Genomic DNA, 50317 nt, shown 5'->3' with positions numbered 1-50317 from the left:
AATGACTTCTTTTAAGTGGAATTTTTCGTAACTATTCATTATTTTCTCCTTTATAACAAACCAAAGAATGAAGTGACCAAACTAACTAAGACAATCGTGCCGATAATGATACCGTAACGTGGGCCTTTCTTTACCATGAAGAAATAAATAGCCATGACTGCTGCTAAAGGAAGTAACCCTTTCATAATTTGATCTAGAATATCTTGTAAAACAATCGTGGCACCGCCAGTAACTTTAAACGTCATCGGGCTAGCAATTTTAACATAACTCGCACTTAAAGCGCCCATCATCATCATTCCTAAAACATTTGCTGAATAAATGACTTGCTTAATTTTGCCGTCTTTTAACAAACTTAAGATTGAATTACGCCCTAATGTATAGGACTTATTCACTAATGTCCAACTGATGTATAACGTAATGGCTGTGTACAGAACCAACGGACCGATACTTCCAATCACGTTACCTCCTTTAGCCATTGGAATAAAAATGGAAATGATTAACGGCATTAATGCTGCCCAAATAATCGAATCGCCAATCCCAGCCAGCGGACCCATCAACCCAGTTTTAATCGATGTGATCGCCGTATCAGAGATCGCTGCACCATTGGATTTTTCTTCCTCCATAGCAATTGCAATCCCTTGAATTGAAGCCCCTACTGTTCCTTCAGTATTAAAAAAATTCAAATGACGTTTCAGAGCTTCTCTTTGTTGTTCTTCATCGTCTGCGTAAAGTTTTTTAATTGCAGGAATCATCGATGCACAAAAAACTAAACTTTGGAGACGTTCATAAGAATTGGATAACTCACAGCCTAGTTGATAAATCCAAAAGGCTTTGGATAATTCTTTTTTAGTAATTTTTTTCTGTTCCAATTGTTGTTCATTTGCTTGTGTCATTTGTTCCATTATGCTGCCTCCTCACTCAATGCCTTATTTCTAACTAAAAAGGCAATACAGATTCCTAAAATAGCGACGGCCATAACTTCTGCGCCAAAATATACTACTGCAACAAAACCAATTAAAAAATAAGGAATCAAATTTTTCTTGCCAATTACCATAATTGTTAAGGCGAATCCTAACGCTGGTAAAATACCACCCATTACTTCAAAGCCGTGCATCAACCATGCTGGGATAACTTCTAAGACTTTATTCACCACAGATTGACCAAAAAAGTTCGCCGCAAAAACCAACGGAAAGCGAATTAAAAATCCCGCTAAAGCTGGATAAACAAACGCAGCTCGGTAAATCCCCCCATAATTTAACTCTTCTGCATATTTATCAGCCATATGCACCCACGTCGCATTGATGGTCCGCCGTAATTGATCCATAAAGACGCCTAACACACCAAAAGGAACAGCTAGTGCAACAGCCGCCTCGGCATTCATTCCCACACCTAAAGCAATTGGAATCGCAATTGCTGAAGCTAAAGCCGGATCACTAGGCACATTGCCGCCCGGTGTAGAGGTGACTCCGAGATAAACAAGTTGAATCCCCGCCCCCACAACCATTGCTTCACTAAGTTTTCCTGTTGCTAAACCAGCCACCAATGCTGCACCTAATGGCTGAGACAGCATGCCTGAAAATGTGTACCCAAAACGCAAACGTGCAAACCAATAATAAAGTCCCATAATAATTGAAACACCTAAAACGCCCATATGATTCTCTCCTTTTTCTCTGATTATAGTGATTGATATTTTTCAATTAATTTTTGAATTGGTAGGGGATTTTCTTCGGGAATCGCTTGGAAGAAAACATGGATGCCCTTCGTTAAAAGTTCAGTCAAAATTGCAACATCTTCTTCAGATAAATTGATATTTTTTAAAACATTTTTCCGATTTGGTCCGCCACCTAAGCCACCAACTTGAATCTCCTCTTTAATAATTTCTTGGTCCACCATCGCTTTTAAGGTCGTTAAATCTGGCACTAAAAATAACACCTTTTTCTCTTCCTTTTCTTGCGATTCCCAATATTCTTTGGCATTTTCAATCCCTTTAATTACTACAGAAACCCCTGGAGGCGCTGCCATTAAATAAATACTTTGTAAAAATTCATCTTGCTCTAGTTCATCACTCACTACCAAAATTTCATTTGCACCTGATTGTTGTAACCATTTAGTCACTACTTGTCCATGGATTAAACGACTATCGACTCTTGTTAATACGATTTTTGACATTCTGTTCACCTGTACTTTCTTATTTTGGAATTTCTAAAATTTGACAACTGTCTACTGCTGCTTGTTGAATCATTTCTGCGTCTTGTAAACGAAACCCAGGACCACTTTGTTTCATGACGGATTCTAATAATAACGATGTGCATAGTCCGGACACAATCAGGAGGTCATAATCTTTTGATAAACGCAATGCAACGTTACTAGGTGTGCCGCCTTTAACATCTGTTAAAATTAGCAGCTGGTTGTGCCACGTTAATTGTTCAATTTTTTCTGTGACTCGTTCTAAATAATCCCCCAGTGAATCCTCTGCTTGTAATGCAACTTCATGTACATTTGTAACTTCTCCAACAATCATCTGGACGCTTTTGACTAATTCCAAGCCCCAACCATTGTGTGTTAAAAGTAAAATTGGTTCATTTTCCATAAACAAACTCCTTTGCTAATTAATCATTTTATTAAAAGCAATAAGTGTGCCAACTTTCATTTCCGTTTGAATTAAGCCTTTTCAAAGAGCAATTCATAAATATAACGCACTTCCAAAGGTGGAATCAACAAATTATAGGACACTTCAATCGGTCGAAACGCCATTTTTATGACAGATACTGCTTCTGGCAACTCTCGGTATGACACTTCATAAGCTGTCGGGTCATATTCTGGATTTAGCAATTGCCGTTCTAACATACAAGCACAATGAATGATAAAACGAAGTAAAATCTTTTCGTCACTTTTTATTTTGGTTTGCAAGCAAATGTCTGAATAAATCTTAGCTAATTCGATTGAAATGGTTGTCGGATTCAAAACTGTTAGTAAGTCTGTAATAGCTTCGATTGATAATCCTTGAATATATTTAGCTGAAACTTTCTTTAGTAACTCTTGGTTTTGTTTTTCTTCTAAATGATGGCCTAATAATTCGAAAACTAGCTGAATGCCCCGCTTCGATAGTAAATCTTGTAAAGAAATAAACGGAATATCTGGCACTTCTGTCTTTACGGTGCCAATGATGCCAACGATTTTCTCTTCTTTCCGAATAAAAGAATGCAAGCGATCAATGTCTTCCACTTCTCTTTTCTCTAAAGTAATGATGCGTACATTCGTTAGTAATTCATTGGGAAAAGTTTTTAGTAACAACTGTTCAATTTTAATAGCAGTCCCCATGCCAGTTAGACAGGAAATAATGAGAACTTTTGCCTCGTTGAAGCGACCTTTACTGCAAATCAAGGCGCGATGATTTTTTTCTTTTAAGACTGGTAATAGATACTCAAACGCCGTCGATTCATAAATGACTTCTCGGGCCACTTCTAGCAATGTTAAGAGATTGATATTGCTAATTAGCAGCACTTCCATTTGAAACGTTTGACTGATAGCATTACCAAAGTAAACCAAGGAACCGATGTCCACCATTAAAATAATTTTTTTATACTGATTTTGCTTTACAATTGTACGGACTTTTTCTAATGTTTCTTCCACTGATTGATTAATTGGCATATCAACTGCACGCATGACCGTTGTTGAGAACAGAAGGTTGGTGTACTCAACCATGCTGCTGGCCGTCGCGGCACCATGTGCAACGACGATAACGCCACAGTTTTCTTCAACTGAGTGCGCTCTTTTTTTAGCTGTGACTTTACGAATAAATAGATCAAAAAAGAGGATTTCCGTATCAGCAAAAGAAATCCCAAACAGCGTTTGTAAAAAGTCCACCATGGTCTTAGCAGCTTGATACTGGGTTACTTTGCCAGAATAGATATTTTTGGTATCTGAATAAAATGTTTCATTCATTTGTGCAGAATAAAAAACAGCAGAATAAAGGTGGACAATTAAAATATTCTGGAAATCCTCTGTCAATTTTTCTTGGATTAATTGTTCAAAAAAGACAATGGCTTCTTGAATTTTTGGCTGCAATGTTTCGTCAATGGCCTCTAAGGCTAGCGGTTCTTGAGCAAAAATGTCCATATCATAAAGTTGCTCGACTTTGTTTTGCATGATTGCTAGCGCATCCTCTGTCGAAAGAGTTAATTTTTTCAAATCTGCATATTCTTTCAATAGAAAATTATAAAAACGATCATTTTTCAGACTTTCTGATTTGAGTAACTCTTGACTGCTTAAATAAAAATGGTTGTATTGAATCGTGAGGCCATCGTTAGGTATCCACTCATTAAAAGCCAGCAGACTTTCTACATCAGGTTGCTCTTTGACTGTCCCCTCGTTTGCTTCAATGCAAATAGTTTCCGTTAATTGATCGAACACCTCTAAATAGGCTTGTGCGCTCATAAATTGAATCGCCGCTTTCAATTCGCCAACGTTGGCTTCAAAATGAGTAAACGTTAATTGTTTCAACGCCTCATAACGAATATGGATATTCTTTTGAATCCGTTGACTTTCTTCTAAGAAAAAGGACAAAATCAATTGAATTTTTTCTTTCATAGAGCGCTCGGCTAAAGCTGGAATAGCTAATGTCACAGGGATCCTTCTTAAAAACGTTTTCAAAAAATGTTGATTGACTGCTTCGGTTGTTGCAAAAATAAATTTTATCGATACATTTCTTTGTTTTTCGGCTTCACCCATCCGTGTAAAATACCCTTTATCCAAAACTGTAAACAATTTTTCTTGACCTTCGCTCGTTAATCGATGGACTTCATCTAAAAATAAAAAACCACCATCTGCCAACTCCACTAAGCCTTTTTGGTCATTGACGGCACCAGTAAAACTGCCTTTTTTATAGCCAAACAGATGAGAAGTTAATAATTCTGGATTGTTGAAATATTCTGCACAATTAAAATAAATGAATGGAACTTCTTTGTTCATTTTAACTTGATAAAATTGGTGTAATTGTTCTGCAATTAAGGTTTTCCCAACTCCAGATTCTCCAGTAAGTAAAATATTCAAGCCATTAGGCGGATATAAAATAGCGGCTTTCAACTTCTTGATGGCGTCTGCTAAGCTCCCATCAAAACCAATTACGTTCGCAAATGGATTCATTTTCAGTAGCTGCTTTTTCTTATGTATCTGTTCTGTCTGTTGATAAATGTCCTCTTGCAGCGAAGCGAGGGAATCGTAACACGTGCTACTTTTAAAAAAAGGAAACTGTTCCTCTAAGTAGTCTTTATCAAAAAATAACACTGGTCTTGATTTAACTTTAACGACTTGGTCTTTTCTCACTAATTCTGAAAGCTCTTCACTAACAGCGGTTCGGGTATAGCCAGAGGCCTGACTTAATTGCGAAGCCGTTGCGGGCAACAAGGTTGCTTTGCTACTTGGATTTTGTACGTGAAACTTTTTTAACGCTTGATGAATATTATCAATTCTCATAGTCTTTTCCCCATTTCTTTTTTGATCAAAAAGTTAATTTATTATACATTAAAACGGAAGCGATTTCTTATTTACCATAAAAAAATCAAGTCTTTAACCAAAAGATTAAAGACTTGATTTTTATTCTCCGTATTGTACAAGTTGTGTATTTTCACAATGAAAGTCCAAGAAATCTTGGATTTTTTTACCATTGAAGTAGTTATCAATGACTCGCATAACCGCATTGTGGCAAACAAATAGGTAAGTTTCCTCTGAAGCCAAGGCTTCCTCAATCAAGGGATAAATTCGGCCCGCGACATCTAAGACTGATTCCCCTTCTGGAAATGGCAAGGAAATCTCAGAACGATTTTCCTGGAAAGCCGTTGTTTCAATCGGTTCACCATCATAAATGCCAAAATTCATCTCAATTAAACGTGGTTCTGTTTCAATCGTCAATTGATTTCGTTCCGCAATTTTACGTGCTGTTTCTTGCGCCCGTTTTAAAGGCGACGCCAGTAAACGGTCGATTTGAATTCCTTGTTTGGCAATTTTTTCAGCTACCAATTCCGCTTGTTGATAGCCTTTTTCGGTCAATTGCGCTTCCGCATGACCACAAATTCTACGGGCCACATTATAATCTGTTTCACCATGTCTCACTACGTACAGCATTTTTCCACCTCAGTTTTTTGTCTTGTGTCTATTTTATCTGAAATTTGGTCACAATAACACCCTATTTAGCGATAACTTTCTGGTAATTTAAATTTGCCTTCTTGCTCAAACTGTTCGCCTACTTGGAATAAGAGATCTTCACGTCCACGAGCAGCCAGCAATTGAATGCCTAAGGGTAACCCCGTTGCCGTCACATGTGTGGGCAAGCTGATGGCTGGTTGTCCTGTCAAGTTCGCTAGTTGAGTATACGGTGTTAGCTGTAAACTTTTATCAAAATAATCATAGATTAATTCAGCTAATTCTGCTTCTGTTAATTCTGCTGCTTGCGCCATTCGTTGACGAATGTGCTCACTTTGCAAATCTTCGTTAATTTTTGGTGCTGAAAAAGCCGTTGTTGGTGATAAAAACAGATCAAATTTTTGGAAAAGTTCTTCCATCGTTACTGCTGCTTGATCCCACAACTGTAATGAATGAACATAGGTGGCTGCTGGAATCTTTTGGCCAAATTGATGCATGGTCCATGAAAAAGGTTCGATTTCTTCTTTACGAATTGGGCGCCCGAGCCCCTGTTGAATGCTATTCATCATCGCTGTAGTTTCTGCGCCGTTCATTTGATAATAGGAGCGAATCAGCGCTGCACCATCGACTGGATAAGGAATCTCAATGATTTCATGGCCAGCGGCTGCCAGAAAATCAGCCGCTTGTTTCGCCGCTTGTGTTGCTTCTGGCGAAATCAGTGAGCCGATAGGCGAAGCGGTGCACAGAGCAATTTTTAGCCGTTGTTTTTTAGGGTGTGTTTGCCATTCTGCCAAGGGCGCTTGGTAGGGGGCGCCACTGTGGCTACCACGTAGGCCATAAAATAATGCTTTGGTGTCTCTCATAGAAATAGTCAACGCAAAGTCAATCGAGGCACCTTGCCAGCCTCGCCAGCCTTCTGGGCCGACAGGCATGGAGCCACGGCTAGGTTTTAAGCCAATTAAGCCACTAAAAGAGGCGGGAATTCGGATGGAGCCACCGCCATCACTAGCGCCGGCGATAGGAACAATCCCGCTAGCGACAACTGCGGCAGCGCCGCCACTGGAACCGCCTGGCGAATGTTCCAGGTTCCAAGGATTGCGGGCTGGCCCGTAAAGCGCAGGATCCGTAATATTTTTAAAGCCAAACTCTGGGGCGTTGGTTTGTCCTAAGGGCATCAAACCAATCGTTTCTGCTTGTTTGACAAAGTTAGAGGTCGTTGTTGCAGTACTATTTTTAAAAAGTTGCGAGCCGGCCGTTGCTGACCACCCCGCTTTTTCTTGGCCTAACATTTTCAATGGAAATGGCAAACCAGCAAATAGTGTGTCCTGGTGTTTATTTTTTTGATAAGTTGCTTCTGCTTCTTGGCTATCAAAGGTTACAAAGCCATTGATCTTTGGATTTAACTTTTGGACTTTTTTCTCAATATCCTTTAAGAGTTCTGTGCGACTTACTTTCTGTTCTTTTAATTGTTGTACCCAATATAGTCCGTCTTTCATACAGACCCACCTCCTATACTATTCCGTATTAGTATAGCATGGTTTTTAGAGGTCATCCTGTGATGGTGATTTTCATTCGTCAAGTGCTTCTCTATTTTAAGTAAATAATTCGCCAATGTAAGGAAGCAACTGCGGATGCAGTTTGTAGCCTTTATACCGTGTATTTTGGATACCTTGTTTTTTAAAGCCCCCTACTTGAATTTTTTTATTTAATTTTGTCAGCTGTTTGGTCATTTTTTTTCGATTGTTGGCTGTTTCTTCTGTGTCATAAATTAATTTACACAGGCGCTCCATTGGTAAGTGTTCTTTTGGCGTACTGTACAAGACAGCCAGTAGTGCCCGTTCTGTAGCGGTTAGCTTTATCCCTTCTACGTTTAACTTTTCATCTTCTCGTTGGATGGGTTTATTTAATTCTGCCAAGAGGAGATTTTCTCTTAATGTATCCAAAGTCGCATCCAATCGTAGCCAATTGAGAATGCCATATTGATAGCTGATGCTCAATTCTTCCGAGGTAGGAATGTCTTCGGAGCGAAGAAACAACGGCGTTTTAACTCTGGCTAATTCCTTTAGATATAAATATTGTTCTTTGCGAGGAATCGTTTCGCTGAGAATGATGGCATCAAATTTTCGATAAAACAAATGACTTTCCTTAATTTCACCAATCAGACACGTCGTACAAAAAACTTGGTGATCTAAATGCTGTAAGCGGTTTTGAAAAGCAGTTTCTGATAAAATATTTTTTGTGATGACCATTATTTTCATTCTTGATTCCTCCTTAATTCTTTTTTAGTTCAAAATTTTCTCAATTTTCGTGTTTCGATTTGATATATTTAGTATACTGGAAATTTTTCGAATTAAAATTTAGAAATTTACAAGCAAATCAGTCATTAACAGTCATTCCTATAATCCCTGATTTATAAAGGCTTTCTAATAGTCTTATTTAAAAAAATATTTGTTATTTAATCCTCAATATGCTATTTTTTTAATTTTTTCTTTTTTTATTTAGCTAACAAACGTCAAAAGGTTGGTAGCTAATATCAACCTTTTGACGTTTGTTAGCTATTTTCTCTTGAAATCTTTGGATTTTTTTCTACTTTCACTAAAAAAAACAGCCAAAAGTGGCTGTTTTTTTGCTGCTTATATTTATTTCATAATATCGATCAAGTCTTTTTTCGAAGCTGCCGAGGCAGGGAAATAGCTAAATACAACCCCGATAAAGACAGAAATCCCGATGGCTAATGAAACGGTCATTAAATCTGGTCGAACAGAAAACGGTAGTGCCATTGAGGCCAAGTAGGCAATAATCATTCCTAAAAGATAACCAGTAATTCCGCCGATTAAGGTCAAGGCAATTCCTTCTGTTAAGAATTGCTTTTTAATATCACTGGCTGTCCCGCCCAATGCACGTCGGATACCAATTTCCTTAATCCGTTCTGAGACCGAAATGTACATCATATTCATAACGCCGACCCCAGCAATTACCAGTGAAATGGCTGCAATTGCGGAAATAAACAAGGTTAAATTATTTAATAAAGAGCCCATTTCTTTGATGGTATCTTTAACATTATATTCTTGATATGTCCCGCTGTTTTTCATGGTTCCTTGTTGAGAGAGAGCTTTTATTGTTTCTTTCAATACTTGATCTGGTTGGTAGCCAGGTGCCACTGTTAGCTTCAACGTAGATGTATCTTTTAGCTTGCCGAAATAATGTTCATAGGTCTTTTTGGGAAAATAAAGTAATGAGTCATCATTACCTGGACCAATGGCACCGCTGGTATTGGTTGTCACGCCAACAATGGTAAAAAGTTGCTCTTTATATGGAAAAGTTCGATTAACTGCTGCAGTTGGGTCTTGGTAGAGTTCTTTGGCAACCAGTTCATCCACCACCACTGTTTTATCCAGTTTTGCATTGTCTCCATCATTCAGTTGGCGTCCCGCCAACAATTCTTTGGTGGTTTTGTCGGCAAGTTCATAGGTTACAGAAAGATTTTTCGGTCCTGCTTGAAAATTCAGTGTACCTTTTTGGGCGCCATCAACTTCTCTTTGATCAAAATCAATTTTTTCTACGCCAGGAACCATGCGCACGACCCCTAAATCATTGTCAGTAAACATCGCTTGGTCACTAAACATATCCGAAGTGTTGTAGGCCGAAAAAGAAATCTTCTTCACATTTTCTTTTTGTTTTTCAGCGGATAATTTATCGACCATGTCTTCTTTAAAGCCGTTACCGATAGCCACGATGGTAATCACCGAAGCGATCCCGATGACAATCCCTAGCATCGTTAACAAGCTGCGTCGCTTATTTTTCAAAATGGAACGGAAGGCGGTTTTCCAAATAATTGAACGTTTCATGTCAGCACCTCCTCTAAAATCTTTCCATCACGAACTTTAATCAAACGATTGCAGTATTCAATTGTTTCTTCATCATGTGTCACTAAAATAATGGTGACACCTTCATTGTTTAATTGCTGAAAGAGCGTTAAAATTTCTTCTGATGTTTTACTATCTAAAGCCCCAGTTGGTTCATCTGCAATAATAAAACTTGGCCGATTGACAATCGCACGCGCAATGGCCACACGTTGTTGTTGTCCGCCCGAAAGTTGTTTTGGATGCTTCTTGCCTTTATCTGGCAAGCCGACTTTTGTCAGAACTTCGTGGACACGATCTTTGGCTTCTTTTGGGGTTAACCCACTATATAAAAGAGGTAATTCAATGTTTTCTTCAACTGTTAGTGTTTCAATTAAACTAAAATTCTGAAAGACAAAGCCGACTGCTTCATTTCTAATTCGGGATAGTTCCTTATCAGAAAAGTCGCCAATTTCACGGTCTTCAAATAAATACGTTCCTTCAAACTTTTTATCAATAAAGCCTAGCAAATTAATTAAAGTCGATTTCCCAGAACCAGAAGGACCCATAATCGCTAAAAATTCTCCAGCCTCTACTTGGAGATTAATATCATCTAACACATGCAGTGTTTCTTCTTCGGAATAATAATATTTATGAATATGGGCTAGCTTAATCATTGGCAGCTACCTGAACATCTTGATTATCTTTTAATTCTTTATTGGGATTGGCAATCACTTGGTCTTTCCAGTTCAAGCCACTTTTGACAACTTTACGACCTAAATTTGTTTCTGTTTCAATCGGTGTTTTTTTCGCTTTGCCCGCTTTGTAAACATAGACAAATTCTTTTTCGCCATCTTTTTGGATTGCTGCTGTCGGTATAATCATTTGCTTTTGCGGCACAGCGATGCTAGTAGACAAGCCTTCTGCCCAAGGAAAATCACCTTCTACTGTAAATTGATAACTCACTACTGGGTTGCCTTCATTTTTAGCTATTGGGGTTTGCGCGATGGAAACGATTTTGCCTGGCGCTGTTTTGCCTGAACCAACGGTCGTCACTGTTACTTCTTCCCCTGTCTGTAATTTATCGTAATCATACTCGGTTACTTTTCCTTGAATATTTTTCTTTTGTGTTGCAATTTTAATGACTGGTTTGTCGGTACTACTCATGGCACTAGCATCGACAGTGACTTGGCCATCAATTGGTGCTGTAACAACTGTGTTGACTTTGCCACGTGTTTGTTCAAGCGTGTTTGCTGCTCCGACGGCATCACTGTTGGCTAATTGAAGGGCTTGGTTAGCTTGGGCGACTTCACTATTCGCAGCACTAACAGCTTCATTCAATTGCTGAATTTCCGCATTTAGTGTTTCTTTCTCTTCAGCCTCTTTTGCGGTGTTTAATTTTTGCTTGGCTGCAGCAACTTTGTTTAAGGCTTCATTGTATTTTTGAGTGGCTAAGTTAACGTTCTCTTGTGCTTGTTGGACTTGAAGATTATTCCGATTAACGGCATTCGCTTGTTCTGTTTCTGTGGCTTGGATGTCTGAGTTATTGTACGTTAACAATGGACTATCTTTCTTGACTTCTTTACCATTTTCAACATTTATTTCGGCAATTTTCCCTAAAGAAGGATCAAAGAAAATATCCCGAGTATCTAGAAAACTCACTTGACCATCTAATTTTAATGAGGCCATTTCTGTAATGGTATACGTTGTGTATTCAGGTTCAACTTCTTTTGAAGAAAAAACTGTTTTTGCTCCGATAAATCCGACGACGACCACTGCGGCACCAATACCGAACCACACTTTTTTATTTCGCTTCTTCTGGCCTGACTTTTTCATTTATTTGTTCCTCCTTGATTTCTGTTGACGAGTTTGTCATTTTATTTAGTATATAATGAATAAAAAAATCGGTCCCTTCATCTTCCTATCATTCCTCTTACAGTTTTGACACATCTTTATCTAACAAAAAAACGTTTATCCTGTGTAAAAGGATAAACGTTTTTTGTTATTTTATTGTTCTAATTGACCCAACCAGCCAGATGTACCACCTAGAACATTGGTTACTTGATACCCTTGTTGACTGAGAAACGCACATGCTTGTGCGGAGCGCGATCCCATTTGACAAATCAGATAATAGGGTTGGTTTTTATCTAATTGCTGATAATTTTCGGTTAAAGTACTTAAAGGTAAGTTGATGGCCTGAGGGACATGCCCCAGTTGGTATTCCATTTCTTCTCGTACATCAATAATCGGTAATTTTTTTCGTTTTGCTTCCTGATAAAATTCAGGCATGCCAATCGTGTTATACATTTTCTAGTTCCTCCGGTTTTACCATTCTATATAGCGCAAAAGCACCATCTAAATTTCTGACTGAGATGCCCGCTTGCTTTAGCATCCGTTCTGCAATATAACTACGCAAACCACTGTGACAACTAACAATGTACTCCGTTGACTTGTCTAATTCCTCCAAACGTTCTCTTAACTCATTTAAAGGAATAGACACAGCATTTTTAAATTGACCATTGGCTTGTTCAGCGGGATTACGGACATCTAATAAAACAGCCCCCTTAGCTAATTCGTTGGATAACTCATACCATTGAACGTTTTCACTCAATCCTTCTACAAGGTTCATCGCTGCATAGCCTAACATGTTCACAGGATCTTTCGCTGAACCAAACGGCGGCGCATAGGTAAACTCTAATTCAGGCAAATCAAAAATAGTTAACTGTCCTTTAATAGCGGTCGCAAGAATATCAATCCGCTTATCTACGCCCTTTGCCCCAATTCCTTGTGCGCCATAAATTTCCCCTGTCGTAGGATGGAAAACTAATTTTAACTGAAGATCTGTTGCGCCAGGATAATACCCCGCATGGTCTTTTCCACTGATATGCACAACAGCTGTTGTTAGTCCAGCAGCTTTAGCAGCCCGTTCGCTTAAACCAGTTGAAGCGGCGGTTAAATCAAAGACTCGCACAATGGCGGTCCCAATGCTCCCTTGATTTTTTCTCTCTAACCCAGCAATCACATCCGCTACTTGACGTCCTTGGCGATTGGCGGGGGAAGCTAAAGAAATCAGCGCATCTTCTTGAGTGATTTGTTGTTTCACTACAATAGCATCCCCAACCGCATAAATATCGGGTTGATTCGTTTGATAGTGTTCATCAACAACAATACCGCCACGTAAACCAGTTGCTACACCTGCTTCAACTGCTAAGGTATTTTCTGGTTGGACACCCACCGACAAAATGGTTAAATCAGAAGCTAATGTTTGACCGTCCTCTAAGCGAATCACTTGCCCTTCTTCTTCAAAAGCAACCGCAGACTGTCCCGTAATTACTTGAACATTGTTTTTGCTTAATTCAACTTTGACAAAAGCGGCCATTTCTTCGTCTAATGGCGGTAAAACATGGGGTGCCTTTTCCACGAGAGTGACTTCTAATCCGCGTTTTTGCAAGTTTTCTGCCATTTCCAAGCCAATGAAGCCTGCGCCAATCACGACGGCTCGTTTTGTTTCTGGTGTCAAGGCTGTCATAATTTGATCTAAATCAGGAACATTTCTTAATGAAAAAACATTTTTGGCTTCTGCCAATCCTGTAATTAGCGGCACAAAAGGTTTCGCCCCTGGTGATAAAATTAATTTGTCATAGTGTTCTGTTAAAATTTCTGTTTCATGTTTCACTGTGATCACTTTTTCTATTGGATCAATCGCCACGACTTCATGGTGAGGACGAACATCTAAATTAAACCGTGCCTTTAACGCTTCGGGTGTTTGAACAAGCAGTTGCTCTCTTTCTGCGATTTCGCCAGAAACGTAGTAAGGCAAACCACAGTTTGCAAATGAAACAAAAGGGCCTTTTTCCATGACAACAATTTCAGCATCTTCCATTAAACGACGTAAACGTGTCGCTGCTGACATGCCACCAGCCACGCCTCCGATAATTACAATTTTCATTTATTTTCCTCCTTTAATTTGACCAGACCATTGGGACATCCCGCCACGAACGTTAATCACGTGATAGTTTTTTCTCGCTAAAATTTTGGCCGCATTTTTGCTGCGCATGCCGGACTGGCAAATCACATAGACCTCGTTAGCGGATTTGTTGTAGGCGGGAATTTTGTTAAGTGGGACATTAATCGCTTGTGGAATATGCCCTGCGCGGTATTCGCTAGGTGTCCGGACATCTAATAACGTTATCTCTTTAGATAAACGTGACTGCAATTCTTTTGTTGAAATACTTGGCGTTTTTTTAAACAATTGAAATAACATCTTTTTCTCCTTCTCTTATATACCTTACGGGGTATATTTAACATGAAAAAGTTAGACTTGTCAACTGAAGAGATTTCTGCCATTTTTAGATTCAAAGAAAAGATAGTTGACAAAAATACCTCGTGTAGGTATATTTTAAACCAATCACTACTCTTAAGGAGGGGCAAAATGACTGAAGAAAAAAAGAAAGTGCTGAATCGTTTACGCCGCACAGAAGGTCAAATTCGCGGGATTCAAAAAATGATTGATGAAGAAAAAGAATGTATCGATGTTATCACTCAGTTGAGTGCGGTCCGTTCTAGTATTGATCGCGTAATGGGGATGATAGTTGCGGAGAATTTAAAGCATTGCTTTGAAAATCCTGAAAAAGATCCTAAAGAACAAGAAGAGCGATTAGCACAAGCGATTAATATGATTGTCAAAAAGTAAAACAACGCAAACTTATTCAGCGAAAGATAAGTTTGCGTTGTTTTTTTATTTATTAGACGAATCTGCCCCGCGTTTTTTTAAATTGACAAGCATAAAAAGAATCGTGCCAATTAGTAAAATCACGACGGCGATATAAAAGCCCATGACTTTCGAACCCGTTGTGTCAGAAATTTTCCCAGTTAAAGCTGGGGCGATTACAGATGACATCATGCCGAAAAAGTTAAACACACCCAAAGTAGTGCCAATTCCAATTTTTGGTGCATTTTCACCTAGCCAAGAAATAATAATCGGTTCTACAGCTAATTTCCCTAAGAACCCATACATAATTAAAGCAATTAATAACAACGTTGCATTACTTACTTGTACAGTTAACAAAAGCATGGCTGTTGCTAAAAATTCTAAAACAACGATGAATTGAACTTTTTTATGCATGTACTTATCCGCCAACCGACTAAAAAATAACGCTCCTGGAATAGAGGCAAATGCGACCAGCGAAGAGGACAATCCAATTGCCGCTCCTTGGAAACCACGTTCGGTACTTAAAAAATTAGGTAACCAAGTCACAATCATATAATATGCATAACAAGTGCCAAAATATAAAATATACGCAAATAGCATATGTGGCGCAAACAGTTTTTTAAAGGGCACCTTTTCTTTTACCGCTTCGTTATCTTTTTCATCAACAACGGTTGGCTGAATCAAGGCCATATCTTCTTTATGATTGCGAATAATTACTTGAAAAGCCACTAACATACAAATAATCATAAAGGCGGAAATGTACATCATCACCTGCCAAGGTAATCCTTTTTGGGCAACTAAATAACTAGATAAAATCATTCCTAAACCTGAACCAACTGCTGAACCACTGTTAACAATAGCTGTTGCAAAACTTTTTTTGGCTTGAGGAATGTTTTGCGACGTCAACGAGTAAGCCGAGCCATAGAAAGAACCACATCCTAAGCCTGCCAATAAGCTACCTAAGTAAATTGTTCCAATCGTTTGGGCTTGGGCAATCAGTAATGCTGCCAGCGTAAACAAGATAAAGCCTGGAATTAATACACGTTTTTTCCCAATTTTGTCTACCAAGAAGCCTGCAGGAATCTGCATGACTACGTAACCGAGAAAATAAAAGCTAGAAATGGACCCTAGGGCCGTATCGGAAGCGTTACCATTTAAAGACGCACGAATTTGCGGATAAACAGGAGAAAGCGCGGAACGATAAATCCAGATTATTACCCAGCCCATACATAGTAAAATAACGATTTTTTTCCAATAAGCCAACGAACTTTTTGTCTTGTCTGTCATTTTCTTTTCCTCCACCAATCATTTTTTTGGTTAACGTTTCATAAGGAACAAAAGCACTACGCTTTTTTACGTAGTGACCTTTGTCCTACCTTCTTTTTTAGTTTAAATACTCAGCCAATGCATGAGTACTACCGCTACCGCCTTCAAATTGATAACCTTGGTGTTTCAATACAGTCTCAAAGGCACTCAAGAAATGCAACACATTGTCTTCGCGACTGCTGTACCCCATATTACCGACCCGCCAAATTTTTCCTTTTAAATCACCGAAAGAAGAGGCAATTTCAACTTTAAAATGATCCAGTAATAAGCTCCGCACCTTTTCACCATCAATTCCTTCTGGAATGACCACAGGAATGACTGTTGGTGTTTTTGTGTCTAACTTCCCGAAAATTTCTAAGCCCATTTTTTGCAGACTTTCAACTAAAATACGATCGTTTTTCCGATGACGTGCGTAGACATTTTCCATGCCTTCTTGAAGTAACAAGCGCAGCCCTTCATGTAGCCCATAAATCATTGTAGTCGCTTCTGTATGGTGATTTAAGCGCTCTGGTCCCCAATATTTTTCTAATTGCGATAAATCCAAGTAGTTACTTTGAATGAACCGTTCATTCCGCGCATCCGCGCCAAGCCCTAACTCTTTTTGGTAACGGCCCGCCAGATAATCGGCTACACGTTGGTTGTAGGTAATCAAAGAAAGGCCTGAAGGTACGCTGACACATTTTTGAGTGCCTGCTACCGCAATATCAATCTTCCAATCATCGACCTTTGTTTCGACACCGCCGTAAGTCGCCACCATATCTACTACGAAGAAAATTTCATTTTCCCGACAAAAGGCGCCAATTTGATCCAGTGGTTGCATTTGTGCATTCGCCGTTTCGCCGTGGACCATCGCAACAATTTTTGGTTGATGTTCTTTAATCGCTTCAATCACCGTTGTTTGTTCAAACGGTGCGAGCCAGTCCTTTTCTAAATAAATGACTTCGGCCCGGGCGCGTTCGCAAATTTCACCTAATAAATAAGCAAACCGGCCATACGCAGGCACAAGCACTTTGTCGCCTGGCTCAATCAATGCAAATAACCCCGCTTCCAAGCCTGAACGTGACGTGCCATCAATGGCAAAGGCTTGTTGATTCTTTGTGGCAAAAGGTACTTTAATCATTTCCCGAACTTCATCCATAATTTGTAGAAATTCTGGATCGAATTGCCCTAAAATTGGTTGACCCATTTGACGAAGTACCGATGGATGGGCTTCGACTGGTCCCGGCGTCATGATTGTTCGCCGTACAAAATTTGGTTGTTGATACATAGTAATCCCTCACTTCATTTTTAATTCTTCTCTTTTATTATCTTTGGAAAAACTCAGAAATTCATTGTTCAATTTGCACTATTTTGACTTTGTTTTTTAGACATATTCAATAACTATCTTTTGTACTCCTTTTTATTCTTCGCTATACTATAAAAAAAGGAGGTTGTTGTGATGAAAATATTAGCTGAGGTCTTGGCTTTACCAAGATTTTCTGATTTACAATTATTATCGTCTCACTCAAACTTAACACAGCCCTTGGAAAGTGTAGAAATCACGGAAACACCTGATGTGGCTGATTTTATCCCTAAAAATGTCATGATTTTAACAACGGCAATGATTTATAAAGATGATCAAGAAAAATTGAAACCTTTTATTGACTCGCTAAAACAAGCAGAGTGTACGGCTTTAGGAATCAAAGTTGGGCGGTTCCTTGACGAAATTTCACCAGAAATTGTTGCCTATGCCAGTGCCGTTGATTTGCCCCTGATTAAAATTCCTAGCACACAGCCACTAGGCGGGTTGTTGCATGAAATTGTAGGCTATCTTCGTGATAGCAAAACCGAACAGATGTCTGCGGCATTTGACATCCAAAAGCGTTTTTCAACATTATTAATGCAAGATGTTGATGCTACGCGTTTCATCGCTGAATTTGCGAAAATTTTAAATGCGCCAATTATTTTATTAAGTCCTTGGCAACAGGTGATTGCCCACTCGAATTATTTTTATGGCAATCAAAAATCGGCGGAGTTTTTCATCGAACAATTATCAAAAGACCACTTTCAACAATTGGCACAAGAAAAGAAAATCTTTCGTTTACAGGATGAGCGACAAGAAAACATTCAAGTAGCTGGCTTTCCAATTCGTGTGAACGATTATTTTCCCTATTATTTATTGGTCTTATCTCCTGAACAGATTCCTTATCCTATTTCTGAATTTGCCATTGATCAGGCCATTTTAGTTTTGACTTTTATGTTATTTAAAAACCAGAAAATTGCTGAATCTTTTGAACATCTCAAAACAGACTTTTTGGACCGCTTGCTTGATACACATCAAAAAGCGCTGAGTAAACATCAAAATTGGTTGGAACTTTGGAAAAATTATCGTTTAATCAACAGTGATTATTATCAATTAGCGATTGTCTACGGCGTGACTAAACCAGAAAATGAAACCCATATTCGTTATCAGCAAGCGGAAGGGCAACTAATTTTCCAATGGCTCAAAGAACAATTGCCGGAAATCCTGCCAGATGTCGCCTTGTTTAAATTAAAAAATCAAAATAAAAGTATCTTGATTTTTCAATCTAAGAAAAATGACCATTTGATGATTTTGCAAAACCTCGCTGAACGTTTGCAACAGGCTTTGCCTATTACCATTCGCTTTGCTTTAGGCAATGCTTATGAAAACCTAGAAGATTTGCCTAATTCTTATATTGAAGCTTCCTCGACATTAGAGGCTTCTTTACACGCTCAAAAACCAGCGACTGTGCAATTGTTCCATCCCAAAGGCCTAGCTGGACTTTTTGAAAAGATTGGCACTGAAGATGTTGAATACTTTTGCCAGCAACAATTGAAAGAGTTGGCCTATCCGACGGAACCGACGTTACAAGAATTACGAAAAACCTTGAAAGTTTTTTTAGATTTCAATTGCGAAATTACTAAAACGGCCAACGCTCTTTACCTTCACAGAAACACCATTAAATATCGCATGAATCAATGTGAAAAATTATTAGGTACCTCTATTCAAGAGCCTGAGACGAGTTTACTCTTACGGGTAGCGCTGGAACTTTCAGAAAAATAATTAACAGGAAAATAGCCGAATAAAAGTAACGTCTACCAAGAAAAAGGACTCTACCGTTCACCACTGCGTGTTCAAATCCTATTGTTCCGAGGTCATTACTTTACATTCGGCTTTTCGTTATAATTCTGGTTCACGATTGGCATCTTTGGAATAAACGTACATTAACGGTTCTTCACGGCCAACCGCATAGGCTGCTTGTGGCACATAGGCACTCATGAAAATATAGTCCCCTTTTTCCACTGGATACCATTCATTGTCCAAATTGTACATCCCTTGGCCACTAATTAAATACGCACCATGCTCTTGGACATGCGTTTCAATATAGGCATGACTAGCACCTGGTTCAAAAGATAAGATATGCATATTCATATCAAAGTCAAACTCTTTCGGCAATAAACTCCAAAGCAAGACGTCTGTCATTCCTTCATATTCTTCGGGTTGTTGGTCATGAATTGACCCAACCACTTTATAAGGTTGATGGCCCGCCAACGGCTGATAGCGTTTTTTATATAAGAAAACTTCTGTGTCCGCTTCCTGTGCATTCGCTAAATACATTTTCATTTCAGGCGTAAAGTAGGCATAGCCCCCGGCTTCAAGCTCATGAGTTTCTTGACCATCTGAAACGCGCAAACGACCGTCAATGACATAAACCAACGTTTGGATCCCGTCGCCACCAAAACCAGTTGTTTGTTGACCATTTTTGTGAAACGTAGCAATGTAATCCACAAATGTCGCACCTAATTTAGGCGATCCCAAAATGGAAACATCGACATTTTCAAAACCAGGTACTGCATTTTGCACCAAACCATCATGGGGAATAATGGCGTAATTGTCTTTTTTTATCACAGCTCTTGATGTTAACAATTCTTTTTGGTAACCAACTCGATTATTTTTATAACCCATCACAATTCTTCCTTTTCTATCTTATTTATACGCTAATTCATATAAGGTATCTGCTAAAAGCTTGACGCCTTCAACCAAATCTGGAAATGCCGTTGCTTCTGCTGGATTATGACTAATCCCACCAATACTTGGCACAAATATCATCGCCGTCGGGTAATGGGGCGCAATAATTTGCGAATCATGCCCAGCGCCACTATGCATCATACGATACTGATACTTGCCTTCTTTGGCTTTTTGTTCAATAACTTCTACAATTGCTTGATTCATCGGTACAGGGGCTTCATCCATCCAGCGGTCAATTGCAATCGTTAAGCCTAATTCTTGAGCAATTGTCTTCATCCGTTCTTCTAATTCACCGGTAAAATGTCGTAAAAAAGCAGCGTCGGTATGACGGCAGTCAATTGTAAATTCCACTTCTCCAGGCACCACGTTGACTGTATTGGGTTTCGGAATGACTTTACCGAATGTTAAAACTAACGGATCACCAATTTCATTCGCACGATCAATGGCTTCTGCACAAATTTTAGCAAAACCGTACACCGCATCATGACGATAACTCATTGGCGTAGTGCCTGCATGATTGGCTTGCCCTTTTAAGTTAACCGTGTAGCGACGTTGCCCTACAATACTATGAACAACACCGACTTGGAGTTTTTCATTCTCTAAAATATTGCCTTGTTCAATATGAATTTCGACAAATGCTTCAATGTCCTCACGTCTAGTTTGCTCCTGCCGAAAATCAAAGCCTTGGCGATGCATCTCATCAACAAACTTTTTACCTTCGTTGTCAGAGATATCGACTACTTCTTCACGTTTGGCTTCACCAACAACATTTTTGCTTCCCCAGAAAACCGTTGGAAAACGACTCCCTTCTTCTTCAGCCATGGAAAGCACTTCTAGAGAACGCCGTGGTTTCCCATATTTGTCTAATAAATATTGAACAGCCGTCATGGAAGCAATAACACCATATTGACCATCTAAGGTCCCACCATTAACTACTGTGTCGATATGTGACCCAGTTAAAATCGTTTCCTGAGGAAATTCCGTTCCTGCCACTCGACAAAACAGATTCCCGACTTCGTCAAATTGCGTTTCCAGTCCAAACGCCTCAGTTTGGCTTTGCACATACTTTTGTGCTGCCAACCACGAATCTGTATAAAGTAAGCGTGTCATCCCTCCTGCAGGATCACTCCCAATTGCTGACAACTCTTCGATTCTTTGTTTTAAAACTTTTTCCAAGTCCATCACAAAACCTCCTGACTGATTACACTCTGATTGTAAACGTTTCCCTAGTTATCTTCATTGTACTTATCAAACAAAATTAAGCCTTTTTTTGTGCAAAACAACCAATAAACATCCTCTAACTCGTGGACAGAGGCGCTAATTCAATCACGCTTCTGTCCCTTTTCATTTCTAAAATAGGTGTTTAATTTTTGATAAATACGCCGTTAAACGCCTCGGTTACCCCAGTTTCTTGTTCGTAAATTGTTTCGCCTCTTAAAATTGTTTGAATCACTTGGGTCCCAATTTCACGACCAATGTAAGGACTAATTTTATTTCGGTATTCTAAATCTTCTGCTTTTAAGATATACGGCGCATTAGGTTTAATTAGTACAAAATCGGCATCCTTACCAATGCTGATGCGGCCCTTTTGTGCTAAGTGATAACGGTCAGCTGGGTTTGCTGCAATCATATCCGCGAATTGTTTCAAGGATAAACCACGTTTTTGGACGGCTTCATCGAATAACACGTCGACGTTATTTTGAACACCAGAAATGCCGCCCCAAGCTTCAAAAGCATTGGTTGTATCTTTTAAGTCTGGCGTACAAGGAGAATGGTCAGAGGTTACAAACGCGATGCCGCCTGTTTGCACGTGGTTCCATAAGGCGGCTTGTTGGTCCGCGTCACGAATCGGCGGCGAACATTTGACAACTGGACCAATGGCATCAAGTTCATCCGTGGTAAAATATAAATAATGCGTACATGTTTCACAAGTCACATCTACCCCTTCTGCTTGGGCTTTTAAAACTTCTTCCACGCCTTCTTGACAAGCCACATGACAAATATGAATCCGACAACCTGTTTCTTTGGCAAATAAAATGGCTTTTTGAATCGCTTCAACTTCGGTAAACACAGGACGTGTAGCTACATATGCCGCTAAAGTAGTTTCGCCATTTTGATAAGCTAACGCGCCTAATTTATCCGTAATTGGCGCATTTTCTGCATGGATTGCTAGCACTTTGCCAGTTTTGGCGACTTGTTTCATTCCTTCATATAGCGAATAATCGTCGACATTTTGAAAATCTCCTTCAATTGAACGATCGCCGCACGTTCCTAAAAAGCATTTATAGCCGGAAACGCCTCCTTCATCAAGTTCCTGAATCCCACCAGCCAAGTTGGTCGGGACCACGCCACCAAATGACCCTACATCTACTTTTAGTTTATTTTCTCCTGCCTTGTATTTGATCTCAAGAGAGGTCTTATCCACGGTTGCTGGAATCTGATTTAAAGGCATTTCCATAAAGGTCGTCACGCCCCCTTTGGCACAAGCGGCCGTTCCTGTGACATACCCTTCCCATTCATCGCGGTAACCACCACCAGGATCGGTAATATGAACATGAGCATCCACCATCCCAGGACTAACGACCAAACCCGTCGCATCAATCACACGTTCTCCCGACAAGTCTTGCCCGATCGCTACGATTTTTCCTCCTTGAACGGCGACATCCGTAATGACTTCTCCAGTTTCTAAAATAACTAACCCGTTTTTAATCACTAACTCTGCTTGCATTTATTTTCCCTCCTGATAAGCTGTTTCTTTCACTTTTTTTGAATCCCAAGTCCATTTTTTTAACACTAAGTACAGCACAAAACCTGTGGCAAAGCCCACAAACCACGAAATATCAGCAATGATTTTAACCTGTGGAATAAATTGACCACTTAAGGAAAGAACCAACGCCAGAATAGTAGCAACATACGCCGGCTTGTTTAATCCGTAAAAAGGATTGGCTTCCTCTTTTTTGTGTTTATCTACGTATAAATCATTTAAATCAATTTGTTGCTTTTGAACAAAATAATAATTCGCAATCATCACACCAGCGACTGGTCCTAAAACAGCCCCAATTGCGTTCAGAAAAATAAAAATACTATCGGCGTTTTCCATCAGTTTCCAAGGCATAATGAGAAAGCTGATAACACTGGCAATAATGACGCCTTTTTTATACGTCATTTTTTTAGGAAATAGCGCCGCCAATTGATAACCTGCCGGAATGATGTTCCCCGTTGCATTCGTTGAAATAGTCGTTAATAAGAAAACCGACATGGCTAAGACCACCACTGCCACATTATCTAAACGATCAATAATGTTTAAAATATTCCATTCTTGAATCCCAAAATACAGCGAACCACCTAACAGAATAACCACACTGGAAAAAGCGAAAATCCCATAACCAACAACTAAACCTGCTGTTTGCCCCACAACCTGAGCACGTGTCGAGCGCGCATTCTTAGTAAAATCCGCCACACTCGCACCAGGCGCTGACCAAACGGCCACAACCGAGTTAAAAATAATCAGATACGCCACAAGTGGATTGACTGAACGAATCGCACCAGAAACTTGATAGGACAAAATTGGTGTTAAACCGCCCCCAGCTCGAATGGCCCAAATCGTTAATCCAATAATAACGACATAAATCAATGGACTTAAAATGGCGGTAAACCGGTTCAAAATTTTGCTACCACCGAAACCTATTGCCACATTTAAGAGCCAGAAAAGAGTAAACGCCATTAATTCAGGTAGCCTGAGACCAAAAAACTGGAATGACCCACCAATTTGTAAAAAGTTCGGCCAAAATTTCCCGAGAATAATTAATAAAGCGAGCGATCCTGTAAATGTTTGCAGACCAAACCAAGCAATCGCGGCCACACAACCTCTTAAGAACCCTGGCAGTTTTGCTCCGAGACTGCCGTAAGTAGACTGTAAGTGCATCGCAAAAGGAATGCCATATTTAGAGCCAGCCACACCATTCAAATTCATGAAAGTTGCTACAATGAATGAGCTTAACACAACTGCCAGCATAACTTGCAGCGGCGATAAACCTAAGAAAATAAAGCCGCCAACTGCTGCATAATTCGGGATATTATGAATCGAACCCATCCATAATGTAAAAAAATTGCGCGCGCCCATTGTCCGTTGTTTCGGGCTACTTGGCAACAAATCCTCATTGTAGCCACGTGCTTTCAGCGCTGTTTCTTCTTGAGCTGTTACTTGAGACACATTTTTCTCCACGACAAACTCTCCTTTTTATTAAAAATTTTTTCTATTAAAACACCCTGCCTTCTCTTTTTTGTCACTTTTGCACAAACATGCGTACTGCTCTCATCACACGAATTGTAAGCGCTTTTTATAACAAGAATCATTAGTTACCCCAACTAAATAACAAACGATTCTTTGTTCACTTTGAACGAAAAAATAGCAACCTTTTTTATATCGCCCTCTCACTCTAGAAAATAAGAAACAAATCTTTTTATTCACATATTATGTACAACTTCTCTTTTTCAATGCTAAAATACGCTTATTATTAAAAATGACATAAATAAATTATACAGTTAAATGAAATCCAACACAACATTTTTTAATCAAAAACACACAAAACAGATAAACTGAAGTGGATTTCAGGAAGAGACCCATCCTGAAAAAAGACACTGACAAAAGAGTTTTCTCACAAGATTGACAACTTTTCACAGATTTAAAATCTTCTTTTTCAATTTTTACATTTTAAAAAATAACATTTTGAAAATAAAAAAATGCTTAATTTTAATCAAAAAAATAAACAAAGATTTCTGATTTTATCAGAAATCTTTGTTTCTAAATTTTCTTGCTATAATTCCTTTAACAAAATAAAATCCGTCTGTTCATCGTCTCCCATAAAAAATGAATGTTGACTATAATAGCGGTAGCCAATCGTTTTATAAAATGCCCGCGCCGCATCATTGTGTTCCCAGACACCTAACCACAGTGCGTTTTTACCAAATTCACAAGCTTTCTCTTCCGCCAGTTCTAACAATTGTGTTCCCAGCTTCTTTCCTTTAAATGCAGGTAAAATATATAATCGCTCAACCTCGAGCTTTTTTGGCCCCATCGGTTCCGTTTGTGCCGTCTCACGATTTAATTTCATGTAGCCAGCTAATTGATTATCGACAAAGATAAAATAAAAGTCAGAGTGGGGATTAGCCAATTCCTTTTGTAATTTTTCTAAATTGTAAGCTTCTACTAAATAGGCTTGCATATTTTCTGGGGTATTATATGGTCCGAAAGTATCTGTATAAGTTTCAATGCTGATTTCTTGTAACGCTGGTGCATCTTCTATTGTTAATTGTTTTATTTCTCCCATCAATCAGTCGTCCTTTCCTTAATAATTTCGAGTGTTCCCTTTTTTGACAAATTCCCAATCTTCGCTGACATTTTTACGCATCCGGACTAAGTACTCTGCCAATTGTGAAATTTCCACTTCTGACAAGCCTTGCAAAGCAACTTGATTCGAGTGTTGATTTTCGCGCACAATGATTGGATAAACGTTTTTCCCTTTTTCTGTGGCATAAATCCGCTTAATTTTTTTGTTGCTTGCATCTTCTTGACGATAAATAAAGCCTTGTTCTTCCAAACGCTTAATCGCCCGCGCCGCTGTGGTTCGATCAACTTTAATCAGTTCGGCGATCTTTTCTTGGATAATCCCAGGATTTTCACAGACCCTGACCAAATAAAGATATTGTCCTCGTGTTAAAGATAATTCCTTAAATTCAATATTACTGATTGAATCTAAGGCCCGCGCAATCATACCAATTTCTCTTAAAATATCTGTCACTAGGACACTTCCTTTCGCTAATATTTTATGATTGTCATTACTTTAACTTATTTTTGTTGCAAATGCAACAAAAATAAGTATAAAAACTACAGATTTAAACAATTTGAGCATTCGTGAAAATAAAATAATTATTCCTTTTGTTATATTAACAAGTAAGATAAAATTAGTTATAGCGTCTATAGGAGGAATAGTATGAAAAAATTAGTTTGTGTTATTTTAGTTATTTTTTTAACAGGTTGTAGTTCTCAGAAAGCGAATGAGCCTAAAAAACAAGAAAATTCTACCAATCATACAACATCAATGAAAAGCAGTACTAATCATTACAGTTCTAGCATAGAAACAAGCTCTAATAATAAACTAAAAGAAACTTCAGAAAGTGCCAGTACCACTCAGGATTCGGCAAAGTCTAAAAATGAAGTATCCACAAATGTCGAAGAAGCAAATTCTTTAGAAGCAACACCTTATGCTGTCGATCTTAGTAGTTTAAACAATCCACTCGTATTTAATTTTAAAGGAATGAATGTGCCAACTTCAATTACGTTAGAGAACTTAAATTCAACACCAACTGCTACCTTCCGAACTAAATTGTTTGGGGCTGAAAATGGTCAAGTGAAAGAAGCCATTAATAAATATGAGCTATCTATAAATACAATTCCTACAAAAGAGATTAGAATATTTTCGGCGGACGATAACAGTATTCGCACCGTTAAAGTAAATACAGAGTTAATTTTAGGAACTAATATTTCTTCAAACGACGAACAAAATAGATCGGGTACTTTATACTTATTCAATAATAAAAATGGTTCGATATCTTTAATCACTCCTAATTACGCTGGCAATGTTACGGATGATCAAAAAGACGTTATGCTAGAAGTAATTCAATAAATAACCTAAAAAATAATAAAGAGAAAACTTCATACTTAGAAGTTTTCTCTTTATTATTTTTTAGGAACTCCTCTAGAAACTCGTTTTAGTCCCCACTTATTTTTCTTATTTCTTCACACATTAAGCACGCAATAGAAAATAGAACATTTCATTTGAAAATGACTTATTGTTCTGCAACATGCACCGTTTGTAAAAATTCTGCGACTGAGAAATGGTATTCCTTCTCTTGATTTCCTTGAATGGTTCGAATCATTTTTTCAACTTCTGGTTGCAGAGCGGCAAATTGAACTTGTTGTCCACGACCTTCTGCTGCAAGACAAAATTCTTCTAAAATATCTAACGCCGTACTATCAATGCTAGGAACTCCTCGCATTGAAAATACTACACCACTTTTTGTTTCCAATTGTAGTAACGTTTGTTTCAATCGTTCAGAAGACATGAAAAATAACGGGCCACTCAAATAAACCACCACCCAATTTTCCGTACAATCGGTCGGTACTAGCCCCATTCTTGACCAATCAACTTCCTCGACATTAATCGTAATCACGGCACTTTTCGCAATGAAAAACAGGCAACCCGCTAAGACCCCTAAAACAATCGCTAAACTCAAGTCAAAAATAACGGTCGCTACCATCGTTAAGAAGAATAAACACAAGGCTGTGTGGAAACGTTTCTGGAAGAATTCTTTAATCACCGACCATTCATTCATTCGCCACGCTGTCACCACTAAAACACCAGCTAACGCAGGCATGGGAATTTTAGACATGACTGGCGATAAAAGCAACATCGATAACAATAAAAAGACCGCATGAAAAATACCCGCTAAACGTGTTTGCGCACCAGATTTAATCACTACGCTCGTGCGGGCAATCGCTGCCGTTGCAGGTACGCCACCGAAAAATGGCAAAATTAAGTTGCCAATTCCTTGTGCCACTAGTTCCTGATTACTGTCTAATGGTTTCCCTGTCATGCGACCAGCCGAAGCGCCACAAAGCAAACTTTCAATCATACCTAACATAGCAATGCTAATCGAAGGCACCAAAATATCCTGAAACGCACTTAATTGAAGCGAACCAAGTTCTAAACGTGTATCACTAAAAATACTTGTCGGAATTTTCCCTACAGTGGCCACTGGCAGTTGAAAAACCACTGTTGCTAACGTAGCTAAAATAATCATCACCAATGAAGCTGGTATCATCGCATTCCACTTTTTCGGAAAGAACACTAATCCAAGTACCACTAAAATCGACATAACCGTCGTTGGTATACTTAAATCAAAGCCCAATGAACGATAACTGCTGATTTTCTCAATTAAATTGTGTCCTTCTGAACGAACCCCAAAGAAATTATCAAGCTGCCCCAACGCAATAATAATAGCAATTCCTGAAGTAAACCCGGTAATGACCGGTGACGGAATAAAAGAAGTCAAGCTCCCTAAACGCAAAATCCCTGCCAAAAGCAAGAAAATTCCCGCCAAAAAGGTGGCCAACAAAATCCCTTGCATGCCATGCACTGCCGCAATTGACATTAAAATAGCTGCCATCGCACCTGTTGGTCCTGAAATTTGATAAAACCCACCCGAAAGGCTCCCAATCACAATTCCAGCGATAATCGCCGTAATCATGCCAGCTGCTGCAGTGGCGCCGCTAGAGACCCCAAACGCTAACGCTAACGGCAACGCGACGGCTGCGACAGTCAAACCTGCCAAGAAATCTTTTTTCAATTTTTTTTGATTATACCCTTTAAATTCATCCCTTATCATTTGTGTGTACTTTTTAAACATTCGCATCCTCTTTTCATGAAATTTCCATTCTAAAGATATCATATTTTCGGAAAGATAATAAGGTGTTTTGTGAAGGAAATCGCAATTTTTTCGTCTTCTCTCCATTATTAATGAGTTAATTGTTGATAGCTGTAACTCAAAAAACTTCTCTGATCAATAAATCAATCAAAGAAGTTTTTTTCTTCATGTAATGCCACGTACAGAGGCGCTAATTCTTGAAGCGCCTGACAACTTTTTTCTTCAATCGTTTCAAGCTTTTCTGTCGCAAACCACAACTTACCAATCTGAAAAGAGTGATTGCCTATCCGCTCTTCTAGAATTTTCCGTTGTTTTTCATCTGCTAAATAATCTTTTAAAGGCAAATGGTCCACTAGTTCATGCTCCTCCTGCGGCCAAATATAATAGCCTTCGCAGTCGATGGTTTGACTCCAAGCTTCTAAACGATTAAGCAATTGATTGTAAGCGACGACTGAGCCTGCCCGCTCCTCACTTTTGTAATGTTGAAACATCAAATATACTTGAAATTGCTTTTTATTTAATAACAACGCCAGACAAGCATTTTCCGCTTGGCGTTGCTCACTGCGATATGCAGCCCAGAAATGACTGCGTAAATTCCAGCCGTTGGTCCAGCTTTCAATTTTCGGCTTAGTGATGCCGAGTTCAGCTGGTAAACTTTGGGCGATGGCGAGGTTTAAGGCTTTCCACTTTTCCCAATGTTGCTTGTAGGTTTGCTTTAAGGCATCGATTTCTGCTGGTGTTTGTTGTTCTTTGAGTTGTTTGAATGTGAAAATTTCTCGGTTGAATAGATTGAAGTCTTGATGAGACAAATTCATGTGATTCTTCCTCCATCATCGTAATTCATCCTCCAATGGCACTAAATATTCATCTAACGTTTGACGCCAAGCACGCTTCATTTGTTGCGGGTATTTAAATGGTTTTGCTTCTGGGTGCGTTGCTTTATATGACTCGAAGTCTTTGCTGCTGATAATGTCCCCCATGTTTGGGATTGGGTTCATACCAATCATATATTGAATAGCGGATGAATGAAGTTGATCTTCTGAAACAAACCATTCTTGCGCAAATTGTGCAATCACTTGATTTCTAGTTCCTGTGAAGTAGCGTCTTTTCAAAACAAATACATCTTCTTTTTGATCTACTTTTTCATTATCCATTGCATTTAAAATTTCCCGATACACTTCTTTAACACATTCCGTTTTATTCAATTTTTGCAAAGCCTTTTCAATTTCTTCACGAACGCCTTGGCTATTTGCAGAATAATTTCCTAATAATTGATCAATATAAGAAGAGTCAATGTCGTACATTTTGGCATGATTATCGCTGTAAAATTCAATCTCCGAAAAATCTTTATCTGTCCCAGGTTCTACTTCTACTAAAGAGCCTTTGATTGTTTCGTATGTTCCTATCTGTTCTTCAATCAAATGGACTTGCTCAGCTAAAGCTGGTGATTTTTCCATTTCATCATTATATTCATCATAGGTCACTAATGCTTCATAGCTATTACTTAACGCTTGAAATGATTGAACATAATCAATTCGCACATCAATCGGCTGGTTCTCATCTATCTCTTCTGGATTAAATTCTTGCATTTTACGAAAGGCTTTTTTAAATCGTTGTTTTGATTCTTTATAGGTTGGATAGATTAATCCAGATTCTTCTTTTGCTTCTGAATAAAGACGAGTCGCATTTGCGACATTTTGTTCCATTGTGTGAGGTTTTCGGAAAGTAACCACTAGGCCTTTTGTTTTATCAGGATAGGTGCGATTAGTTCTTGAAAATGCTTGAATCAAATTGGCGTATTCTAAATTACGATCGACAAATAACGTTTGAATCGTAGGTGCATCAAAACCTGTTAACAGCCGATCAACCACAATAACCAAATCAACATGACGGCCAAATTCTTTAAACTCTGCTTTTTTACGAGCTAAGCGATTGTTGATGTCTCCGTTATAGCGCTCAATGTCTTGTAAGGTCCATGAAGTACCATAGTACGCATTATACTCGGCCATGATTTTTGCTAACTCGTCTTGCTGTGCGCTAATATTCTCAGCGTTTTCTTCTAATGAATAAGTAATGGCGATTCGCGGAAAATCCGGGTCTTCCATTGTTCGTCCTATGCGAATTTGATGGTTAGGAAATTCTTGTTCTAACCAATTTTCTTTCGCAGTCATTTCTTTAATGGCATGATAATAGCGTTTTGCCATATCAATCGAACTTGTTGTCAAAATCGCTGATTTTCGCGGTCGTCCATTACCAAAATCAAATTTAGTATAAGCATTATTCGGACGGAATATTTTATGAATGACTTCTTGAATATGCTTGTCACTTTCATAAACAGAGCGGTCCAGCATTTTTTCTTTTTGAATATCATCCATCGTTTCTACTATATCCGCTAACTCTTCTGGCGTGTATTCTGCATATTTGGTTTCTTTAGACAAGATAGTATAGATTCTTTCATACAAAGACTCTCTATCAATTGTGTCCTCGTGCTCCACTTGAAAACCTAACACAGCTTTATCTTCTAACGCATTTTTGATTGTATATGTATGAAGCACTTCGCCATACTGATCGTGTGTCGTTCTTGCTAATTGTCCTTGCGCTTGCTTTTTATTTTCTTCAAAAATTGGTGTTCCTGTAAAGCCAAACCAAGTGGATCTAGGAAATACTTTTTTAACATCCATCATATTTTCCGCACTAACTGCTCGGTGGCATTCATCAACAATAAAAACAATATGTTGCCCCATTAATTTTTGAAAACGATTTGTGCCCTTCTGCTCTTCTTGTTTTCGTGCATATTTCAAAGCAGCATCCAGCTTTTGACGCGTCGTCACAATGACTACGTTAGAGTTCGCATCAGCCAACAATGTTTTACTCAATTCTTTGGCACTGCCTGTCCCGACAATCAGACTATTAGCTTTACCATCACCTGATGAAATCCCTGTGTTAAACTCCGAAGCAAATTTAGTAAACTCACTAGTTGTCTGATTATCTAAATCTTTTCGGTCCAAAAGCATAATCGTCCGATCAATCCCTGGTTTACGCGCTAATAATTTAGTAGAAACGAAACTGGTTAATGTTTTTCCAGAACCTGTAGCATGCCAAATATAGCCGGAGGTGTGCTTACTAGCGGCAACATATAAGGCTTCAATCGCATGAATTTGATAAGGATGTAAAACCATTAATACTTTGTTGTCTTGTTCTTCACTAACAATCGTATAATCGGCAATTAAGCGATGGGCATCTGGTATATTTAGCACTTGGCGACAGAACTCATAAAGATTTTCAACTTTTTTATTGTCTTTTGTTCGCCAACTAAATAAGAATTTTTTATGCATAAATTGTGGTAGCGCATTCGCAAAATAGCGAGTGGTTTGTTCATTTGAAACAACAAATAATTGCAAAGTTGAAAAAATATTATTACGAAACATACCTTCCTCGGCATACTTTTTAATTTGATTAAATGCTTGAAATACACCATCTTTCGCTGTCACTTGTTTCAATTCGATTTGGACAATAGGCAACCCATTAATTAATAATGTCACATCAAACCGACGATCATGCTTTGCAGAATTAGTATTCTTTTTTGCAATTTGATTCACGACTTCATAACTAGAAATTCCCCCACCAATATCACGATTCGAATATAAAATCAAGCTCATTGTTCCTAGAGAAGCATCTTCTCGTTCGATGGTAATTTTCGCAATACCATTTTCCCCTTTTAGCCATTTCGCTGCTTCAAAAGGCGTGCGTGTTCGTTCTAATAATCCTGTTTTGATGCGTTCAAATTCTTGGTCTGTTAAAGGGTGTTCCCCAATTGCGGCTAAATTATTTTGAATGATTTTTTCACGTAAGTTACGCCATAAATCTTGTTCCGATTTTAAATCTGCTCGATACGTCCACTGATTACGATCTTCCCCAAGAATCGCAATTAACTTGTTTTCCACTGTTGCTTCATCGTTGACACTTAGCTTCATAACCTGACCCTCACATTGTTTTATTTAATTAAATTATATCATTTTGATAAATTTATAACTATATTTTGGTTAAAAAACTTATGATGATGATTGGGAACTGTGTAAGTTAAAAGAAATAGTAGACGTTCGTTCTGGACGTGACTATAAACATCTGGGTTCTGGAAATATACCTGTCTACGGTACGGGAGGATATATGCTAAGTGTCAGTGAAGCATTGTCATATGATGAGGATGCTATCGGAATTGGCCGGAAAGGAACGATAAATAATCCTTACATTTTAAAAGCACCTTTTTGGACCGTAGATACACTATTTTATGCAATTCCTAAAAACAATTTTGATCTTAACTTTATTTATTCTATTTTTAGAAAAATAAATTGGAAATCTAAAGATGAATCAACAGGAGTTCCTAGTCTTTCAAAAACAACGATTAATGCTGTAACGGTTTATATACCAAGTGGTAGTGAACAACAAAGAATTGGAGAATTTTTCAAACAAATCGACAATACCATCACTCTTCATCAGCGTAAGCTTGATCAGCTAAAAGAGCTAAAAAAGGCTTATTTACAGCTGATGTTTGCTTCAACAAATACTAAAAATGATAAACTTCCAAAGTTACGATTTACTGGTTTTAAGGGATACTGGGAACTGTGTAAGTTGAGTGATATTTCTGATAAGGTTAAAGAAAAGAATAAACATGGGAAATTTACCGAAACCTTGACAAATTCAGCAGAATACGGGATTATCAACCAACGATTTTTTTTTGATAAAGATATTTCAAATGCAAATAATCTCGATAGTTACTACGTAGTTCAGAATGATGATTTCGTCTACAATCCACGAATTTCAAATTTTGCACCAGTTGGTCCAATTAAACGCAATAAACTTGGACGTACCGGCGTCATGTCGCCATTGTATTACGTCTTTCGCACACATAGCATTGATAATAATTATCTTGAAAAGTACTTTGATACCGTTTATTGGCATCATTTCATGGAGCTGAATGGTGATACTGGAGCTCGTGCAGATCGTTTTGCTATTAAAGATTCAATATTTGTAGAAATGCCTATCCCGTATCCTTCTACGGAAGAACAAAAAAAAATAGGAATTTTTTTCAAAAAACTTGACCAATCCATCACTCTCTACAAAAACAAACTCAACCAACTAAAGACTCTTAAAAAATCCTACCTCCAAAACATGTTCATCTAATTCAGTCCCAGTTACTGCTACACGTAAAAGTAACTGGGATTGTTTACATAAACGATTGTTCAATGTTGCACAATATCATTGGAAGGAGTATCTTTATTATGAAAAAGAAAGGATGACTATCAATGGCAAACAGCTTGCAAGAAGAATATCAAAAACTTGTGAAAATGAATTATTCTGAACTTGTCACGTACTTAAATAATAAGTATGGTTCAGTTCCAGGTTCTTATTTCAGGACTCCAACTTGTAAATCTAAAAATCCTAAAATTACTCGGTCAATGGAGGGATCGGAAATTCATCATGTTGGAGAGGATAACTATCCGAATTTATCAACTACAGATTATGCTCTAGTTGCGCCATGGGAAGAACAATTACCTGACCGTTTAGTTTATTGTAATTTATTGGAACATACTTTACTACATACTTTGATTTCAGAAAAATATGGAACGGTTCAGCCTTATTTTGCGTTTAAAGCTCAGCTTGTTCAAGATATTATTAATGATTATGAATTTCAAAAAGATTGGCTAAAAGTTGTTTATTCGCAAATGAAAGACAATAAAGAATTGTTAATCGAATTGTATGATCGTGTAAATGCAAAATCTTTACTTAACTTATAACGAAAGAAGCACTCCGGAATTTGGAGCGCTTCTTTCTACATCAACATCGCCAAATGGCGCATAATTTTATCGTTATCCTGATTCTCTAATTCCTGAATAATATGCAAATAAGTTTCTTGCGTAGTTGTCATACTAGAATGGCCTAATCGAGTCGCCACGCTGGCAATTGAAACACCAGCAAATAATAACAGCGAGGCATGTGTATGACGCAAACTATGGACAGTAATCACTGGAATCTGCGCACGTTTACATAAGACTTTTAAGCGACTATTAATCGTAGAATTAAAGACACGTCCTTTCACAAAAATTGGTTCCATTGGTGGCATATTTCTTATCAATTGAGAAAATTGCATTGCTGTTTGCCAGTCAATTTGTACTTTGCGTTTAGAAGATTCATTTTTTGTTGATTGGAAAAAACCAGTGGGGTTCTTATAATTCCATGTTTTTTCAATAGTTATTTTTTGTTTAGAAAAATCAAAATCTTTTGGCGTTAGCGCCAATGCTTCGGAAAAGCGTAGGCCCGTTTTAACTACCAATAAAATAAACCAATCCCAGTTTAGTTGCTCGCCTAACTCTAATTCTTTCAAAAGAGCTTGAACTTCAAATTGATTTAAAAATTTTGATTTTTTAGGACGTGGTGCTTTTCCTTTAATGACAATTTTTCGTGTTGGATTTTTTGAAATAAGTCCTTCATCGACTGCATCTAAAATTGCTCCTTTTAATTGATGATGAAAATCCATGGTTGTCTGCCGTTCGTGGGTTAATGCGTAGTCATTTAATAACTGCTGATACCGTTGCCGATCCAAATGTTTTACTTTTAAACCAGGTGCCAACTCAGCAAGCCGTTGTTCCGCAATATAATATTTTTGCAACGAAATATCCCGAATCGCCCCTACCTTATATAGCTCCACCCATTCACTAAAATACTCATGAAATAACTGCTCTGTTCTCTTTCTCTTAACCAAAATAAAACCTCCTTGATAATTGTTGATGAACGAATCATCTTTTTTATTATCTCGGAGGTGTTAAAGTGTGTAAATATTCAGTTTTATATGAACATATTTTGGAGGTAGGATTTTTTTAGGGATTTTAGTTGGGTTAGTTTGTTTTGGTGGAGTGTGATAGCATGGTCAAGTTCTTTAAAAAATTTACCAATTCGCTCTTGTTCGTTTAATGATGGAATTCTTAATTTCTGCTTATTCATATCTTGAACATTTAAAGTAGTCATCATTAATGTTTTCGTTGTAGCTTTTACTAGATGATGTTTCATGAAATACTCATTATTGATATATACCTTCATAAAATCTATATCCATTTTTACTTTAGGCTTAAACACAATAAATACATGTGAAACAATACCATCTTGTAAATTATTCAAAACAAATCTACCAAAAGAATAATCTTTTGACTTATTTCCCTCAAAAGCAATATCACCATAATGTAATATATTATATGTTTTCATGTATTCATCTGAAGAATTACGCTCAACGGGATTTTTTGTCATTTTTGCAACGGATAAAACATCTTTAGAAGAATATTTTAATTCTTTATTTCTATCGCTGGACTTTTCCCACATATCAAAAAACTTACACTGCTCCCATTCTCCTTCAAAATCAGCAAAACGTAATTTCGGTACTCGTTCATCTTTTACTGGAAACATCAATTGCAAATACGCTTTTTTCAACTCTTTCAACTGATCTAACTCACGCTGATGAAGAGCGATAGTATCATCGATTTGAGCTAAGAAAGCACCTATTTTATGCTGCTCATCCTTCGAAGACGGATATTGAACATACATCTCCTTAATAGCTGTCCCTGAAGTCAAAGCTCGTGTCGTCATTGAACTTTTTTTCACCATTTCATTTCTAAATGATTCAGTGAAAAACACATAGCGCTTGAATAGGTTATCCATTGGGTCGACGCTACGTGCCCGACCACGCAAGACGAATCCGCTGAATACTGTATCTGTTGGTACACCTAGCATAACTGATGGATAACCTATTTCATTGATAGTTTCAGAAGTTCTGGTGAAGAATATATCCCCTTGTTTTACCTCGAAATTTTTAATCTCTTTTTTGGATAAAGTAACACGACCTTTAAGCATTTCAGGAGTAAGACCTCTGTTATGAAAGACATCAACAAAATTTACAATTGGTACTCCAGAACCGAAAAATTCTTTCTCTTTGTTGAGTCCATTCTTAAAATCGTAAAATTCTTCAACCTTACACAGTTCCCAATCTTCCTGAAACCCGCGGAACCGGAGCCGAGGGGCCTTTTTCATCTCGTCCCTCATCCTCCAAACACCTCTTTCGTGGCATCAATTAGTGCTTGGGTTTCCTCCGTTACCACCAGGTCATCAAGCATAGCTAATAACTCAGCTTCTACTTTTTTTATTTCCTGGTTTGTGGATTTGATTTCATTATTTAATGCCACCAAATCCACAGGCGGTTCCTCCTCGAAAGTATCTACGTAGCGCGGGATATTCAAGTTATAATCATTTTCAACAATTTCTTCAAAAGTCGCTACATGTGCATATTTTTCTACATCTTGACGTTCAATATAAGTTGAAACAATTTTGTCAATATGTTCGGTTGCTAATTTATTTTGGTTTTTCCCTTTTGTAAATTCTTTACTTGCATCAATAAATAAAACATCTCGATTGTCACGATTTTTCTTAAGAATAATAACCGTAGTCGGGATTGATGTACCAAAGAATAAGTTGGCAGGCATGCCAATAACTGCGTAAATACTACCATCTTCTAATAATTTTTTACGAATAACACCTTCGGCAGCACCACGGAAAAGAACCCCATGTGGCAAGACAATCGCCATAGTTCCTGAATCTTTTAAATGATAATAACCATGCAGTAAAAAGGCGAAGTCTGCTTTCGATTTCGGTGCTAATTTTCCATAACGGTTAAAGCGTGAATCATCTAAAAATGAGGCATCTGCCGACCATTTTGCCGAGTATGGCGGGTTCATAACTACAGAATCAAAGGTATATGGCTCATCTGTTGGCCAATCTTTGTTAAGCGTATCCCCGTTCCGTAAATTCATATCTTCCGCTTCCACACCATGCAAAATCAGGTTCATTTTCGCAAGATTGAAAGTAGTCGTATTCAGCTCTTGTCCATGATACTTGACACTTTTTGGATAATTCAAGTAGTTACGGACATTCAGCATTAACGAGCCCGAACCCATCGTCGGGTCAAAAACACTAAACAACTTTTTATCTTCTTGACCCAAAGCCACAATCCGCGCCATCATATCCGAAACTTGATGAGGGGTGTAAAATTCTCCTGCTTTTTTTCCTGCTTCTGACGCAAATTGCGAGATCAGGAACTCGTAAGCGTCACCAATCACATCGCCTTCATGGGCAGTGACATCAATATCATTTAATTTTTTTAATACTTCCGTAATTGTTACATTTCGTTGTTGGTCATCGGAACCTAATTTTTTCGATTGTAAATCAACATCATCAAATAAGCCATTAAATTGTTTATAATTTGAAGATAAATAAACAAAGGCTTTTTTCAAGTCATCTAATTGGAAAACATTTTGTTTTGCCTGTTCTGCTAAACTGCTAAATAAATAATCTGGCTCAATATCATAACTTAATGTATCGACTAAGGTGTCAACTAAGTCTTGACGAGAGTCCTCATCTGCTAGCAATTCTTTATATAGCTCTGTTTGTTTTGTTGGCGTATCATATTCTTCTAGTGACTCATCTGCTAAAGTCACTACTGTTTGTAATAATTTATCAGATAAATATTTATAAAAGATTAATCCTAATAAGTAGTTCTTGTACTCAGACGCATCCATTTTACTTCTAAGATTGTCTGCAGCGCTGAATAACCGTTGATTTAATTCTGCTCCCACATTTATAACCTCCTATTTATTCAAGACAAATAAAAAAAGACTTACACAACCTTACAGTGTAAGTCTTTTTTGCTAGAAAAGCAATATCATCGACAAATTTTCACTACTCGAATCCCACAAACAACGCCACTTCCAGCGCCAACAAATCCACTTCCTTATCAAAATCCAACAGCACTAGCTGTTCAATTTTCTCCAATCGTTGTAACAAAGTATTACGATGAATAAAGAGCTTTTTGGCTGTTTGAGACAAGTTTCGTTTTGATTGAAAATAGACATTCAGAGTATGGACAAAGTCGGTATGTTGCTGTTGATCACTTTTCTGCAATGGTTGAAGATATTTTTTTCTGAGGGTTGCTTGTCCTTCTTCTAAAAAATAACGTTGTAGTGTCTGTCTAAAATGAAAATTCGCGTAGGAAGCAATCCTCATTTCAGGTTTTTCTGCAACGAATTGGCGTTGAAAGGCTAAAACGTCAATCGCTTGTTGATACGATTCATGAATATGGGTCAGACCTTGAATCTTAGGTCCTATTGTTAGGAAAAGTTCCACATCTTCTTGTACTTTCATTAACTGATTTATGCTACTTTGCGCTAGGCGTTGCATCATTTTCAGATAATCGCCTTCTTTTTCAGGTGGATCTTCAACTAATAAGACAAAGGAACTGTCAATTTCAATACAAACAATTTTTTGTTTGTCCCCTAAGATAACTTGGTTTAACTGGTTACCTAAAATAGACATTCTTTCTTGCCTTTGGCGTTCATTTAAGGTTAATGAAATTAGCAAAATCGCATAGGGCTTATCTATTGTCAAGCGATAATACTGTTGAAATTGTTGGAAAACAGCTTGATCCCTCTTTTCATGCGCAATCAGCTTAAAAAATAATTTGTTTCGTTGTTGGTATTCTTCAAATTTCCGTGAGTATTCCAATTGCAATTGTAAAAGTAAGTAATGAGCTGTGATTTTAAAATGAGCCACGTCGACTGGTCGTAATGGGGCCAAGGTGTTCCAGACGAGTAAATAATATAAAATAACATTTTTCTTTTTAATTGGATAAATTTCAATTGGCACCACTTGGTTCTGGAGTTTCAACTGTAAATGAATCGGTTCTTGATAAAAGCGTAGTAATGGATGACTTTGTTCAAGTAATTGTTTTTGGAACTCTGAGGTTTCTTGTCTATCTTCTAAAATGCTAGAAATACGAATTGGATTTTTAGGCAAGTCAAAAAAATTAACTCCTTCAAAGTGGTCATTCAATAACAAGACAGGATTTTGAATAGTTTCTGCTAGATCCTGCAGCAAATGAAAACTGCTACTTCCCGTTTCTAAGATTTGATAAATTTTATTATGCAATGCGGTTTCTTGCGCATTCATGTCAAATTGTTCTAACGTGACACGACTTTTCAACACGTCAGCAATTTGCGAAAAGGTGTAATTGTAAGGAATTGCTAAAATAGGAACGTTCATTTCATCTGCTAATTTGATTAGGTCTGGTGGAACTTCTTCAAAATAACGTTGGGTTTTAAATCCCAAGGCAGCACAATGGTGTTTGGCTAGTTCTTTCAAAAAATTTTTCTGTAATTTCCGATCATCTTTAAATATGTACCCTGTCGTTAACAGCAGCTCACCTGCTGTTAGCCAATCTAAAATATCAGGATTTTCTAAAATATTGACTTTTAAAATCGGTTGGTCCTGATTTTTATGTCCTGCCACTAAGGTAATGCCAGGTAATTCTTCTAACGTTAATAAATCACTCACTTTTAACATCATTTATCCTCCCAATGTACAAATTGTCCATTCAAACTTGTAAATCAATGTCATTTTTAGCAATTGTTTAGCGTGCTGGATTCTTTTATTATGAAGTCGTGAAAGCGCTATTAAAAAGGAGGTCGTTGGAATGACAAAAATTTTAGCTTATGACCAAACGATTTTATCGAAACTCCCTCATCAAACATTGACTAGTTTGCAATGTTTTACGCACGCTATTAATTATGGTCATGTAGACACCCAAGAAATTCTCTTGACCATTTCAACGCATCCCGAACATATAGCACCTAACACGATTATACTCGATGAAAAAAAACTTAGCCATTTCGCTGATTTACCTGTCCAAATTGAGCCCCTGTTTATCCGGTTAGGCCGACGACAATTAACCCTAGCCGATGCCCAAATTTGGCAACCAACGCCACTTTATTTAACACCCAGTAAAACAAAGATAGCTATTTTTTTAACGTATATTCAGCAAACTCGTTTCAATCCTTGGCAAGCGCTTTTTCCTGCTTCGTCGTCAACCTTTCTTTTTGATTCTTATAGTCGGACCCAGATTCAAAAAGAAATGGTTCATTTTCAACAGGCTTGGGCGCAAAAATCTTTTAAAATAGCTCTTGATTGTTTAACGAAGATTTTAGGATTGGGGATTGGTTTAACCCCCACTGGCGATGATTTTATCACAGGATTACTTGCTAGTTTTTCTGCATTACAGCAACTTCCCTCGAATTTCCAACAGCTGGCTGTGCTAGCCAAGGAACGAACGAATGCGGTCAGTTATGCGGAAATCCATGAAGCAGTGAACGAGCGGTTTTCTCAACTAGTTCAGCGTGTTTTTTTATCAATTGAAAGCGGAAATACAAACGAAATGGCTCAAGCAGTTTCAGCTTTAGAGGAGGTGGGCTCAACTTCAGGAAGCGACATACTTTGCGGCATTATTTTTGGTTTAAAACTATTTTGTGAGGAGAATAATCATGACAATTCAAACAGTAATTAAAGAGAACGCCTATTTTGATTCAGTTACTTTAATGACCATTTCAACACGAGCCAATGAACTGGCTGGAGTTAAAACCGCAATGATTGGGATGGGAACCGACATGAATCTTGAAGTGATTCGGAATGTTGGGTTATATACACCCGCCTTGGAGCATGTTACAACAGGTGATTTATTAATTGTTTTAGATCTTGATGACCAAGCGAACTCAGAAGAAATTTTACAGCAAGTCGACGAGTTATTTACGAAGAAAAAGAAAACTGCTTCTTCTGAAGTAACCTATAAGACGTTAGATTCAGCCCTTCATGAAGAGCCTGATGCCAACTTAGTTGTAATTTCTGTCAATGGAAAATTTGCTGCACGAGAAGCGCATAAAGCTTTAGATCAGCAAAAACACGTCATGCTCTTTAGTGATAACGTGACGGTTGACGAGGAATTAGCGTTAAAACAAAAAGCACACGAAAAAGAACTGTTTGTGATGGGCCCTGATTGTGGAACAGCGATTATTAATGGCGTTGGGTTATGTTTTGCTAACGAGGTACGTTCAGGAGATATTGGAATTGTCGGCGCTTCTGGTACAGGCAGCCAAGAAGTTAGTGTCCAAATCCATAAATATGGTTATGGGATTTCACAATTAATTGGTACTGGTGGCCGTGATTTGTCTGCTGAAATTGGTGGGCTGATGATGCTTGACGGGCTGGATGCTTTAATGGCTGACGAACAAACTAAGGCAATTTTGCTTATTTCTAAACCGCCTGCTCCAGAAGTAACAGAGAAAATTTTAAAAAAATTAGCTGTTTCAACTAAACCAGTTGTTATTTATTTTATCGGCAGTGAACAAACGGAACGAAAAATAGACAACGTCACTTTTGCTACTTCTTCTCTGGATGCAGTTCAAAAGGTGATTCAATTTAGTCAAACACAGGAAGCGGAAACCAGCCTCTATCAAAATCCGACAGGCGCAACGTTAACAACCATCCAACAGCAACAAGCCCCTTCTCAAAAATTTGTTCGTGGGTTGTTCTGTGGTGGCACTCTTTGTGATGAACTTTTATATGCTTTAACAGAAGTCTCTGATGATGTTTATAGTAATATTCATAAAATTCCTGAACGGCAATTAGCAAATCCTGACCACAGCCAAGCACATACATTGATTGATTTCGGTGATGATCGTTTCACAGAAGGCCGCCCACATCCAATGATCGATCCGACTTCTCGGATTACTCGCATTCTTCAAGAAGCCAAAGATCCTGAAGTGGCAGTTTTAGCGTTAGATTTTGAATTAGGTTATGGTTCTCACGAAAATCCTGTTGGCGTGTTAGCGGAGGCGTTAAAGGAAGCCAAAGCAATAGCGAAATCAGATGGTCGTGAGCTAGCCATTATTGGCTATGTTTTAGGGACCGAAGAAGATCCACAAGATATTCATGAACAGCGGAAAATTTTAGAAGATTTAGAGGTTCTCGTTGTCGACAGCAGTCATCAACTTTGCGAAGCCACCAAAACTTTTGTAAAAGGAGCGAACGAACATGAGCAGAAATGATCTTTTTAAACAGCCTTTAGATACGATCAATGTAGGCATTGACTTTATTCATGAAGATATGAAAAAACAAGGGATTCCTTCACATCAAGTAAATTGGGCACCGCCAGCCAATGGTGACCCAGAGCTATTGAAATTATTGGATCAATTAAAAAATCCAACGCTTTATGAAAAAATCCAACAAGCCAACGAAGAAGCGGTTACCCGCATTATTCAATCAAAACCTATTTTAGTGGGATTTGATAAAGCAATTAATGTCATGCCCAATATGACTGAAACGACCATTTTACATGCTGGTCCACCCATTACTTATGAAAATATGTGCGGACCGATGAAAGGTGCCGTTCAAGGAGCGCTTGTTTTTGAAGGATTAGCAAAAGATCTAGCTGATGCCGATCGGGTTGCTCGTTCTGGCGCGATTACGTTTTCTCCTTGTCATGAACATGATGCCGTTGGTTCTATGGCTGGCGTGACTTCTCCGAATATGTACGTTCATATTATCAAAAATGAAACGTACGGCAACACGGCTTTTACTAATTTAAGTGAACAATTGGCGAAAGTTTTACGATTTGGTGCAAATGATCAATCCGTCGTGGATCGCCTGATTTGGATGCGCGATGTTTTAGGTCCATTACTTCATGATGCCATGACTTTTTGTCCAGAAGGCATTGATTTACGCTTAATGCTTTCGCAAGCCTTGCATATGGGCGATGAGTGCCATAATCGCAATGTAGCCGGAAGTACGTTGTTAGTCCAAGCATTAACACCTTACATGGTTCAAACTGATTTTTCTCGTGAACAATTAAAAGAAGTATTTGAATTTCTTGGCAGTTCTGACTATTTTTCTGGTCCAACTTGGATGGGTGCCGCTAAATGTGCGTTAGATGCTGGTCATAATGTGGAGAATAGTACAATTGTCACCACCATGTGTCGCAATGGGGTCGAATTTGGAATTCGTGTCAGTGGGATTGGTGGAAATCACTGGTTTACGGGGCCTGCCCAACGGGTGATTGGTCCGATGTTTGCTGGTTACACACAAGAAGATGCTGGTTTGGATATGGGCGATAGTGCTATTACAGAAACGTATGGTGTTGGCGGATTTGCTATGGCAGCTGCACCAGCAATTGTCCCATTAGTTGGCGGAACAGTGGCAGAAGCATTGAATTATTCAAAAGAAATGCTGGAAATTACTACGAAAGAAAATCCCAATGTCACGATTCCTGTTTTAGATTTTATGGGGATTCCTTCAGGCATTGATATCTTAAAAGTCTTAGAAACAGGGATGCTGCCTGTCATTAATACTGCTATTGCTCATAAAGAACCGGGGATTGGTATGATTGGCGCTGGATTGACTAATCCGCCAGCAAATGTCTTTAACGAGGCACTAAAAGCTTTAGTAGCTAAAATAAACTAATTTCAAAAACTTAGTAAAATGTCATTTTTTTGGAGCGATCATATGAAAAATAAATCGATCAATTACGAAGCCGTTTTAGCTCTTGTTGTAAAAATTTTTTTGGGAATGTTCCTGTATTGGATCATGAATGGCTTTCGACATGTGTCTAACTTTTTTCCTTACAATGACGTAGTTACCAAAGTGAATCAGCAGGGATTTTACAAATTTATCTATTTTGTTATGAACTTCACGGAAGGAGAATTTTACGGTGGACTTTTTACAACGCTTTTCTTACTAATCGGCGGTCTGATTGCTTGGCAACTTTATCGAAAAAATTCAAAATGGCAGGGATTTGCAATTGCTGGTGGCTCTGGTGCTTGGCCTTGGGTACTTGCTTCTCAGCTACTTTCCCTCTTTTTAACTATTTATGTTTTTGATTTTACACGCTTTTTTACAAAAGAAGTGTTGTGGTTACCAACGTTTATTGTAGTGGTCGGCACGCCGCCAGCTTTAACACTCGTTTACGGTCCTGGCTGGAAAAAATTAGGAACGATTTCTCTGTTGAGTGCGCTTTTCACTTTTCCGTTTGCCAATTGGCTGAATGCGCAATTGATGCCTCTTTTAAATGTGCCTGGTACAGTTTCCAACGTTACCACAATGGCTTTTGTTGGCTGGATTGTTTCAGCCATCTGTCATCAACTTCCTTGGATGGTTCCTTCTGTTGCACCAATCGCTCAGAAGCGGCAAAAACAACCTAAAATTGAAAATACGCAAACCTTTCAATGGTCAATACGACGCACTTTTGCTGACTTCTCCGAAGCTTGGTTTTATGGAAATGAGTTAGTTGGAGGTTTGGTAATTCTAGGCGTTTTAACAGATTGGTTTGTCAATATTAATCATATTACAAATGGTTCTGGCTTGGTTCCTGACATTTTAATGGGACAAATGATTGCTTCGGCTGTTGGTGTTTTTCTTTATCGAAAACATTTCGCTGAAGAAGGTTGGTATCCAACGTTTATGCCACTGGTCAGCATTGTTCCTGGTGTGATTTTAATGATGGGTGGTGGTTTTTGGCTTTCCCTGACCATCGCCGTTTTAGCAGGAATCAGTGCGGCCCCTGTCGGTAACTATATTGCTAAACGATTACCTCCGTTTGTTCCTGATGCTGTCGGCTTTGTATCAGGAATGGCTGTTGTAACTATTTTATTGTCAGCCGTTTTGTATACATTTGATATTTTTGTATAGTGAATAAAAAGAAGCGAATCGTAATTCGCTTCTTTTTTTAATTGACCAATCCCCTTTTTATCCGTATTCTTAAGCAAAAGGAGGTTTTGCCATGTACTCCATGTTAAAACGTGTGATAACGGAAAAAGATTTGCTTCGGCAAATTCGTTTGTTGGAACAGTTATTAAATGTTCCTCAGCTGACAGCCAAGCGTTTAGCCACGCAAATCCAGACGACAGAGCGAACCGTTTTTTCGGATTTACAATATATTCGCAGTCAATTACCCGCCGACTGGTCCATTGAAACCGATAGCAGTGGTATTCGGTTACGCAATCAGGGGAATGCGCAAACCAATGAGCTTTGGTCATTATTTTTACCTCAATCCATTAGTATTCAGCTATTAAAAGAACTACTATTTACGAAAGAGTTAGTGACAACTTCTTTTTTGAGCACTAGTGGTGTTTCTTATGAAACTTTGAAGCGACATATCAAAAAAATGAATCAGGCCTTACGTGATTTTCATTTAACGATTCAACTAACCACGACGACCATTCAGCTAATCGGGGCAGAAAGCAATATTCGGATTTTTTATCATCGTTTGTTGGTGCCTTTTACTCATAATAATTATTTTTTTGACGATTATTCGATTCATGAGGAGCATTATTTTCAATTTTTGAAACAAGTTTACAGTAGTGAGTTGACGGTGGAAACGGAAGAAATTTTTGGTGCTTGTTGGTTTTTCATTAACACGATTCGCAACAAAGCCAATTGCCGAGTGAGTCAATTTTCTTTTGACTCAAAAGATGTCTTGTTTCAACTTTATCAACCGTCCTTGGCAAAACTTTATGCTTCTGAAGGCATCTATTTGCAAGGAGAAGAAAGTTTTTTTGCCTTCTTTTGTTTCTTAGAAAGCTGGAATTACGATAATGTCTATGGCGAAACGTTGGCTTCTGCGCTCCACACTCATTACAGCCAGCTGCGAAAGTCGTTACAGCAGTTTGTCACTAATTTGTCCACTGAAGAAGCCCGGCCTGATTTAATCCAAACAAATTTATTGGATAATCTGTTATTGTTATTCATTAAATATACCGAGTCCCCAACACTTTCTGAGCAATTTCAATTGGAATATCAAGAATTAATGACCGAACAAGCCGCAGAGGACCTTGCGTTATCAAAGAGCAACCAAGAACTTTTGGAGATTTTATCTCGCTACACCACGATTGAAGAACCAACTTATTTTCTTAGTTTGGCTTCTTTGTTAGAAAAACAAGCCATTTATTCCATTCAGGCGCAAACGATGACTGCCTATTTCCTCTTTCAAGGGGAACCTGCTTGGAAAGCTTTTTTACAACAAGAATTAGCTGCTTATTTAGGTACTCGTGTGAAATTACAAGATATTGAATATGTGGAACTAAGCCAGTTGACGTTAAATGAAGCCGACATAATTATTTCCAATTTCCCCTTGGATCATCTTGATCTTCCTGTCTTTTATCTCTCTTTAATTCCAACAAAAAATGAACTCCGCCGACTAGCAGAGCTCACTCTTCATTCTTATTTTTAAAGGAACTAGCGAGGACATTCGCTAGTTTTTTGGCTTTCTTTCGTCATGAATCGTTTGGTTATATATTTTTCCCCTTCAACAAGGAAAAACAGACTCACAACATGGACGAAAATCATTGCTAATTGAAGGCCATTTAAAGAAGTTGTGCCAATTAATTGCTGCGCTACTGGCCAGTAAACTACTAGCGCTTGTAGTAAAAAGAGGATTCCTAATGAAGCAAACAACACTTTATTTTGGAAAAATCCTGTGCTTAACGACGGATCAACCAACTTACGACAGTTGATCATATACGCTGCTTGCGCTAAGACGATACTTTGTAAGAGGAACGTTTGCTGTAAGGCTTGGCCCTCAAATTGTAACGCCATGAGGTAACCTGGTACCATAATGAGTACCGACACATAGATGATTCTAAAAATACTGTACTTTGTTAAAATGCCTTCGTTGACATCTCTTGGTGGTCGTTTCATGGTATCAGCACTCGCTTTTTCAAAACCTAATGCATAAGACAAAGTAATCGTAGTTACCATGTTTACCCATAATATCTGGACAGGTGTCAACGGGAGAGGATGATTCATTAAAAGCGCCCAGACAACAATTAAACCTTGTGCTAAAGAAGTTGGCAAGAAGAAGGTAATCGTCTTTTTCAAGTTATCAAAAATGCGGCGTCCTTCTTTCACAGCTTTAGCAATCGTATGGAAATTATCATCTGCCAAAACCATATCTGCGGCTTGTTTGGTTACTTCACTTCCTTTAATTCCCATGGCAATTCCGACATCAGCTTTCTTTAGTGCTGGCGCATCGTTCACGCCATCACCGGTCATGCCGACAATTTCACCATTGTTTTGTAACGCCGTGACAATTCGTAATTTATGTTCTGGCGTTGTTCGTGCAAATACATCGACTTTTTGAACGTGCTGGGCTAATTCTTCATCTGACATAGTATCAATTTCTAATCCTTCAAGAACTTTTTTCGTATGCTTTAAACCAACTTGCTCGCCAATGGCTTGCGCTGTATCTTTATGGTCTCCGGTAATCATTTTGACGGAAATACCTGCTTCTTGAGATTCTTTGACGGCTTGAATGGCACTTTCTTTTGGCGGATCGATGATGCCTGCCAGTCCAGCAAACGTCAATCCTGACAATGTTTCATGTGTCAGTTCCTGTTGTGACGTAACTGTCTTATAAGCGAAACCTAATACCCGTTGTCCTTTTTGCGCTAATTGCGCAGCTTGTGCTTGCCAAGCACCTTTTTGATTATCAGATAACGTAGAAAGTTGTAACAATACTTCTGGCGCACCTTTGACATAAATAATTGAACCTTCTGCTTGCGGATGGCGAGTGGCCATGTATTTATAACTTGAACTAAACGGAATTTTCTTTTCTACAGGGCGTAAAGACAGTTGATCCTGATCAACATATTGTAGTAAAGCTAACTCGGTAGGATTCCCTTGTAAGTCGGCGATTTTTTGTTGGTCTTGTAATTTCAATTCTTGACAGTTGGCCATAATCTCTTTGACAATGGTCATTTCTTCAGTCACTACATCCATTACCGTCATTTCATTTTTAGTTAGCGTTCCTGTTTTGTCTGAACAGATAACTGTCATTGAACCTAATGTTTCAACGGAAGGCATGCCTTTAATAATCGCATTTTCTCTAGCCATCTCATGAACACCCATCGATAAAATCATCGTTAACACAGCAGGTAAGCCTTCTGGAATCATTGCTACAATTAATGCAATCATCGCAGAAAATAAGAGGCTCCATTCCATGCCATGACGAAAAGTGGTAAAGAAAATCAGAAACACGATCAAGACCATAATCCCTTGGAAAATTTGCTTGTTTAATTGGTGCATTTTCCGTACGAGCGGCGTTGTTTTTTGATCTACTGACTGCAACGCGTGATTAATTTTTCCAACTTCAGTGGCATCTCCTGTTTCTACTACAACACCTAAGGCCGAACCTGCTTGGACAAGTGTTCCTGAAAAAGCCAAATTCTTTTGATCGCCTGTTGGCAATTCCTCATTCAAGGAACCGGTAATTTTCTCCACGGCTTCTGATTCGCCTGTCAAAATTGATTCTTCAATCATCAGATTATGAACATCAAATAAGCGCAAATCTGCTGGAACTACATCGCCAGCTTGTAACGTGACTACATCTCCCAGAACCAATGTTTCAGAAGAAACGGTTGTTTTTTGTCCATCAATTAGAACGACTGCCTCTTGGCCCATCATCTGTTTCAGGCCGTCTAATGATTCTTCTGCTTTACGCTCTTGCCAATAACCGACAAAGCCATTGACAAGTACCACTAGAAAAATGATACTTCCTTCGACCACTTCGCCTGTGGCAAATTTTAGAATTGCGGCAGCGAGTAAGACCACCATTAGTAAATCTGTAAAATGTTTGGCTAGCTTTTGCCACGTTTTCAGTTGTTGTTTTTCTTCAATTTTATTTGGACCATTCGTTTGTAAACGTTGCTGACGTTCTTCGCTAGAAAGACCCGTTTGCTTCGTCTTAGTCTGCTCGATTACTTTTGTTGAGGAAAGTTGATACCATTTCATTTCGTGTACCTCCTATTTACTTGATACCTTTATTATAGAGAGGATTTTCTTCACAAAATGGTCGATAATTTCAGTGGCCCCTGAAAAAAATGGGGCCGAGATTATTAAAGAAAAGAACAACCCACATTTTAGCGGGTTGTTCCTTTCTTTTAAATATTTTCTTGTTCGACCACCAATTGACTTTTGCCAATTAACGCTTTAACATCAATGATTTCACCATTTTTACGTCGGTCTGCTAACTCAACTGAGGTGGTAAACAACAAGTCACTAGAAGAGTTCAACGCTGTTTCAATGGAATCTTGGACTACGCCGACGATAAAGCCAACGCCGACGACTTGCATGGCAATGTCATTGGAAATGCCAAACAAACTACATGCAAGCGGAATTAACAACAAGGAGCCACCAGCAATTCCTGAAGCCCCACAAGCAGAAACAGCGGCGATGATGCTCAACAATAATGCTAAATAGATTGGCACGGACATCCCTAATGTGTGGACTGCCGCCAATGTCATAATAGTAATCGTAATGGCTGCGCCACCCATATTAATCGTTGCGCCCAGCGGAATAGAGACCGCATAAGATTCTTCATTTAAATCCATTGCTTTCGCCAATTCCATATTAATGGGAATATTGGCCGCAGAACTGCGTGTAAAGAATGCGGGAATCGCACTTTCCTTTAATACAAAAAAGACTAACGGATACGGATTTTGCCGAATATTCCAAAAAACAATCGCTGGATAAACGACTAAAGCAACTACGGCCATCGTACCAATTAACAATAATAGTAACTGACCATACTTGGCTAACCCTGCAATGCCTGTTGTTGCCACCGAATGAAACACCAAACCTAGAATTCCAATTGGCGCAATGCCGATAATCATTTGAACGACCGTGGTAATCCCTGTTGAAAGATTGGCAATCACATCCTTGGTAGCGACCGAACTTTGACGTAGCCCAATGCCGATTAATGAGGACCAAAATAAAACAGATAAATAATTGCCTTCAATCATCGCTTGAATCGGATTTTGGACAACGCTTGTTAACACATTACTTAAAACATCACTAAGTTGCGTTGGG

The 50317-nt window shown here is 38.4% G+C and carries 41 protein-coding genes (1 of these 41 running past the window's edge); 10 read left to right on the top strand and 31 right to left on the bottom strand.

Annotation, left to right across the window (positions count from 1 at the left end; all coding sequences use genetic code 11):
• Positions 1 to 50: 50 nt before the first annotated feature.
• From HMPREF2810_RS10870 to HMPREF2810_RS10805, 14 genes are all read right to left on the bottom strand, one after another.
• Positions 51 to 902 carry a PTS system mannose/fructose/sorbose family transporter subunit IID gene (locus HMPREF2810_RS10870; protein ID WP_002359140.1) on the bottom strand — a complete coding sequence of 284 codons (852 nt, stop codon included), beginning with the start codon at positions 900 to 902 and terminating at the stop codon, positions 51 to 53.
• Positions 902 to 1651 carry a PTS mannose/fructose/sorbose/N-acetylgalactosamine transporter subunit IIC gene (locus HMPREF2810_RS10865; RefSeq protein ID WP_002355079.1) on the bottom strand — a complete coding sequence of 250 codons (750 nt, stop codon included), beginning with the start codon at positions 1649 to 1651 and terminating at the stop codon, positions 902 to 904. Before HMPREF2810_RS10865 ends, HMPREF2810_RS10870 begins: the two co-directional genes overlap by 1 nt.
• Positions 1652 to 1674: 23 nt before the next feature.
• Positions 1675 to 2169, bottom strand: a complete 495-nt coding sequence (locus tag HMPREF2810_RS10860) for a PTS sugar transporter subunit IIB (RefSeq protein WP_002368351.1) — start codon at positions 2167 to 2169, stop codon at positions 1675 to 1677.
• A 19-nt stretch (positions 2170 to 2188) separates the two neighbouring features.
• Complete coding sequence (locus tag HMPREF2810_RS10855) at positions 2189 to 2590, bottom strand: PTS sugar transporter subunit IIA (protein ID WP_002367343.1); 402 nt, start codon at positions 2588 to 2590, stop codon at positions 2189 to 2191.
• 71 nt (positions 2591 to 2661) lie between these two features.
• Entirely contained in the window at positions 2662 to 5475 is a 2814-nt protein-coding gene (locus HMPREF2810_RS10850; RefSeq protein ID WP_002383331.1) for a sigma-54-dependent transcriptional regulator, read from the bottom strand.
• Positions 5476 to 5595: 120 nt separating this feature from the next.
• On the bottom strand, positions 5596 to 6123 hold the full coding sequence (locus HMPREF2810_RS10845; RefSeq protein WP_002359138.1) for a histidine phosphatase family protein: 528 nt from the start codon (positions 6121 to 6123) through the stop codon (positions 5596 to 5598).
• 65 nt (positions 6124 to 6188) lie between these two features.
• A complete protein-coding gene (locus HMPREF2810_RS10840) occupies positions 6189 to 7637 on the bottom strand; it encodes an amidase (protein ID WP_002383330.1) in 1449 nt (482 codons plus the stop codon).
• Positions 7638 to 7733: 96 nt separating this feature from the next.
• The gene (locus HMPREF2810_RS10835) at positions 7734 to 8399 is read right to left on the bottom strand and encodes a helix-turn-helix domain-containing protein (protein ID WP_002383329.1); all 666 of its coding nucleotides are present in this window, start codon (positions 8397 to 8399) and stop codon (positions 7734 to 7736) included.
• Positions 8400 to 8780: 381 nt separating this feature from the next.
• Complete coding sequence (locus tag HMPREF2810_RS10830) at positions 8781 to 9989, bottom strand: ABC transporter permease (RefSeq protein ID WP_002383328.1); 1209 nt, start codon at positions 9987 to 9989, stop codon at positions 8781 to 8783.
• Positions 9986 to 10660 (bottom strand): ABC transporter ATP-binding protein, encoded by a 675-nt coding sequence (locus HMPREF2810_RS10825; protein ID WP_002383327.1) that lies wholly within the window; start codon positions 10658 to 10660, stop codon positions 9986 to 9988. Before HMPREF2810_RS10825 ends, HMPREF2810_RS10830 begins: the two co-directional genes overlap by 4 nt.
• Entirely contained in the window at positions 10653 to 11819 is a 1167-nt protein-coding gene (locus HMPREF2810_RS10820) for an efflux RND transporter periplasmic adaptor subunit (RefSeq protein WP_002383326.1), read from the bottom strand. Before HMPREF2810_RS10820 ends, HMPREF2810_RS10825 begins: the two co-directional genes overlap by 8 nt.
• Positions 11820 to 11990: 171 nt before the next feature.
• On the bottom strand, positions 11991 to 12290 hold the full coding sequence (locus HMPREF2810_RS10815; RefSeq protein WP_002355066.1) for a rhodanese-like domain-containing protein: 300 nt from the start codon (positions 12288 to 12290) through the stop codon (positions 11991 to 11993).
• Positions 12283 to 13932 carry an FAD-dependent oxidoreductase gene (locus tag HMPREF2810_RS10810; protein WP_002383325.1) on the bottom strand — a complete coding sequence of 550 codons (1650 nt, stop codon included), beginning with the start codon at positions 13930 to 13932 and terminating at the stop codon, positions 12283 to 12285. The genes HMPREF2810_RS10815 and HMPREF2810_RS10810 overlap by 8 nt, the downstream gene beginning before the upstream one ends.
• Positions 13933 to 14247, bottom strand: coding sequence for a rhodanese-like domain-containing protein (locus HMPREF2810_RS10805; RefSeq protein ID WP_002365287.1), 315 nt, complete (start codon positions 14245 to 14247; stop codon positions 13933 to 13935).
• A 168-nt stretch (positions 14248 to 14415) separates the two neighbouring features.
• Between HMPREF2810_RS10805 and HMPREF2810_RS10800 the strand changes: the two genes are divergently transcribed.
• Positions 14416 to 14676: a metal-sensitive transcriptional regulator gene (locus HMPREF2810_RS10800; protein ID WP_002355063.1), complete on the top strand. Its 261-nt coding sequence runs from the start codon at positions 14416 to 14418 to the stop codon at positions 14674 to 14676.
• A 45-nt stretch (positions 14677 to 14721) separates the two neighbouring features.
• On the opposite strand, the gene HMPREF2810_RS10795 is transcribed toward HMPREF2810_RS10800, so the two are convergent.
• Both HMPREF2810_RS10795 and HMPREF2810_RS10790 read right to left on the bottom strand, forming a co-directional pair.
• On the bottom strand, positions 14722 to 15981 hold the full coding sequence (locus tag HMPREF2810_RS10795) for an MFS transporter (protein WP_010715452.1): 1260 nt from the start codon (positions 15979 to 15981) through the stop codon (positions 14722 to 14724).
• 97 nt (positions 15982 to 16078) lie between these two features.
• Positions 16079 to 17287 carry a pyridoxal-phosphate-dependent aminotransferase family protein gene (locus HMPREF2810_RS10790; protein WP_002355061.1) on the bottom strand — a complete coding sequence of 403 codons (1209 nt, stop codon included), beginning with the start codon at positions 17285 to 17287 and terminating at the stop codon, positions 16079 to 16081.
• Between the two features lie 171 nt (positions 17288 to 17458).
• Here HMPREF2810_RS10790 and HMPREF2810_RS10785 point away from each other — a divergent pair, with 171 nt between their 5' ends.
• A complete protein-coding gene (locus HMPREF2810_RS10785) occupies positions 17459 to 19084 on the top strand; it encodes a PucR family transcriptional regulator (protein WP_002383322.1) in 1626 nt (541 codons plus the stop codon).
• A gap of 117 nt (positions 19085 to 19201) precedes the next feature.
• Here the strand turns inward: HMPREF2810_RS10785 and allE are convergent, their stop codons facing one another.
• From allE to sylA, 6 genes are all read right to left on the bottom strand, one after another.
• Positions 19202 to 19987, bottom strand: coding sequence for a (S)-ureidoglycine aminohydrolase (gene allE / locus HMPREF2810_RS10780; RefSeq protein WP_002383321.1), 786 nt, complete (start codon positions 19985 to 19987; stop codon positions 19202 to 19204).
• A 21-nt stretch (positions 19988 to 20008) separates the two neighbouring features.
• The gene (gene allC / locus HMPREF2810_RS10775; protein ID WP_002383320.1) at positions 20009 to 21232 is read right to left on the bottom strand and encodes an allantoate deiminase; all 1224 of its coding nucleotides are present in this window, start codon (positions 21230 to 21232) and stop codon (positions 20009 to 20011) included.
• A gap of 181 nt (positions 21233 to 21413) precedes the next feature.
• Positions 21414 to 22778, bottom strand: coding sequence for an allantoinase AllB (gene allB, locus HMPREF2810_RS10770; RefSeq protein ID WP_002383319.1), 1365 nt, complete (start codon positions 22776 to 22778; stop codon positions 21414 to 21416).
• A complete protein-coding gene (locus HMPREF2810_RS10765; RefSeq protein ID WP_002383318.1) occupies positions 22779 to 24275 on the bottom strand; it encodes an allantoin permease in 1497 nt (498 codons plus the stop codon).
• A 592-nt stretch (positions 24276 to 24867) separates the two neighbouring features.
• Positions 24868 to 25380 carry a GNAT family N-acetyltransferase gene (locus tag HMPREF2810_RS10760; protein WP_002383315.1) on the bottom strand — a complete coding sequence of 171 codons (513 nt, stop codon included), beginning with the start codon at positions 25378 to 25380 and terminating at the stop codon, positions 24868 to 24870.
• 18 nt (positions 25381 to 25398) lie between these two features.
• Positions 25399 to 25851, bottom strand: coding sequence for a transcriptional regulator SylA (sylA, locus tag HMPREF2810_RS10755; RefSeq protein WP_002383314.1), 453 nt, complete (start codon positions 25849 to 25851; stop codon positions 25399 to 25401).
• Between the two features lie 192 nt (positions 25852 to 26043).
• Here sylA and HMPREF2810_RS10750 point away from each other — a divergent pair, with 192 nt between their 5' ends.
• Positions 26044 to 26736, top strand: a complete 693-nt coding sequence (locus HMPREF2810_RS10750; protein ID WP_002383313.1) for a hypothetical protein — start codon at positions 26044 to 26046, stop codon at positions 26734 to 26736.
• 163 nt (positions 26737 to 26899) lie between these two features.
• Here the strand turns inward: HMPREF2810_RS10750 and HMPREF2810_RS10745 are convergent, their stop codons facing one another.
• From HMPREF2810_RS10745 to HMPREF2810_RS10735, 3 genes are all read right to left on the bottom strand, one after another.
• Positions 26900 to 28561 (bottom strand): SulP family inorganic anion transporter, encoded by a 1662-nt coding sequence (locus HMPREF2810_RS10745; protein ID WP_002396652.1) that lies wholly within the window; start codon positions 28559 to 28561, stop codon positions 26900 to 26902.
• 119 nt (positions 28562 to 28680) lie between these two features.
• Complete coding sequence (locus tag HMPREF2810_RS10740) at positions 28681 to 29352, bottom strand: glucose-6-phosphate 1-dehydrogenase family protein (RefSeq protein ID WP_002383310.1); 672 nt, start codon at positions 29350 to 29352, stop codon at positions 28681 to 28683.
• Positions 29353 to 29367: 15 nt separating this feature from the next.
• On the bottom strand, positions 29368 to 32511 hold the full coding sequence (locus HMPREF2810_RS10735; RefSeq protein WP_002383309.1) for a type I restriction endonuclease subunit R: 3144 nt from the start codon (positions 32509 to 32511) through the stop codon (positions 29368 to 29370).
• 97 nt (positions 32512 to 32608) lie between these two features.
• Between HMPREF2810_RS10735 and HMPREF2810_RS10730 the strand changes: the two genes are divergently transcribed.
• Both HMPREF2810_RS10730 and HMPREF2810_RS10725 read left to right on the top strand, forming a co-directional pair.
• Complete coding sequence (locus HMPREF2810_RS10730) at positions 32609 to 33718, top strand: restriction endonuclease subunit S (RefSeq protein ID WP_080114294.1); 1110 nt, start codon at positions 32609 to 32611, stop codon at positions 33716 to 33718.
• 122 nt (positions 33719 to 33840) lie between these two features.
• The gene (locus HMPREF2810_RS10725) at positions 33841 to 34332 is read left to right on the top strand and encodes an SAV1803-related protein (protein ID WP_002383307.1); all 492 of its coding nucleotides are present in this window, start codon (positions 33841 to 33843) and stop codon (positions 34330 to 34332) included.
• Between the two features lie 35 nt (positions 34333 to 34367).
• On the opposite strand, the gene HMPREF2810_RS10720 is transcribed toward HMPREF2810_RS10725, so the two are convergent.
• The 4 genes from HMPREF2810_RS10720 to HMPREF2810_RS10705 form a co-directional block, all read right to left on the bottom strand.
• On the bottom strand, positions 34368 to 35297 hold the full coding sequence (locus HMPREF2810_RS10720; protein ID WP_002365301.1) for a site-specific integrase: 930 nt from the start codon (positions 35295 to 35297) through the stop codon (positions 34368 to 34370).
• Between the two features lie 83 nt (positions 35298 to 35380).
• The gene (locus tag HMPREF2810_RS10715) at positions 35381 to 36625 is read right to left on the bottom strand and encodes a restriction endonuclease subunit S (RefSeq protein WP_002417879.1); all 1245 of its coding nucleotides are present in this window, start codon (positions 36623 to 36625) and stop codon (positions 35381 to 35383) included.
• Positions 36622 to 38211: a type I restriction-modification system subunit M gene (locus HMPREF2810_RS10710; protein WP_002383305.1), complete on the bottom strand. Its 1590-nt coding sequence runs from the start codon at positions 38209 to 38211 to the stop codon at positions 36622 to 36624. The genes HMPREF2810_RS10715 and HMPREF2810_RS10710 overlap by 4 nt, the downstream gene beginning before the upstream one ends.
• Before the next feature lie 103 nt (positions 38212 to 38314).
• Positions 38315 to 39976: a PucR family transcriptional regulator gene (locus tag HMPREF2810_RS10705; protein ID WP_002383304.1), complete on the bottom strand. Its 1662-nt coding sequence runs from the start codon at positions 39974 to 39976 to the stop codon at positions 38315 to 38317.
• A 127-nt stretch (positions 39977 to 40103) separates the two neighbouring features.
• On the opposite strand from HMPREF2810_RS10705, the gene HMPREF2810_RS10700 reads away from it, so the two are divergent.
• The 5 genes from HMPREF2810_RS10700 to HMPREF2810_RS10680 all read left to right on the top strand — a co-directional run bounded on the left by HMPREF2810_RS10700 (position 40104) and on the right by HMPREF2810_RS10680 (position 46682).
• A complete protein-coding gene (locus HMPREF2810_RS10700) occupies positions 40104 to 40970 on the top strand; it encodes an oxamate carbamoyltransferase subunit AllH family protein (RefSeq protein WP_002380923.1) in 867 nt (288 codons plus the stop codon).
• Complete coding sequence (fdrA, locus tag HMPREF2810_RS10695; protein ID WP_002383303.1) at positions 40948 to 42507, top strand: acyl-CoA synthetase FdrA; 1560 nt, start codon at positions 40948 to 40950, stop codon at positions 42505 to 42507. Before HMPREF2810_RS10700 ends, fdrA begins: the two co-directional genes overlap by 23 nt.
• Complete coding sequence (locus HMPREF2810_RS10690; RefSeq protein WP_002383302.1) at positions 42494 to 43918, top strand: YlbE family protein; 1425 nt, start codon at positions 42494 to 42496, stop codon at positions 43916 to 43918. Before fdrA ends, HMPREF2810_RS10690 begins: the two co-directional genes overlap by 14 nt.
• Positions 43919 to 43960: 42 nt before the next feature.
• Positions 43961 to 45142, top strand: coding sequence for a hypothetical protein (locus HMPREF2810_RS10685; protein WP_002383300.1), 1182 nt, complete (start codon positions 43961 to 43963; stop codon positions 45140 to 45142).
• Positions 45143 to 45242: 100 nt separating this feature from the next.
• Positions 45243 to 46682: a global transcriptional activator MafR gene (locus HMPREF2810_RS10680; RefSeq protein WP_002416059.1), complete on the top strand. Its 1440-nt coding sequence runs from the start codon at positions 45243 to 45245 to the stop codon at positions 46680 to 46682.
• 5 nt (positions 46683 to 46687) lie between these two features.
• On the opposite strand, the gene HMPREF2810_RS10675 is transcribed toward HMPREF2810_RS10680, so the two are convergent.
• Together HMPREF2810_RS10675 and sstT are read right to left on the bottom strand one after the other, a co-directional pair.
• Complete coding sequence (locus tag HMPREF2810_RS10675) at positions 46688 to 49240, bottom strand: cation-transporting P-type ATPase (RefSeq protein ID WP_002383298.1); 2553 nt, start codon at positions 49238 to 49240, stop codon at positions 46688 to 46690.
• A 149-nt stretch (positions 49241 to 49389) separates the two neighbouring features.
• A protein-coding gene (gene sstT / locus HMPREF2810_RS10670) for a serine/threonine transporter SstT (RefSeq protein WP_002383297.1) crosses the window boundary here: on the bottom strand, positions 49390 to 50317 show its 3' portion. 335 nt of this gene lie beyond the right edge of the window; only the last 928 of its 1263 coding nucleotides appear in the window; its start codon lies off the right edge, out of view; it ends in the stop codon at positions 49390 to 49392.

The sequence above is a fragment of the Enterococcus sp. HMSC078F03 genome (assembly GCF_001811595.1).
Lineage (GTDB): Bacteria > Bacillota > Bacilli > Lactobacillales > Enterococcaceae > Enterococcus > Enterococcus faecalis.
The sequence above is the reverse complement of the archived record's forward strand: the minus strand, read 5'-3'. Positions and strand labels throughout refer to the sequence as shown.

What these genes read in the sequence shown, in the direction of transcription:
- HMPREF2810_RS10680 (WP_002416059.1), top strand. Translation starts at nt 45,243, where the DNA reads ATGTTAAAACGTGTGATAACGGAAAAAGATTTGCTTCGGCAAATTCGT.
- HMPREF2810_RS10860 (WP_002368351.1), bottom strand. Translation starts at nt 2,169, where the DNA reads ATGTCAAAAATCGTATTAACAAGAGTCGATAGTCGTTTAATCCATGGA.
- HMPREF2810_RS10795 (WP_010715452.1), bottom strand. Translation starts at nt 15,981, where the DNA reads ATGACAGACAAGACAAAAAGTTCGTTGGCTTATTGGAAAAAAATCGTT.
- HMPREF2810_RS10700 (WP_002380923.1), top strand. Translation starts at nt 40,104, where the DNA reads ATGACAAAAATTTTAGCTTATGACCAAACGATTTTATCGAAACTCCCT.
- HMPREF2810_RS10850 (WP_002383331.1), bottom strand. Translation starts at nt 5,475, where the DNA reads ATGAGAATTGATAATATTCATCAAGCGTTAAAAAAGTTTCACGTACAA.
- HMPREF2810_RS10740 (WP_002383310.1), bottom strand. Translation starts at nt 29,352, where the DNA reads ATGAATTTGTCTCATCAAGACTTCAATCTATTCAACCGAGAAATTTTC.
- HMPREF2810_RS10745 (WP_002396652.1), bottom strand. Translation starts at nt 28,561, where the DNA reads ATGATATCTTTAGAATGGAAATTTCATGAAAAGAGGATGCGAATGTTT.
- HMPREF2810_RS10735 (WP_002383309.1), bottom strand. Translation starts at nt 32,511, where the DNA reads ATGAAGCTAAGTGTCAACGATGAAGCAACAGTGGAAAACAAGTTAATT.
- HMPREF2810_RS10835 (WP_002383329.1), bottom strand. Translation starts at nt 8,399, where the DNA reads ATGAAAATAATGGTCATCACAAAAAATATTTTATCAGAAACTGCTTTT.
- HMPREF2810_RS10840 (WP_002383330.1), bottom strand. Translation starts at nt 7,637, where the DNA reads ATGAAAGACGGACTATATTGGGTACAACAATTAAAAGAACAGAAAGTA.
- HMPREF2810_RS10725 (WP_002383307.1), top strand. Translation starts at nt 33,841, where the DNA reads ATGGCAAACAGCTTGCAAGAAGAATATCAAAAACTTGTGAAAATGAAT.
- HMPREF2810_RS10750 (WP_002383313.1), top strand. Translation starts at nt 26,044, where the DNA reads ATGAAAAAATTAGTTTGTGTTATTTTAGTTATTTTTTTAACAGGTTGT.
- HMPREF2810_RS10715 (WP_002417879.1), bottom strand. Translation starts at nt 36,625, where the DNA reads ATGAGGGACGAGATGAAAAAGGCCCCTCGGCTCCGGTTCCGCGGGTTT.
- HMPREF2810_RS10820 (WP_002383326.1), bottom strand. Translation starts at nt 11,819, where the DNA reads ATGAAAAAGTCAGGCCAGAAGAAGCGAAATAAAAAAGTGTGGTTCGGT.
- HMPREF2810_RS10845 (WP_002359138.1), bottom strand. Translation starts at nt 6,123, where the DNA reads ATGCTGTACGTAGTGAGACATGGTGAAACAGATTATAATGTGGCCCGT.
- HMPREF2810_RS10675 (WP_002383298.1), bottom strand. Translation starts at nt 49,240, where the DNA reads ATGAAATGGTATCAACTTTCCTCAACAAAAGTAATCGAGCAGACTAAG.
- HMPREF2810_RS10790 (WP_002355061.1), bottom strand. Translation starts at nt 17,287, where the DNA reads ATGTATCAACAACCAAATTTTGTACGGCGAACAATCATGACGCCGGGA.
- HMPREF2810_RS10805 (WP_002365287.1), bottom strand. Translation starts at nt 14,247, where the DNA reads ATGTTATTTCAATTGTTTAAAAAAACGCCAAGTATTTCAACAAAAGAA.
- HMPREF2810_RS10705 (WP_002383304.1), bottom strand. Translation starts at nt 39,976, where the DNA reads ATGATGTTAAAAGTGAGTGATTTATTAACGTTAGAAGAATTACCTGGC.
- allE (WP_002383321.1), bottom strand. Translation starts at nt 19,987, where the DNA reads ATGGGTTATAAAAATAATCGAGTTGGTTACCAAAAAGAATTGTTAACA.
- HMPREF2810_RS10785 (WP_002383322.1), top strand. Translation starts at nt 17,459, where the DNA reads ATGAAAATATTAGCTGAGGTCTTGGCTTTACCAAGATTTTCTGATTTA.
- HMPREF2810_RS10865 (WP_002355079.1), bottom strand. Translation starts at nt 1,651, where the DNA reads ATGGGCGTTTTAGGTGTTTCAATTATTATGGGACTTTATTATTGGTTT.
- HMPREF2810_RS10690 (WP_002383302.1), top strand. Translation starts at nt 42,494, where the DNA reads ATGAGCAGAAATGATCTTTTTAAACAGCCTTTAGATACGATCAATGTA.
- allC (WP_002383320.1), bottom strand. Translation starts at nt 21,232, where the DNA reads ATGGACTTGGAAAAAGTTTTAAAACAAAGAATCGAAGAGTTGTCAGCA.
- HMPREF2810_RS10810 (WP_002383325.1), bottom strand. Translation starts at nt 13,932, where the DNA reads ATGAAAATTGTAATTATCGGAGGCGTGGCTGGTGGCATGTCAGCAGCG.
- HMPREF2810_RS10760 (WP_002383315.1), bottom strand. Translation starts at nt 25,380, where the DNA reads ATGGGAGAAATAAAACAATTAACAATAGAAGATGCACCAGCGTTACAA.
- HMPREF2810_RS10800 (WP_002355063.1), top strand. Translation starts at nt 14,416, where the DNA reads ATGACTGAAGAAAAAAAGAAAGTGCTGAATCGTTTACGCCGCACAGAA.
- HMPREF2810_RS10855 (WP_002367343.1), bottom strand. Translation starts at nt 2,590, where the DNA reads ATGGAAAATGAACCAATTTTACTTTTAACACACAATGGTTGGGGCTTG.
- HMPREF2810_RS10825 (WP_002383327.1), bottom strand. Translation starts at nt 10,660, where the DNA reads ATGATTAAGCTAGCCCATATTCATAAATATTATTATTCCGAAGAAGAA.
- HMPREF2810_RS10685 (WP_002383300.1), top strand. Translation starts at nt 43,961, where the DNA reads ATGAAAAATAAATCGATCAATTACGAAGCCGTTTTAGCTCTTGTTGTA.
- HMPREF2810_RS10830 (WP_002383328.1), bottom strand. Translation starts at nt 9,989, where the DNA reads ATGAAACGTTCAATTATTTGGAAAACCGCCTTCCGTTCCATTTTGAAA.
- allB (WP_002383319.1), bottom strand. Translation starts at nt 22,778, where the DNA reads ATGCAAGCAGAGTTAGTGATTAAAAACGGGTTAGTTATTTTAGAAACT.
- HMPREF2810_RS10815 (WP_002355066.1), bottom strand. Translation starts at nt 12,290, where the DNA reads ATGTATAACACGATTGGCATGCCTGAATTTTATCAGGAAGCAAAACGA.
- fdrA (WP_002383303.1), top strand. Translation starts at nt 40,948, where the DNA reads ATGACAATTCAAACAGTAATTAAAGAGAACGCCTATTTTGATTCAGTT.
- HMPREF2810_RS10870 (WP_002359140.1), bottom strand. Translation starts at nt 902, where the DNA reads ATGGAACAAATGACACAAGCAAATGAACAACAATTGGAACAGAAAAAA.